Annotated in this window: 51 protein-coding genes and 3 tRNA genes; 14 read left to right on the top strand and 40 right to left on the bottom strand. The window is 64.0% G+C overall.

The annotated features are described in order from the left end of the window. Positions 1-299: 299 nt before the first annotated feature. Both EPD80_RS11400 and EPD80_RS10535 read right to left on the bottom strand, forming a co-directional pair. Positions 300-503: a hypothetical protein gene (locus tag EPD80_RS11400; RefSeq protein ID WP_221928966.1), complete on the bottom strand. Its 204-nt coding sequence runs from the start codon at positions 501-503 to the stop codon at positions 300-302. Positions 504-521: 18 nt separating this feature from the next. Continuing rightward, complete coding sequence (locus EPD80_RS10535; RefSeq protein ID WP_221928965.1) at positions 522-1,439, bottom strand: ISNCY family transposase; 918 nt, start codon at positions 1,437-1,439, stop codon at positions 522-524. Between the two features lie 171 nt (positions 1,440-1,610). Here EPD80_RS10535 and EPD80_RS10530 point away from each other — a divergent pair. After that, positions 1,611-1,687 (top strand) — tRNA-Met (locus EPD80_RS10530). Between the two features lie 88 nt (positions 1,688-1,775). Here the strand turns inward: EPD80_RS10530 and lnt are convergent. The 5 genes from lnt to miaB are packed head-to-tail and all read right to left on the bottom strand — an operon-like array spanning position 1,776 to position 6,897. Beyond that, complete coding sequence (gene lnt, locus EPD80_RS10525; RefSeq protein ID WP_185957766.1) at positions 1,776-3,296, bottom strand: apolipoprotein N-acyltransferase; 1,521 nt, start codon at positions 3,294-3,296, stop codon at positions 1,776-1,778. 2 nt (positions 3,297-3,298) lie between these two features. Further along, positions 3,299-4,153, bottom strand: coding sequence for an HlyC/CorC family transporter (locus EPD80_RS10520; RefSeq protein WP_142811637.1), 855 nt, complete (start codon positions 4,151-4,153; stop codon positions 3,299-3,301). After that, entirely contained in the window at positions 4,150-4,599 is a 450-nt protein-coding gene (gene ybeY, locus EPD80_RS10515) for an rRNA maturation RNase YbeY (RefSeq protein ID WP_142811635.1), read from the bottom strand. The genes EPD80_RS10520 and ybeY overlap by 4 nt, the downstream gene beginning before the upstream one ends. Then, the gene (locus EPD80_RS10510) at positions 4,596-5,570 is read right to left on the bottom strand and encodes a PhoH family protein (RefSeq protein ID WP_221928964.1); all 975 of its coding nucleotides are present in this window, start codon (positions 5,568-5,570) and stop codon (positions 4,596-4,598) included. The genes ybeY and EPD80_RS10510 overlap by 4 nt, the downstream gene beginning before the upstream one ends. Then, positions 5,560-6,897, bottom strand: a complete 1,338-nt coding sequence (gene miaB / locus EPD80_RS10505; protein WP_028874711.1) for a tRNA (N6-isopentenyl adenosine(37)-C2)-methylthiotransferase MiaB — start codon at positions 6,895-6,897, stop codon at positions 5,560-5,562. The genes EPD80_RS10510 and miaB overlap by 11 nt, the downstream gene beginning before the upstream one ends. A gap of 56 nt (positions 6,898-6,953) precedes the next feature. On the opposite strand from miaB, the gene EPD80_RS10500 reads away from it, so the two are divergent. Further along, a tRNA-Met gene (locus tag EPD80_RS10500) sits at positions 6,954-7,030 on the top strand. Here the strand turns inward: EPD80_RS10500 and EPD80_RS10495 are convergent. From EPD80_RS10495 to ftsY, 6 genes are all read right to left on the bottom strand, one after another. Further along, entirely contained in the window at positions 7,031-7,384 is a 354-nt protein-coding gene (locus EPD80_RS10495; protein ID WP_142811633.1) for a nucleotidyltransferase family protein, read from the bottom strand. After that, a complete protein-coding gene (locus EPD80_RS10490; RefSeq protein WP_142811631.1) occupies positions 7,381-7,791 on the bottom strand; it encodes a nucleotidyltransferase substrate binding protein in 411 nt (136 codons plus the stop codon). Before EPD80_RS10490 ends, EPD80_RS10495 begins: the two co-directional genes overlap by 4 nt. 63 nt (positions 7,792-7,854) lie before the next feature. Then, positions 7,855-8,970 carry an NADH:flavin oxidoreductase/NADH oxidase gene (locus EPD80_RS10485; protein WP_142811629.1) on the bottom strand — a complete coding sequence of 372 codons (1,116 nt, stop codon included), beginning with the start codon at positions 8,968-8,970 and terminating at the stop codon, positions 7,855-7,857. A gap of 41 nt (positions 8,971-9,011) precedes the next feature. Next, positions 9,012-9,914, bottom strand: coding sequence for a cell division protein FtsX (locus EPD80_RS10480; RefSeq protein ID WP_142811627.1), 903 nt, complete (start codon positions 9,912-9,914; stop codon positions 9,012-9,014). Next, a complete protein-coding gene (locus EPD80_RS10475) occupies positions 9,911-10,573 on the bottom strand; it encodes a cell division ATP-binding protein FtsE (RefSeq protein ID WP_142804585.1) in 663 nt (220 codons plus the stop codon). The genes EPD80_RS10480 and EPD80_RS10475 overlap by 4 nt, the downstream gene beginning before the upstream one ends. Beyond that, positions 10,570-11,736 (bottom strand): signal recognition particle-docking protein FtsY, encoded by a 1,167-nt coding sequence (gene ftsY / locus EPD80_RS10470; protein WP_142811625.1) that lies wholly within the window; start codon positions 11,734-11,736, stop codon positions 10,570-10,572. The genes EPD80_RS10475 and ftsY overlap by 4 nt, the downstream gene beginning before the upstream one ends. A 122-nt stretch (positions 11,737-11,858) precedes the next feature. Between ftsY and EPD80_RS10465 the strand changes: the two genes are divergently transcribed. From EPD80_RS10465 to EPD80_RS10420, 10 genes are all read left to right on the top strand, one after another. Continuing rightward, positions 11,859-13,262: a M16 family metallopeptidase gene (locus tag EPD80_RS10465; RefSeq protein ID WP_142804583.1), complete on the top strand. Its 1,404-nt coding sequence runs from the start codon at positions 11,859-11,861 to the stop codon at positions 13,260-13,262. A 21-nt stretch (positions 13,263-13,283) separates the two neighbouring features. Further along, on the top strand, positions 13,284-14,609 hold the full coding sequence (locus EPD80_RS10460; protein WP_142811623.1) for a M16 family metallopeptidase: 1,326 nt from the start codon (positions 13,284-13,286) through the stop codon (positions 14,607-14,609). Between the two features lie 4 nt (positions 14,610-14,613). Beyond that, positions 14,614-15,150: a 16S rRNA (guanine(966)-N(2))-methyltransferase RsmD gene (rsmD, locus tag EPD80_RS10455; RefSeq protein WP_142804581.1), complete on the top strand. Its 537-nt coding sequence runs from the start codon at positions 14,614-14,616 to the stop codon at positions 15,148-15,150. Beyond that, positions 15,147-15,644, top strand: a complete 498-nt coding sequence (gene coaD / locus EPD80_RS10450) for a pantetheine-phosphate adenylyltransferase (RefSeq protein WP_142811622.1) — start codon at positions 15,147-15,149, stop codon at positions 15,642-15,644. Before rsmD ends, coaD begins: the two co-directional genes overlap by 4 nt. A gap of 26 nt (positions 15,645-15,670) precedes the next feature. Beyond that, complete coding sequence (locus tag EPD80_RS10445; RefSeq protein ID WP_142811620.1) at positions 15,671-15,925, top strand: YfhL family 4Fe-4S dicluster ferredoxin; 255 nt, start codon at positions 15,671-15,673, stop codon at positions 15,923-15,925. A 233-nt stretch (positions 15,926-16,158) separates the two neighbouring features. Beyond that, positions 16,159-17,112, top strand: coding sequence for a magnesium/cobalt transporter CorA (gene corA / locus EPD80_RS10440; RefSeq protein WP_142811618.1), 954 nt, complete (start codon positions 16,159-16,161; stop codon positions 17,110-17,112). Then, positions 17,109-18,380 (top strand): DUF3422 family protein, encoded by a 1,272-nt coding sequence (locus tag EPD80_RS10435; RefSeq protein WP_142811616.1) that lies wholly within the window; start codon positions 17,109-17,111, stop codon positions 18,378-18,380. Before corA ends, EPD80_RS10435 begins: the two co-directional genes overlap by 4 nt. A 45-nt stretch (positions 18,381-18,425) precedes the next feature. Beyond that, a complete protein-coding gene (locus EPD80_RS10430) occupies positions 18,426-19,346 on the top strand; it encodes a phosphoribosylaminoimidazolesuccinocarboxamide synthase (RefSeq protein ID WP_142804576.1) in 921 nt (306 codons plus the stop codon). 72 nt (positions 19,347-19,418) lie between these two features. Then, on the top strand, positions 19,419-20,669 hold the full coding sequence (locus EPD80_RS10425; RefSeq protein ID WP_142811614.1) for an MFS transporter: 1,251 nt from the start codon (positions 19,419-19,421) through the stop codon (positions 20,667-20,669). Positions 20,670-20,692: 23 nt separating this feature from the next. Beyond that, positions 20,693-22,789, top strand: a complete 2,097-nt coding sequence (locus EPD80_RS10420; RefSeq protein WP_142811611.1) for a M3 family metallopeptidase — start codon at positions 20,693-20,695, stop codon at positions 22,787-22,789. A gap of 143 nt (positions 22,790-22,932) precedes the next feature. Here EPD80_RS10420 and EPD80_RS10415 read toward each other — a convergent pair whose 3' ends face one another. The 22 genes from EPD80_RS10415 to EPD80_RS10310 all read right to left on the bottom strand — a co-directional run bounded on the left by EPD80_RS10415 (position 22,933) and on the right by EPD80_RS10310 (position 43,972). After that, positions 22,933-24,477 carry a class I adenylate-forming enzyme family protein gene (locus EPD80_RS10415; RefSeq protein ID WP_142811609.1) on the bottom strand — a complete coding sequence of 515 codons (1,545 nt, stop codon included), beginning with the start codon at positions 24,475-24,477 and terminating at the stop codon, positions 22,933-22,935. 31 nt (positions 24,478-24,508) lie between these two features. Next, the gene (locus EPD80_RS10410) at positions 24,509-25,720 is read right to left on the bottom strand and encodes an ABC transporter substrate-binding protein (protein WP_260677394.1); all 1,212 of its coding nucleotides are present in this window, start codon (positions 25,718-25,720) and stop codon (positions 24,509-24,511) included. A gap of 15 nt (positions 25,721-25,735) precedes the next feature. Further along, positions 25,736-26,716, bottom strand: coding sequence for a branched-chain amino acid ABC transporter permease (locus EPD80_RS10405; RefSeq protein WP_142811607.1), 981 nt, complete (start codon positions 26,714-26,716; stop codon positions 25,736-25,738). Between the two features lie 4 nt (positions 26,717-26,720). Beyond that, positions 26,721-27,587, bottom strand: coding sequence for a branched-chain amino acid ABC transporter permease (locus EPD80_RS10400; RefSeq protein ID WP_142811650.1), 867 nt, complete (start codon positions 27,585-27,587; stop codon positions 26,721-26,723). A 92-nt stretch (positions 27,588-27,679) separates the two neighbouring features. Next, on the bottom strand, positions 27,680-28,897 hold the full coding sequence (locus tag EPD80_RS10395) for an ABC transporter substrate-binding protein (protein WP_142811606.1): 1,218 nt from the start codon (positions 28,895-28,897) through the stop codon (positions 27,680-27,682). Positions 28,898-28,934: 37 nt separating this feature from the next. Continuing rightward, complete coding sequence (locus tag EPD80_RS10390; protein ID WP_185957764.1) at positions 28,935-29,651, bottom strand: ABC transporter ATP-binding protein; 717 nt, start codon at positions 29,649-29,651, stop codon at positions 28,935-28,937. Next, on the bottom strand, positions 29,644-30,399 hold the full coding sequence (locus tag EPD80_RS10385) for an ABC transporter ATP-binding protein (protein WP_142811602.1): 756 nt from the start codon (positions 30,397-30,399) through the stop codon (positions 29,644-29,646). The genes EPD80_RS10390 and EPD80_RS10385 overlap by 8 nt, the downstream gene beginning before the upstream one ends. A gap of 87 nt (positions 30,400-30,486) precedes the next feature. After that, on the bottom strand, positions 30,487-31,464 hold the full coding sequence (locus EPD80_RS10380) for an NADPH:quinone oxidoreductase family protein (protein WP_142811600.1): 978 nt from the start codon (positions 31,462-31,464) through the stop codon (positions 30,487-30,489). 32 nt (positions 31,465-31,496) lie between these two features. Continuing rightward, positions 31,497-32,498 (bottom strand): NADP-dependent oxidoreductase, encoded by a 1,002-nt coding sequence (locus tag EPD80_RS10375; protein WP_142811598.1) that lies wholly within the window; start codon positions 32,496-32,498, stop codon positions 31,497-31,499. A gap of 24 nt (positions 32,499-32,522) precedes the next feature. After that, complete coding sequence (locus EPD80_RS10370; RefSeq protein WP_142811596.1) at positions 32,523-34,328, bottom strand: acyl-CoA dehydrogenase; 1,806 nt, start codon at positions 34,326-34,328, stop codon at positions 32,523-32,525. A gap of 112 nt (positions 34,329-34,440) precedes the next feature. Beyond that, positions 34,441-35,931 carry a 4-hydroxy-3-polyprenylbenzoate decarboxylase gene (ubiD, locus tag EPD80_RS10365; RefSeq protein ID WP_142811648.1) on the bottom strand — a complete coding sequence of 497 codons (1,491 nt, stop codon included), beginning with the start codon at positions 35,929-35,931 and terminating at the stop codon, positions 34,441-34,443. A 5-nt stretch (positions 35,932-35,936) separates the two neighbouring features. Further along, on the bottom strand, positions 35,937-36,782 hold the full coding sequence (gene pyrF, locus EPD80_RS10360) for an orotidine-5'-phosphate decarboxylase (RefSeq protein ID WP_142811594.1): 846 nt from the start codon (positions 36,780-36,782) through the stop codon (positions 35,937-35,939). Between the two features lie 13 nt (positions 36,783-36,795). Next, a complete protein-coding gene (gene ubiA / locus EPD80_RS10355) occupies positions 36,796-37,671 on the bottom strand; it encodes a 4-hydroxybenzoate octaprenyltransferase (RefSeq protein WP_142811592.1) in 876 nt (291 codons plus the stop codon). Positions 37,672-37,677: 6 nt separating this feature from the next. Further along, complete coding sequence (locus EPD80_RS10350) at positions 37,678-38,238, bottom strand: chorismate--pyruvate lyase family protein (protein WP_142811590.1); 561 nt, start codon at positions 38,236-38,238, stop codon at positions 37,678-37,680. Continuing rightward, on the bottom strand, positions 38,231-40,285 hold the full coding sequence (gene recG / locus EPD80_RS10345; protein ID WP_142811588.1) for an ATP-dependent DNA helicase RecG: 2,055 nt from the start codon (positions 40,283-40,285) through the stop codon (positions 38,231-38,233). Before recG ends, EPD80_RS10350 begins: the two co-directional genes overlap by 8 nt. 7 nt (positions 40,286-40,292) lie before the next feature. Then, positions 40,293-40,673, bottom strand: coding sequence for a RidA family protein (locus tag EPD80_RS10340; RefSeq protein ID WP_142811586.1), 381 nt, complete (start codon positions 40,671-40,673; stop codon positions 40,293-40,295). A 13-nt stretch (positions 40,674-40,686) separates the two neighbouring features. Next, positions 40,687-41,142: a flagellar assembly protein FliW gene (gene fliW, locus EPD80_RS10335; protein WP_142811583.1), complete on the bottom strand. Its 456-nt coding sequence runs from the start codon at positions 41,140-41,142 to the stop codon at positions 40,687-40,689. 35 nt (positions 41,143-41,177) lie between these two features. Then, positions 41,178-41,837, bottom strand: a complete 660-nt coding sequence (locus tag EPD80_RS10330) for an SPOR domain-containing protein (protein WP_142811581.1) — start codon at positions 41,835-41,837, stop codon at positions 41,178-41,180. Beyond that, positions 41,834-42,295: a DUF2802 domain-containing protein gene (locus EPD80_RS10325; RefSeq protein WP_142811579.1), complete on the bottom strand. Its 462-nt coding sequence runs from the start codon at positions 42,293-42,295 to the stop codon at positions 41,834-41,836. Before EPD80_RS10325 ends, EPD80_RS10330 begins: the two co-directional genes overlap by 4 nt. 158 nt (positions 42,296-42,453) lie before the next feature. Next, the gene (locus EPD80_RS10320; RefSeq protein ID WP_142811577.1) at positions 42,454-43,257 is read right to left on the bottom strand and encodes an enoyl-CoA hydratase/isomerase family protein; all 804 of its coding nucleotides are present in this window, start codon (positions 43,255-43,257) and stop codon (positions 42,454-42,456) included. A gap of 28 nt (positions 43,258-43,285) precedes the next feature. Then, positions 43,286-43,672: an acyl-CoA thioesterase gene (locus EPD80_RS10315; protein ID WP_260677392.1), complete on the bottom strand. Its 387-nt coding sequence runs from the start codon at positions 43,670-43,672 to the stop codon at positions 43,286-43,288. A gap of 216 nt (positions 43,673-43,888) precedes the next feature. Next, positions 43,889-43,972: transfer RNA gene (locus EPD80_RS10310), tRNA-Leu, on the bottom strand. Between the two features lie 14 nt (positions 43,973-43,986). On the opposite strand from EPD80_RS10310, the gene queA reads away from it, so the two are divergent. Continuing rightward, a complete protein-coding gene (gene queA / locus EPD80_RS10305) occupies positions 43,987-45,048 on the top strand; it encodes a tRNA preQ1(34) S-adenosylmethionine ribosyltransferase-isomerase QueA (protein ID WP_142811575.1) in 1,062 nt (353 codons plus the stop codon). Between the two features lie 23 nt (positions 45,049-45,071). Next, complete coding sequence (gene tgt / locus EPD80_RS10300; protein WP_142811573.1) at positions 45,072-46,193, top strand: tRNA guanosine(34) transglycosylase Tgt; 1,122 nt, start codon at positions 45,072-45,074, stop codon at positions 46,191-46,193. A 16-nt stretch (positions 46,194-46,209) separates the two neighbouring features. Here tgt and EPD80_RS10295 read toward each other — a convergent pair whose 3' ends face one another. The 5 genes from EPD80_RS10295 to ltrA all read right to left on the bottom strand — a co-directional run bounded on the left by EPD80_RS10295 (position 46,210) and on the right by ltrA (position 50,586). After that, on the bottom strand, positions 46,210-46,419 hold the full coding sequence (locus EPD80_RS10295) for a YjfB family protein (protein ID WP_142804559.1): 210 nt from the start codon (positions 46,417-46,419) through the stop codon (positions 46,210-46,212). Between the two features lie 125 nt (positions 46,420-46,544). Further along, positions 46,545-47,624: a molybdenum ABC transporter ATP-binding protein gene (gene modC, locus EPD80_RS10290; RefSeq protein ID WP_142811645.1), complete on the bottom strand. Its 1,080-nt coding sequence runs from the start codon at positions 47,622-47,624 to the stop codon at positions 46,545-46,547. Beyond that, on the bottom strand, positions 47,624-48,289 hold the full coding sequence (gene modB / locus EPD80_RS10285) for a molybdate ABC transporter permease subunit (RefSeq protein ID WP_142811571.1): 666 nt from the start codon (positions 48,287-48,289) through the stop codon (positions 47,624-47,626). Before modB ends, modC begins: the two co-directional genes overlap by 1 nt. Positions 48,290-48,298: 9 nt before the next feature. Beyond that, positions 48,299-49,087 (bottom strand): molybdate ABC transporter substrate-binding protein, encoded by a 789-nt coding sequence (gene modA / locus EPD80_RS10280; protein WP_221928960.1) that lies wholly within the window; start codon positions 49,085-49,087, stop codon positions 48,299-48,301. Between the two features lie 134 nt (positions 49,088-49,221). Then, positions 49,222-50,586: a group II intron reverse transcriptase/maturase gene (gene ltrA, locus EPD80_RS10275; protein ID WP_142811641.1), complete on the bottom strand. Its 1,365-nt coding sequence runs from the start codon at positions 50,584-50,586 to the stop codon at positions 49,222-49,224. Positions 50,587-51,092 lie beyond the last annotated feature (506 nt).

Here is a 51,092-nt window from a genome sequence, read left to right as displayed (position 1 = left end):
CGGGTCACGTTAGCGTGCGGGGTCGATCCGCCAAAAAATTGCGCGACCTCTTCCCGCTGCCTTCCACCCCGTAGTTTCTTTCATCATCGGGGGTGGCGCCAGTCGCAATGACCGTTAGCCGGAACGGACCGACCAGAATGACGGACTAGCCGTTTTGCAATGCAACGATCGCTGTTGTCAACAAATAGAACTGTCCGGTTTCGTAGCACATAAACTGTCCGCTTTTCCGAGCCGGGGTGGGAAGGCGTGAAGGGCGTAGCCCGGAACGCCTTCCCACCCCGGAAGACGCCGCGGCGGACCTACGCGACAACCTGTAGTTCGGGGGGTTGCAGCTGACCGTCCGCCGTGTAGCGCGCGAGCCTTCGCGGGCCATGGAAGATCGCCAGCCGCCCGTCCAGGTAGCGATGCACCCGCACCTTGACCTTCACGTAGTGCATGCGATAGCGATCCGGCGGGATTTGCAACTTCAGCCCCTCGAACGCGACACAATTGTCCTTGCCCACCACCCGCTCGTAGTGCTCTCACAGGAAGTCGTCGAGCTCATCGCCGACCCAGGCCACGAAGGCCGATCCTTCCTCCTGGGCCGGCTGCATGAACTCGGCGTTGAACGCGGGCATATAGACTTCCTTGAGGTAGCGATTGGCCGCCTCCATCTCGGTGATCCCGGCCGCGGCCAGCTCCTTGGGCAGCCGGTCCTGATGCGTGCGAAACATCCGCTCCGAGCGCCCTCGCGCTTCCGGAGAATAGGCCGGAATCATCTCGATACCCAGCCGCGCCATGGCCTGCCCAAACTGGGTGAGATGGACCTTGTCCACCTTGCCACCCGCCTGCGGCGTGTGCCAGTAGTGGCTGCCCCGATCGGTGTAGAGCGCAGAGAACAAGCCGCGCGCTTCGATCACTTCCTTGACGCCGCGCAATGACGAGGCCGTCCCTTCTTCCTCGACGAAGAACATCGAGTAGTGCTCGTTGGTAGCATCATCCATGGTGACGATCAAATCCCAATACTGCCCGGGCATCCATTCGTGCCGCGAGCCGTCCTGATGCAACAGCATCCCCGGCCAGGCGGCGCGTTCCCGCCGCTTGCGGTGCTTGCCCCGGCCCGGGGCCTTCTCGACCACCCCGGCCTCCTGCAACCGGTTCTTCACCCAGGTGTAGCTGCGCTTGCCGCCCTCGCGCTGGTACCAGGCGTGAAAGTGCTTGACGTTCCAGCCCATATGCCGACTACGGTAGCGATCCACCAGCGCCATCACTTCATCGACCGGCGCCTTGCGGTGCGAGACCTGCGTCAGACGCCGATCAACCAAGCCCTCCAACCCCTCCTCTTCATAGCGGGCAATGTAGCGCCGAAATGTCCGATCACACACCCCCAGGAGCCTTGCCGCCTCTTCCTGCGTCAGCCGACCCGACTGCCAGCCCTCGTACGCTTCCTCAAACCGCATCTTCCGTATCTCCTGTAGCAACTGCGTCCGTCTCATTAGGCACCTCCTTCCATACCTAATGAAAACCGGACAAACCTCGTGCTACAAGTCCGGACAGTTTATTTGTTCGCTACAGCAATGCAACGATCGCTTGACTTCCATCATGGACCGGGTATAATTCGCTTTATCGATCGCGGGGTAGAGCAGTCCGGTAGCTCGTCGGGCTCATAACCCGGAGGTCGCAGGTTCAAATCCTGCCCCCGCAACCATCGCCAAAAACCGGCTCTCGCAGCCGGTTTTTTCATGTCTGCAGAACACCGAGCCATGTATCGAGCTGCTGCGCGATACCTGCCTCGGTTACCTCCTCGAGCCGAGGAGGTTCTTCCCGCGAAGTGCAACGGTGAGAAGCACCAGCAGCGCCATCGTCCCCATCTCACCGTAGAAACGCACGAAGGGCGTCTCGCCGTGCCTTCCTTGCACCGTCAATTCCAGGATCGACTCACGCCATTCGGGCAAAACCGCCAGCACTCGCCCGTCGGCGTCGAACCCCCCGCTCACGCCGGTGTTGGTCGCTTGTACCCACGGGCGAGCGGTTTCCAGCGCGCGCACCCTGCCGATCTGCGCATGTTGAGCCTGTGCCGCGCTGCGGTCGTACCACGCGAGGTTGGAGAGATTGAGGAGCCACGTGGCACCGGCGCGCACGTCGCCGGCGATGAGGTCGGCAAACGCGCTCTCGTAGCAGATGTCGACGGCGGCAGCCGTCTCGCCCACGTGCAAGAAAGGCTGAAGAGGAGCCCCCGGTCCTTGGTTCGACATCGGAATCGACAAGGCGCGGAAAAACCAGCCGAAGAGCGGCGGTGAATACTCACCGAATGGAACGAGGTGACGCTTGTGATAGGAAAAAGGCGCAGCCTTGCCCTGTGCCACCGCCGAATTGCGAATGACTCCTGCCTCGTCGCGCGTGAAGGTGCCATAGAGCACGGTGCGATCCTCGCCCAAGGCCTGCGCCACGAGGCCGTGCCACTCGTTGGGGATCTGCACGTCGAGCAGCGGCAAGGAAGTCTCCGGTAATACCACCAGTGTGCCGCGCGTCTGCGCGATCAGCTCGGCCTGGCGCCAGAGGTGACGTCCCAGCAGCGCCCCGTCCCATTTCTGATCCTGGGGAATCGCGGGTTGGATCAGGCTCACCGCGAGTGGGGCACCTACCGGTCGGGTCCATTCCACGCTGCGCAATACCCCGCCGAGCGCGGCCACGAGCAGCACGACTGGCAACCAGCGTCGCCAAGGCATGCCAAACGCGATCATCCCGGCAAGCGCGAAGAGAAGAAACCCCACCCCCAGCGATCCGACGAGCGGATAGAATCCCGCCAGAGGGCTGGGCGGCGTCTGACTCAGACCGGGGCTGAGCCAGGGAAAGCCCGTGAAGGCCCAGCCGCGAACCCATTCGGCTGCCGTGAAAACCGCCGCCGTGAAGACCGCCCGGCGAAAAGCGCTTCCTGCCGGAGACCAGCGCACGGCAAGCCCCGCAGCCAGCGCCCACCAGGCGGCAAGATAGACGGCGAAGAGCGCCACCGCCGCCCAGGCCGCCGGCCAAGGAAGGCCGCCGTAGCGCGCGAGCGCCACCGACAACCACCCCACCCCCACGAGGAAATAGGGCCAGGCCCAGAGAAAGGCCGCGACCAAGGCTTGCCGTGGATTCGCTTGTTTCAACGCGAACAAGAGGGGAAGGAGCGCAAGGGGTAGCCACCAGTACGCCCCGGTTGGGGCAAAAGCCCACGGGGCGCTCGCGCCAGCAGCAGCGATCAGACACGCCACCGCCCAAGACGGCAATGCGCGGCCACGCAGGATGAGGCGCGGCAACCAGGCGGTCACGCTCACCCTCACTCCGATTCCGTCGCTCCGCCTGCCCTGGTCGGTGGCCGCACCCGCAGCCAGTGCAACCGGCGGCTGTCGGCGCGCAGCACCTCGAAGGTCCAACCGTCGATGTCGACGCATTCACCGCGCTGCGGCAGGCGCCCGAGCCGATGGATCACGAGTCCACCGATGGTGTCGCCCTCTTCGTCGGAGAACTCTGTCCCGAACGCCTCGTTGAAGTCGATGAGTTCCATCGTCGCCTTGACGCGATAGCTGCCGTCCGCTTCCAGCCGGATGGCGTCTTCCGGCTCGTCGAAGTCGTATTCGTCCTCGATGTCGCCGACGATCTGCTCGAGCACGTCCTCGATCGTCACCAGGCCGCTCACTCCGCCGTATTCGTCGGCGACGATGGCCATGTGGTTGCGGCGGCGGCGAAACTCGCGCAGCAAGAGATCCAGCCGTTTGGATTCGGGCACGAACACGGCCGGACGCAGGCTGTCGCGCAGATCGAAGGGAAAACCGGCGAAATGGCGGATCAGATCCTTGGCGAGAAAAATGCCAACGACGTCGTCCTTGCTCTCGCCGATCGCCGGGAAACGCGAATGATTGGTCTCGGCCACGAAACGGGCGATCTCTTCGATCGGATCGTCGATGCGAATCACGTCCATTTGGCTGCGCGGCACCATCACGTCGCGCACACGCAGCTCCGAGATGGCCAAGGCGCCTTCGATGATGGAGAGGGCCTCGGCATCGAAAAGGTTGCGCTCGCAGGCCGAGTGCAGCACTTCCAGCAATTCCTCGCGCGTTTCGGGTTCGCGCGACCAGAACGCCGTCAGTCGATCCCACCAACTACGATGGGAAGGTTCGTCGTCGTCTTTCATCGCTCCTCGTCGACATAGGGGTCGGGGAAACCGAGCCGCCCGAGCACGTCGCGCTCAAGCGCCTCCATCTCGGCCGCCTGCGCCTCGTCCTCGTGATCATATCCTTGCAGGTGCAGCATACCATGCACGATGAGGTGCGCGTAGTGCGCCGCCAGCGGCTTGCCCTGCTCCGCGGCCTCACGCTCTACCACGGGCGCGCACAGCACCAGATCTCCCATCAATCCGGCTTCTTCCGGCACATCATAGACGAAAGAAAGCACGTTGGTGGCGTAATCCTTGCCGCGGAAACGCTGGTTCAACTCGCGCCCTTCCTCGGCATCGACGAAACGCACCGCCACCTGCGCCTCGCCCTTCTGCAGGGCGGCACGCGCCCAGCGCAGCACTGCGGCGCGCGGCGGGACTTCGGCGGAGCAGACCCGCTGATAGCTCAGGCGCAGACGCTTCACCGCTCCCCTCCTTCGCTGCCGTGACGGTCATAGGCCTCGACGATGCGCGCCACCAAGGGGTGACGCACCACGTCTTCCTTGAGAAACTGGGTAAACGCGATGCCGCGTACCTCGGCGAGTACCTCACGCGCCTGCGCAAGACCGCTCTTCGTGCCACGAGGCAGGTCGATCTGGGTGAGATCGCCCGTGATGACCGCCTTGGAGCCGATGCCGATGCGCGTCAGGAACATCTTCATCTGCTCGGGCGTGGTGTTCTGCGCCTCGTCCAGAATGATGAAGGCGTGATTGAGCGTACGCCCGCGCATGAAGGCGAGCGGTGCGATCTCGATCGCGCCGCGTTCGAAGAGCTTGCCTACGCGCTCGAAACCGAAGAGGTCGTAGAGCGCGTCGTAGAGCGGGCGAAGGTACGGATCTACCTTCTGGGCCAGATCGCCGGGCAGGAAACCGAGCCGCTCGCCGGCCTCCACCGCCGGGCGCGTGAGCACGATGCGCTCGATCTGTTCGCGCTCGAAGGCATCGACGGCCGCCGCCACCGCGAGATAGGTCTTGCCGGTGCCGGCCGGGCCGATGCCGAAGGTGATGTCGTGCGACTGGATCGCGCGCAGATAGGCCACCTGACGCGGCGTGCGCCCGCCGATCGCCCCCTTGCGCGTGCGCAGCCGCGGCACCGCGCCTTCCTCGGCCGATGCCTCGTTGGCGTCGCTCAGGCGCTCGATCACGCCGAGCTGGACGTCGTCGAGCGAGAGTTCCTGTCCGGCGCGAGCCCACAAGCGCTGCAGGACGTCGAGCGCGAGCCTCGTCTGCGCCGGCGCCCCCGCGAGGGTGAAATGGCCGCTACGCCGCGCGATCGTCACGTCGAATGCCGATTCGATCTGGCGCAGGTTCTCGTCGAGCACTCCGCACAGATTCGCGAGCCGCGCGTTGTCGAGCGGCTCGATGTCCCACTCCAGGTACTGCCTCTCAGGACGCACGGACGAGCACCTCCCCCCGCAGGCTGTGCGGCAGCGCCTCGGTGATCTTCACGTCGACGAAGTGCCCCACCAGGCGGGATTCGCCGCGAAAATTGACCACGCGGTTGTTCTCGGTACGGCCGGCGAGCCAGGCCGGGTCTTTCTTCGAAGGCCCCGTGACCAGCACCCGTTCGATGCGCCCCACCATGGCCTCGCTGAAGGCGCGCTCCTGTGCCTCGAGTTGCGCCTGCAGCCGGGCGAGCCAGGCGAGCTTGGTCTCCTGCGGCACCGGGTCGGGAAGTTCGGCCGCCGGCGTACCGGGGCGGGCGCTATAGACGAAACTGAAGGAATGGTCGAACTGCAGCTCCTCGACGAGACGCAGCGTCTTTTCGAAGTCGGCTTCGGTCTCGCCGGGAAAACCGACGATGAAATCGGACGACAGCGACAGGTCGGGGCGCACCGCCCGCAGCCGCCGCACGATGGACTTGTATTCGAGCACGGTATAGCCGCGTTTCATCGCTGCGAGCACCCGGTCGGAACCGGACTGCACCGGCAGGTGCAGGTGGCTGACGAGCTTGGGAATTTTCTCGTAGGCGGCGATCAGGCGCGACGTCATCTCACGCGGGTGCGAGGTCGTGTAGCGGATGCGCTCGATGCCGGGGATCTCGGCCACGCACTCCAGCAGAAAGGCGAAGTCGCCTACTTCCTCCCCGTCGCGCGACAGCCGCCCGCGCCAAGCGTTGACGTTCTGCCCCAGCAGCGTCACTTCTTTGACTCCCTGTTCGGCGAGCTGGGCCACCTCGACGAGCACGTCTTCGAGCGGACGGGAAATCTCTTCGCCCCGCGTATAGGGAACGATGCAGAAAGAGCAGTACTTGGAGCAGCCTTCCATGATGGAAACGAAGGCGCTCGCCCCTTCGACGCGCGGCTCGGGCAGCGCATCGAACTTCTCGATCTCGGGAAAGGAGATATCGACTTGCGGCCGATCCTGCCGCCGCCGCGCTTCGATCAGCTCCGGCAGCCGGTGCAAGGTCTGCGGCCCGAAGACGACATCGACGTAAGGGGCGCGGCGCACGATGGCCTCACCTTCCTGGCTCGCCACACAGCCCCCCACGCCGATCACGAGATCGGGGTTGCGTCGCTTGAGCTCCTTGACCCGCCCCAGGTCGTGGAAGACCTTCTCCTGCGCTTTCTCGCGCACGGAGCAGGTGTTGAAGAGGATGACGTCGGCTTCGAGCGGATCGTCGGTGGGTTCGGCGCCGTAGCGCGCCGCGAGCACGTCGAACATCTTGGTCGTGTCGTACTCGTTCATCTGGCATCCGAACGTGCGGATGTAGACTTTCTTCATTTGCCTATGGACCCTTGACACCCGAAAGGGAAAACCGGTATATTACCAGACTCGATGGTGAAGTAGCTCAGATGGTTAGAGCGACGGATTCATAACCCGTAGGTCGGCGGTTCGACTCCGCCCTTCACCACCATCACCCCAAAGCCGTTTTCGGCTCGAAACGCCTCCCGCCCCCCTCTTGCACCACCACCCGTTCTCGCTCGATGATGCGGCGAAACGCCTCGTCGATGCTCGCCCAGTCGATCACGTCCACGCGATAGGGCAAATCGGACTCGGAAAAGGCTTCACGCAACCGGGCCTCGAGATCGAGCGGCAAGGGTCGGTCGGTGATCACGGCGAGATCCAGGTCGGAATACTTCCTCGCCGTTCCCTTGGCGCGTGAGCCGAACGCCCAGACTTCGACGCCCGGAAGGTGGCGCTGCAGGATGTCCCGCACGATCCGCCAATGCTCCGGGCGGATGTCGAGCGGCGGGACGCTCCCGCTCATGACAGACGCTCCCGCAGCCGGTCGCGCAGATGGCGTACTTCCTCGAGAAATTCGGGGATGCCACGAACCATTTCGAGGGCGACGTTCTCGTCGTACGCATGACTGGTCTTGGCGCGCATCTCGCGGTAACGCCGCCAGTCGGGCCATTCTCCCCGCAGGAGTCCACGCTCGTTGCCGGCGCGGATCAAGTCCTGAAAGGGCATCTCGTCGTATTGCTGAGGCGTAGGAGACGTGAGCCGAAGAAAGCGCTTGAGCATCTTGTGCGCGAGTTCGTAGGTGAACTCGAATCGCTGGATCAGCCCGTCGCGAATCTGCAAGTCCTCAGGGTCTTGCAGATATCGCCTCCAACCCTCTTCCAGCCGGGCCACGGCGCGCTCCAGCGGGGTGATGTCGAGCGACTCATCCACCACTTTTCCTCCTTGATTCCTCTGCCGGGCTGGCGCTTCTGCAGCCCGGCGGTACCGACGCCCTCAGCGCTGGCCGATCTTCACGTCGCCGAACACGCCGCGATGCTGCTGCGGCTGGCAACGCCAGTATTGCGGCGGGGCTTTGACGGTGGCACCGAGCGCGGCGGCGGCGTGCCACGGCCAGCGCGGATCCCACACCATCATGCGGGCGAGCGCCACCAAATCGGCTTTTTCTTCGGCAAGAATGACCTCGGCTTGCTGGGGCTCGGTGATGAGCCCCACGGCGATCACGGGCATGTGCTTCACGGCGCGCCGCACCGCTTCGGCGAATGGCACCTGATAGCCCGGAGCCACCGGAATTTTCTGCAGGGGCGAGAGACCGCCGCTCGAGACGTGGATATAAGCGCAGCCCGAGGGTTCGAGCGCCTGTGCGAGCGCGATACTCTGCTCGAGATCCCAACCGCCTTCGACCCAGTCGGTGGCAGAGATGCGCACGCCCACCGGGATGCGTTCCGGCAGCGCTTCACGCACGGCGCGGAACACCTCCAGCGGGAAACGCATGCGGTTCTCCAGCGAGCCGCCATACGCGTCGGTACGCTGGTTCGATAACGGCGAGAGAAACTCGTGCAGCAGATAGCCGTGCGCCATGTGCAGCTCGATCGCCTGCAGGCCGCAGTCGACGGCACGGCGGGCGGCGGCCACGAAGGCTTCACGGATACGGGCAAGACCGGCTGCATCGAGTTCCTGCGGCGGCAGCTCGCCCGGAGCGTGCGGCAAGGGCGAAGGGGCGAGCGCGAGCCAACCGCCCTCCTCCACCGGAATCTGGGCGCCTCCCTCCCACGGCACCCGGCTCGATGCCTTGCGCCCCGCATGGGATAGCTGGATGGCAAGCGGTATCACCCCTTGACGACGCACGGGTGCCAACGCACGGGCGAGCGACTCGGCGTGCGCATCCGACCACAGTCCCAGACAACCCGGCGTGATGCGCCCTTCGGGCGTGACGGCGGTCGCCTCGACGATGAACATGCCCGCACCCGAGAGCGCCATTGATCCCCAATGCAGACAGTGCCAATCACCGGGATGCCCCTCCTGCGCCGAATACTGGCACATGGGCGCGATCACGATGCGGTTGGGCAACTCCAGCGCGCCCAAACGGAACGAGGAAAACAGACGGCTCATGTCATGCTCCTTGTTACATGGATGCGGGCGCCAGCGACCTCCTAGGTCGACGCCCGGAAGAACTGCCGTAACGAGATCTCGGCGCCGAGCACCCCCAGTACTGCGCCGGCAGTGACGAGCACCAACACAGCCATCCATGCTGGAAACGGCAAGAATCCTCCCAAGCCGTAGAGCCGGGCGAGTTCGTCGAACGGCGGTGTGAGCCAGGCGACGAGCCCGCCCCAGAGCGCGGCACCGACACAGCCGGCGAGTAAGCCCTGCAACCAGCCAAACCAGCGAAACGGCCGACCGATGTAGCCGTCGGTGGCGCCCAGGGCACGCAGCACGGAGATCTCCTGCGCCGCAGCGACGAGCTGCAGCCGGATCGCCAGATAGGTCTGCGCCAGCATTCCCAGGGCGAACCAGGCCGCGAGCGCTGCCGCCACCATCGTGCCGGCGCGCGCCAGTCCATGCACCCGCTCCACCCAGGCCGTGTCCACCTGGACCGTCTCGATGCCCGCCTCGGCGGCGAGCCGCTGCTGAAGCTGGGCCACGTCCTGCGGAGCAAAGCGTCGAGGCACCACCGTCATGGCGTCGGGCAAGGGATTGTCGGGCAGGGTCTCGATCGCTTCGCCCAGATCGGTCTGCAGCAGCCGCGCGAGTGCCGCCTCGCGCGGCACGAAAACGACGCGCGCCACCACCTCGTCCTCGCGCCAGCGCTGCACTATCGCGAGCGCTTCCTCCCGATCGATCGTCTGTTGGAAAAAAACCGTGATCTGCGGCTCCGTTCCCTGCCCCCCGAACCACTGGGTCACGCCAGCCCCGATCCAGGCCATCGTCGCCGGCAACGCGAGCGCCGTGGCGAGCACCAGCGTGACGACCGCCGTCACCAGGGGCGCTCTGCCCAAGAGGGTGAGGGCGCGTCCCAGCGCTTCTGTTTGTCCTTCCCACCAACCCCGTTTCACCACGTATCCTCCACCAGGCGGCCGTTCGCGAGCACGATGCGCCGTTGCGCCACGCTGGCAAAGAGCGCTTCGTCGTGCGTGGCGATGATCATCGTCACCCCCGCCGCGTGGAAGGCACGCAACAACCGCACCACTTCCTCGGCGTTGTCGCGGTCGAGCTGGGCGGTGGGTTCGTCGGCGATGACCACCGAAGGCCGATGCACCACGGCGCGGGCGATCGCCGCCCGCTGCTGCTCCCCGCCCGAGAGCGTGGGCGGCAGCTCGTGCGCCCGGCCGGCGAGCCCGACGCGCTCCAGCGCCAGCGCCACGCGTTCGAACGCCTGTCGGCGCGGCACCCCGGCGATCAAAAGCGGCAGCGCCACGTTCTCGGCCACCGTGCGCTGCGGCAAGAGCGGCGCATCGGAGAGCACCAGGCCGAAGCGGCGCCGGTAATAGGGCAAACCGCCTCGCCCCAGGCGCGCCACGTCGTGCTCATTGACCGAGACGCTACCGTGGGTCGGCGTCTCCAGCCCGGCGATGAGGCGAAAGAGTGTGGTCTTGCCCGCCCCCGAATGGCCGCAGACGAGCAGGAACTGCCCCGCCGGAATGGTGAGGTCGAGATCGACGAGCGCCGCCACCGGACCGGGATAGATCTTGGCGAGTTTCTCGCAACGGATCATCGCTCGATCCCGAGCAGTGCCTCCACGAATTCACGGGCCGAGAAGGGACGAAGATCGTCGATGCCTTCGCCCACGCCGATGAAACGCACCGGCTTGGGGCAACGCCGAGCGATCGCCGCGATCACGCCCCCCTTGGCCGTGCCGTCGAGCTTGGTGAGCACGAGGCCGGTGAGCCCGACGGCCTTGTCGAAGGCTTCGACCTGGGTGATGGCGTTCTGGCCGATGTTGGCATCGAGCACGAGCAGCACTTCGTGCGGCGCGCCCGGCTCGGCCTTGGCGATGACACGGCGCACCTTGGCGATCTCCTCCATCAGATGCAGCTGGGTGGGAAGCCGCCCGGCCGTGTCGATGATGGCCACGTCTACACCCCGTGCCTTGGCCGCCTGTACCGCGTCGAAGGCCACCGCCGCCGGGTCGCCGTGTTCCTGCGCGATCACCGGTACGCCGTTGCGCTCACCCCATACTACCAGCTGCTCGCGCGCGGCGGCACGGAACGTGTCCCCCGCCCCCAGCAGCACGGTTTTCCCTTGCGACTGGAAATACTTGGCGAGTTTGCCGATGGACGTGGTCTTGCCTGCACCATTGACCCCCGTCACCATGATGATGAAGGGCTGGTGCGCCTCGACCTGCAGCGGCTGCTGCAAAGGGAGCAGCAATTCGGTAAGCAGCTCGGCCATCACGTCGCGCAGCTGTTCGGCGTCGGTCAGGCCATCTTTCTTGATGCGCCGACGAAGGGCATCCATCAGCCATTGCGTGGCCTCCACCCCGCAGTCGGCGAGGAGCAAAGTGGTCTCGATCTCTTCGAGGAGCTCTTCGTCGATGCGCCGCCGCCCGAAAAGCCCCGAGAGATTCTGCCGCGTGCGCGCGAGCCCCGCCTTGAGGCGTTCGGACCAGGAACGCTTGCGCGGAGCGGATTCGGTCGGTGCTTCATCGGGCAAAGCCGCCGTTTCGGCCTCGGTACGCGAAGGCTCTGATTGCGGTAGCGCACGATTCGCCCCGCCCTCGACCTGCCCGGGCGTCGGCATGGCCGCCGTTTCGTGCCCGAGCCCGTCCGCCGGGACGTCGAGGGTTGCCTCGGCCGAGGTGCCGTCTTCGGCCGTCTCCTGCGGCGACGTCACTGCAGGTGCCGGCTCCGTTTTCTTGCGTTTGAACAAACCGAACATAGAAGTTGTCTGCCACCTTGGCGCGACCCTCCGGGAATTCATCCCGGACATCGCCAAAAAATTATGGGTACAATGGTTTCTTCAGCGTTTGCTCACCCAATGGGTGAAAAGGATTCTAGCAGATGCGATTCGATCCCTCCGCCCGCCGGACGTTCCCCTGGTCGTGGTCGTTCTTCTCCGTGCTGTTCGTTTGCATTGCCGTGCTCGTCGCCACGACAGCGAACGCCGAGACCAAAATCTTTCGCCTAGACAACGGGATGGAACTCATCGTCGTCGAAGACCACCGGGCTCCCTCCGTGGTGCACATGGTGTGGTACGACGTGGGTGCCATCGATGAGCCGGCGGGCAAGACGGGCGTAGCCCACGTATTCGAACACATGATGTTCAAAGGCACCCCCTCGGTGGGACCGGGAGAATTCAGCCGGCGTGTAGCCGAGCTCGGTGGGCGAGACAACGCATTCACCAGCCGCGACTACACCGCTTATTTCCAGCAGATTCCACCCGAAGCGCTGGGCGAAGTGATGGCGCTCGAGGCGGACCGGATGGAGCATCTCGTCTTCGACCCCGATGAATTCGTCAAGGAGCGCGAGGTCGTGCGTGAAGAGCGTCGCTTGCGTACCGACGACGTACCCGAAGCGCTCGGCCATGAAGCCCTAATGGCTACCGTTTTTTGGTCACATCCCTATCGCAACCCCATCATCGGCTGGCCCACCGACCTCGAACGGCTCAGACTCGAAGACGTGCAACAGTGGTACCGTAGCTGGTACGCACCCAACAATGCCCGGCTGGTGGTGGTGGGCGACGTCAACGCGGGCGAAGTCTACGCTTTGGCACAACGGCACTATGGCGCGATCGGCGCCCGTCCCGTGCCCGAGCGACCGTTCCTCGACGAGACCCCGCAGCATGGGCGCCGCCATGCGGTCGTGCAAGGGCCGACGGAACTCTCCAGCATGAGACTCGCCTGGAAAGTCCCGCCGCTGCGCGATCTGGAGGCCGACCGGGATCCTTACGCCCTCATGGTGCTCGCCGCCGTGCTCGACGGCTACGACGGTGCACGTCTGACGAAAGCCTTGGTGCGGGAGCAACCGCGGGCCATCGCGGTTTCGGCCGATTACGACGGAATTGCCCGCGGCCCCGGCCTCTTTACGCTGTCGGCCAGTGCCCGACCGGGTATCGCGCTCGATCAGTTGGAAAAGGCACTGCGCGAGGAAGTGGAACGCATCGCCAAAGAAGGCGTTTCCGAGCAGGAACTCCAGCGCGTCATCCGTCAAGCGGTGGCGCAGCAGGTCTATAAGCGGGATTCCCTCATGGGACAAGCCATGGAGATCGGGTTCGCGCGCGCCGTGGGGCTCCCTTGGGATGCGAGCGCGCGCATCACCGAAGCGCTTCAGCGCGTCACCGCCGAGGACGTGCAGCGCGTGGCCCAAACCTGGTTCACCGAAGAAGGGCTCACCCGGGTCGACGTGCTGCCCGATGGCCGCGCCCCCCGCCCCGTTGCCACCGATCCCCATGCGCCCCTGCACTGACCCTGCTCCGAGGAGGTCCCGATGATCCAGCGCACCCTCCGCACCCGCGCTTTTGCCGTGTTGCTCTTTTTCGTCGCCACCGCGTTCTCGCCGCTCGCCCTGGCGCTACCGACGATCGAGCGCTTCACCACCGCAAGCGGAGTGCGCGTCGATTTCGTCGCCAACCGCGACTTGCCGCTCATCGACGTCGTCATCTCGTTCGACGCCGGTTCCGCCCGCGACCCTGCGGGGAAGGAGGGGCTCGCTGCCCTCACACGGCGTCTGCTCGATACCAGTACCAGAGTGCACGATGAACAAGGCTTGAGCGAAGCCTTCGCGGATCTGGCGGTCAGCCTCTCCGGCTCGGTCGACGAAGACCGCGCCACCGTCGCCTGGCGTAGCCTCTCGGAGCCCTCAGTGCGCGACGCGGCCGCCGATCTGGTAGCCGAAGTGCTCACCCAGGCGATTTTCTCCCCTGCCGTCTTCGTTCGCGAACGGGCGAACGCCAAAGCGGCCCTCAAAGACGCGCTCACCCGGCCCAATGTCCTCGCCGAGCGTGCTTTCACCACCGCCATCTACCGCGACCACCCATACGGCAGGCTCACCACGCCCGAGTCCCTCGACCGACTCGGCCGCAACGACCTCGTCGCCTTCCATCGCACCCACTACACGCGTGCGCGGGCACACGTGGCCATCGTCGGTGACCTCGACCGCGCCCAGGCCGAGCAGCTCGCCGAGCGCATCATGGCCAAACTGCCCGCTGGCGAGACACCCGAGCCCCTGGTGCCAGTCGCGCCGACGCAAGCGAACGACGTGCGCATCGCTCATCCGGCGCAGCAGGCTCATCTGCGTCTGGGCTTGGCCGTGATGACCCGCGACGACCCCGATTATTTTCCCTTGCTCGTAGGCAACCACGTACTGGGCGGCGGCGGTTTCAGCTCGCGCCTGGTCGATGAGATCCGTGAGAAACGCGGTTATGCTTACAGCGTAGGCAGTTATCTCGAGCCGCGACGCCAGGCCGGCCCTTTCGTCATCGCGTTGCAGACCCGGGGCCAGCAGGCCGAGGAAGCCCTGGCGCTCGCGCGCGAAACGCTCGCGCGTTTCCGCGAACAAGGCCCCACGGACGAAGAACTACGCCGCGCCCAGGACAACATCGCGCGCGGTTTTGGCCTGAGACTCGATTCCAACCGCAAGCTCATCGGCTACGTCTCGATGATGGGCTACTACAACCTCCCCACCGACTGGCTCGAACGCTATCCGCAGGCGGTGCGCGCCGTGACGGGGCAGCAGGTGCAAGACGCTTTCAGTCGCCGCATCGACCCGGCCCGCCTCGTGACGGTGCGCGTCGGCGGCGACGGAGATCGTTGAGGCGATGGCGCGGCTGCGCCTCATCGGCGGCGCCTGGCGCTCGCGCGTGCTCATCGTGCCCGATCGCCCCGGCCTGCGCCCGACACCGGATCGGGTCCGCGAGACGCTGTTCAACTGGCTGGGACAGGATCTCACGGGGCTGACCTGCCTCGATCTCTTTGCAGGCACCGGCGCGCTCGGATTCGAAGCCGCCTCGCGCGGTGCAGCGCGCGTCATCCTGGTCGAGCGCGACCGACACCTCGCCCGGCAGCTCGAAGAAAACCGCAAGGCGTTGCGTGCCGACGAGGTGGAAGTCATCACGGCGAATGCGTTAGAATGCGCGCGCACCTGGTCGGAGCCCGTCGACGTCCTCTTTCTCGACCCGCCCTACCACGCGCATTGGCCCGAACGGCTCGAACCCTGGCTCGACCGGCTCGTGCGCCCCGACGGTTCCCTCTATCTCGAATCCGAGCGAGAGATCGAAACCCTCGGGGCCTGGCACACCGTGAAACGCGGCCGCGCGGGCCAAGTACATTACCACCTGCTGGAGCGCAACGCATGAGCGAACGATCGGTCGTCGTCTATCCCGGCACCTTCGACCCTTTCACTCGGGGTCACGAAGATCTCGTGCGCCGGGCGTGTCGCATTTTCGATCACATCGTCATCGCCGTGGCGCGCAGCCGCAATAAAAATCCCCTCTTCGGGCTCGAAGAGCGGGTAGAGATCGCCCGGGAGGTGCTGCAGCGTTTTCCCAACGTCGAGGTGGTCGGTTTCGACGGCCTGCTGATCGATTTCATGCACCAACGCGGGGCACGCATCCTCTTGCGGGGTTTGCGCGCCGTCTCCGACTTCGAATACGAATTCCAGATGGCCGGAATGAACCGCAAGCTCTTCCCCGACATCGAAACGGTGTTCCTCACGCCGGCGGACGAGTACATGTTCATCTCGGCGACCATGGTGCGCGAGATCGCCCGGCTGGGGGGCGACGTGCGCGGGTTCGTGCATCCCGTGGTTGCCGACCGGCTCTCCCGCCGCAATACCACACCAACCGATTGACTTTTTCTTCCTATGGAGGCTTTTCCATGGCTCTGACCATCACCGAAGAGTGCATCAACTGCGACGTGTGCGAACCGGAGTGCCCCAACGATGCGATCTCGCAGGGCGACGAGATCTACGTCATCGACCCGAACAAATGCACCGAATGTGTCGGCCACTATGACGAACCCCAATGCCAGCAAGTCTGCCCGGTCGATTGCATCATCCCCGACCCCGCCCACCGCGAGACCAAGGAGCAACTGCTGGAAAAATACAAGCGCCTGATGGCTGCCAAGGCGTAAGCCCGAGCGCACGACGCGGCACCGATCCTTCCACGCGGTCATCGGTGCCCCGTGTTTGTTGCGCCGCAAAAAGCGTATAATTTCGCCGTCGCGCTCGTTCCGATCTTTTCCGTGAACTCCAAAACCCGCTGTCGACCTCGTCGCTCGTTCCTCTACTGCTGCGTTCGCGGCTGACGCCTTCGTCGTTTCGCCGCGATCCCCGACCCCGCTGGCGAAACGTGTAAAGGTGCTCCATGCTGCGACTGTTCCAGGCCGAAAAAGACACCATCCGTGAACTGCCCAAGGCGCTCGCGCTCGACGATCAGGCCGTGGCCAGGGCCCTGTGGATCGATGCCCAAGACCCCGACGAGCACGAACGCGAGCTGCTGCAGCGGTTGCTGAACGCCGAACTGCCCGAATCCGAAGACGTGGAGGAAATCGAATCCTCCGCCCGTTTCTTCATCGACAACCAGGGGTTGCACGTCCACTCCCTCTTCCTCGCCCAGGAAGAAGGGCGCCACGTCACCGTCACCGTCGCCTTCATCCTGCAGCGCGAACGGCTCATCTCGGTGCGGGAAGAAGATCTCGCGGACTTTCGGCTGCTGCGCATGCGCGCCCGCCACGGTCAGGTCCATGCCGGAACCCCCCAGGAACTGCTGGTCACCATCTTCGAGCAAAAAGTGGAAAACCTCGCCGACACCATCGAAGACCTGCACCGGCGGCTCGAAGAGGTCAGCTTCATGGTGCTGGAGGACGAAAACGCCGAGCTCGAGGACGCCATCGACAAGCTGGCCAAGATCGAGAACAGCAACGGGCGCATTCGCCTGTGTCTGATGGACACGCAGCGTGCCGTCTCTTTCCTGCTGCGCCACCTGCGCGACCAAAACGGCTTGCAAGAGACCTGCCGCGAGATGATCCGCGACCTCGAAACCCTCATGGCTCACACCAACTTCGTCTTCGAGAAGATCAACTTCCTCATGGACTCGGCTCAAGGGTTCATCAACATCGAGCAGAACCAGATCATCAAGATCTTCTCGATCGCCGCCGTCGTCTTCCTGCCGCCGACCCTGGTCGCCAGCATCTATGGGATGAACTTCGAACACATGCCGGAACTGCACTTGGAATACGGCTATCCCCTCGCGCTGATCCTGATGGTGATCAGCGGCTTCGCCCCCTACTTCTACTTCAAGCGCAAGGGCTGGCTGTGAAACTCACCCAGCATCCCATCCGGCAAACACTGCACGAGGAGATCCACGCCCGGCCGTCCGTGCCGCTGCTTGCCCCGGCCACGGCGGTGCAACTGTCGTGGCTATTGCCGCGTGAGACCCCTTCCGACCGTCTCCTCGAGCATTGGGCGCGGCTGCGCAATCTTCCCGGCGCCGTGCTCGAGCTCGATGCCGCGGCGCAGTCCCTCCTACGGTGGGGCGGGTTGCGCATCAAGCGCGAACGCCACGCCGAATTCCATTCCTACACTTTCTATCTCGACGGCGATCACGACACCCCCGAGGCGATCCTCTCACGCCTGCCCGAAGGCTGGCTCGAGGCCAGCCCCGGCGAAGTGATCGCCGCCACGCACGTTCGCCTGAGGCCGGTATCCGACACGCCGCCCACCGAGTTCCTCGACGCGGCCGATCCGTTCGGTCCGGCACTCGTCGCCTCGAAGATCTCCGATGGCAACGCCTGGGTGCTCAGCGACTTCCAACTGCACGAGGGGTTCATCCAGTTCATCGTGCTCGACGCGGCCATGACTCCGAAACAGGCCGGACGCGCTGTGCAGCGGCTGCTCGAGATCGACACCTACCGCATGCTGGCGCTGCTCGCCTTTCCCATGGCCAAGGAAGTCGGAGCCTTTCTCGGCCGCGCCGAGGCGGAACTGGCCGAACTGGTGGCGGCCATGAGCCGCGCCGCTTCGTTCACCGACGAGCGCGAGATCCTGGCACGACTCACCCACCTGGCCGCCGAAATCGAAAATTCGATCGCCGCCAGCGCCTACCGCTTCGGCGCCGCCTCGGCCTACAGCGCCCTGGTGCGTCAGCGCATCGCCGAGCTGCGCGAGATCCGACTCCCCGGCTACTCCACCTTGCAAGGATTCATGGAGCGTCGCTTCGCTCCGGCCATGAACACCTGCGCCGCCGTCGCCCGGCGTCAGGAAGAACTCTCGCAGCGCTCGGTGCGCGATTCCCAGCTGCTGCGCACGCGCGTCGATCTCGAAATCGAACGCCAGAACCAGCAGTTGCTCGCACAGATGAACCGCCGCGCCAAGGTGCAACTACGGTTGCAGGCGGCCGTCGAGAGCCTGTCGGTGATGGCCATCACCTACTACGGCTCGCAGCTCGTCAATTACCTCACCAAGGGATTCAAGCCCTGGCTGCACCTCGAACCGGAACTGGTCACGGCCCTTTCCATCCCCGTGCTCGCCGGCCTGATCGCCCTGGGCGTGCGCCGCGTCCACCGGGCGGTGGAGCATGAAAGCTAGCGCCCGTGCGATAATTCTCGTTTTCAGAATGCCGGGGAAGGATCCATGGCCGAGGCGATCTTCGAGACGCACATCACCAGTCTGCCGCTCATCGGACGCGGCAAGGTACGCGACCTCTACGCGGTTGGCGAGGACAAACTCCTCGTCGTCGCCACCGACCGGCTCTCCGCTTTCGACGTCGTACTGCCCGATCCCATTCCGGGCAAGGGCAAGGTGCTCACGGCAATCACCGAATTCTGGCTCGATCTGCTCGCCGGCATCGTTCCGGATCATCGCACCGGCATCGATCCAACCTCCGTCGTCGCGCCCGAAGAGTGCGACCAGGTCCTCGGGCGGGCGATGGTGGTCAAACGCTTGCAGCCCTTGCCCATCGAAGCGGTGGTACGCGGTTACCTCATCGGTTCGGGCTGGAAAGAATATCAGCACAAAGGCAGCGTGTGCGGTATCCCGCTCCCGCCGGGGCTGAGGCTCGCCGAGCGCTTGCCCGAGCCGATCTTCACTCCGGCCACCAAGGCCGAGGCAGGCGAGCACGACGAAAACATTTCCTTCGAACAGGCCGAGGCCCTGTGCGCCGCACGGCTCGCACCGCACGATGGCGCGAGCCTCGCGCGGCAAGCCAAGACCGCGGCGCTCGCGCTCTACATCCGGGCGCGCGACTACGCCGCCGAGCGCGGCATCCTCATCGCCGACACCAAGTTCGAGTTCGGCATCGACGCTGCCGGCGTGCTGCACCTCATCGACGAAGTACTCACACCCGATTCGTCCCGGTTTTGGCCGGCCGACGCCTGGCAGCCCGGCACCAACCCGCCGTCCTTCGACAAGCAATACGTGCGCGACTACCTCGAGACGCTCGACTGGGACAAAACCGCGCCCGGGCCGCGTCTGCCGGAAGACGTCATCCGGAAGACGGCTGAGAAGTATCGTGAGGCGTATCGACGCCTGGTTGGGCAAGCGCTGCCGGAATAACACTTCCTGAAGTGAGTATTCCGGTGACCCCCCCGTCGCCGCAATTCCGAAAACAAAAAGAGGAGACACTCCATGGCCTGCAGCCGCCGCACGACGGCGCTCGTCGTCGTCATCGCCGCCTACGTTTTGTCCTTTTTCCACCGCTTCGCGCCCGCCGGTATCGCCACCGAACTCGCCGCGGCCTTCCACACCAGCGCCGCCTCGCTCGGCACGCTCGCTGCCACCTATTTTTACGTCTACACCCTGATGCAGCTGCCCACCGGCATCCTTGCCGACACCGTGGGACCGCGACGCATCATCGTGGCGGGCGGCTTCGTCGCCGCCGCGGGTAGCCTCCTCTTCGCGCTCGCCCCTTCGCTCGAAGTGGCACTCGCCGGACGTACCCTCACCGGCCTGGGCGTGTCGGTCACCTTCATCGCCATGCTCAAACTCTTCGCCCTGTGGTACGACGAGCGCCGTTTCGCCTCCCTGGTGGGTCTGGGCATGTTCGTCGGCAACCTCGGCTCGGTACTCGCCGGCACGCCGCTCACGGCGCTGGCGCAGCTCACGGGCTGGCGCGGCGTGTTCGTGGCCACGGCCTTGGCGTCGCTGGCCGTCGCCGTGCTGTGCTGGCGGCTGATTGAGCCGGAAGAGCCGGGTACGCTCAAGCGTTTCGACCGTACCGTGATCTTCGGCGGACTCGCGACCATCCTGCGCAACCGCGCCTCCTGGCCCGCCGTGCTCGCCAACTTCGGCATCGCCGGCAGCTTCTTCGCCTTCGCCGGCCTGTGGGCCACGCCTTACCTCATGAGCGTGCACGGCCTGACGAAACTGCAAGCCTCGCACCACCTCTCACTCTACTTCCTCGCCTTCGCCCTCGGGTGCCTCGCCATTGGCGCCCTGTCCGATCGGCTCGCGCGGCGCAAAGCCGTGCTGGTGCCCATGGCCGCACTCTACCTCGCCTGCTGGGTCGTGTGCCTGACGGCGGGGCCGCTGCCCCAGACGCTCACCTTTCCCCTCTTCGCCCTCATGGGGCTCGCCTCCTCTTCCTTCTCGCTCACCTGGGCCTGCGCCAAGGAAGTCAATCCGCCGGCGCTCTCGGGCATGAGCACGGCCCTCACCAACATGGGCGGGTTCCTCGGCGGCGCCCTCCTGCAGCCGCTCGCCGGCGCGCTCATCGACCGCGCCTGGAACGGAACCATGCTCGACGGAGTCCGTATCTATGCGCCGGAACATTTCACCGCGGCGATCGCCTGCCTTGCCGGCGCCGCCGCGCTCGGTTTTCTCGGCGCCTGCCTCGTCCACGAGACACGCGCCCGCAACCGGTGGCAAAATCCCGCCTGAAGAGAATCCACCTCGAGGACACGATGAACGCACCAGAACATCCGCTGCTGCATCCCTTTCAACTCCCTCCCTTCGATCGCCTCCGGCCGGAGGACGTCGAGCCGGTCATCACCGAACTCATCGCACGGGCCCGCGCCGCGATCGAGCGCGCGGTCGATGAACGCACCCCGCCCACCTGGGAAGACTTCGTCGCCCCGCTCGAACGCGCGCTCGAACAGCTCTCGGACGCCTGGGGCGTGATCGGGCACCTGCATAGCGTGATGGACACCCCCGCCTGGCGCGAGGCCTACAACCAGATGCTCCCCGAAGTCACGCGTTTCTGGACGGAGCTGGGACAGAACGAGGCGCTCTACCGCAAAACGCAGGCGCTCGCGCAAAGCCCCGAGTTCGCTCGCCTCTCGCCCGAACGCCGCCGCGTGATCGAACTCGACTTGCGCGACCATCGGCTCGCCGGCGCGGAACTGCCGCCCGAGAAGAAACCCCGCCACCGCGACATCCAACAGGAACTGTCGGCGCTCTCGGCCAAGTTCTCGGAAAACCTGCTCGATGCGACCAATGCCTACCAGGAATGGATCGAGGACGAGGCGCAACTCTCCGGCATTCCGGAGGAAGTGCGGGCCATGGCGCGTGCGGCGGCGCAGGCGCAAGACCGTCCGGGCTGGTGCTTCACCCTGCAGATGCCCTTCTACTTGCCGGTGATGCAGTACGCCGACGATCGGGCGCTGCGCGAGCGCATGTACCGGGCCCATGCCACCCGCGCCTCCGAGTTCGGCCCGCCCGAGCGCGACAACGGCCCGCTCATCGAGCGCATCATGGCGCTGCGCGGCGAAGAAGCGCTACTGCTGGGCTATCCCGACTACGCCAGCTACTCGCTCGTGCCCAAGATGGCCAACGAGCCGGAAGAGGTCGCCTCATTCCTGCGGGAACTCGCCGCCCGCGCCAAGCCCTTCGCCCTGCGCGATCTGGAAGAACTGCGCGCTTTCGCCCGCGACCGCCTCGGCCTCGATCCGCTCGAGCCCTGGGACATCGCCTATGCCTCGGAAAAATTACGCCAGGAGCGCTACGACTATTCCGAACAGGAAGTGCGGCGCTACCTGCCGCTTCCGCGCGTCCTGGAGGGGCTCTTCGCCCTCTTGGAACGGCTCTTCGGCGTGCGCCTCGTGCCCGACACCGCCCCCGTGTGGCATCCGGACGTGCGTTTCTACCGCGTCGAGCGCGACGGCGCGCCGATCGCCTACTTCTACGTCGACCTCTATGCCCGCGACACCAAGCGCGGCGGCGCCTGGATGGACAGCGCCAAGTCGCGCCGGCGCGAGGGCGAATTTCTCATGCTGCCGGTGGCCTACCTCGTGTGCAACTTCGCCCCGCCGGTGGGTGGCAATCCCCCCACGCTCACCCACGACGACGTGCTCACGCTCTTCCACGAGATGGGCCACGGGCTGCATCACATGCTCACCCAGGTCGACGAGGCGCCCATCTCGGGTATCCACCACGTCGAATGGGACGCCGTCGAGCTGCCCAGCCAGTTCATGGAAAACTTCGCCTGGGAATGGGAAGTGCTGGAGAAAATCACCGCCCACGTCGACACGGGCGAGCCGCTACCGCGTACGCTCTACGAGAAAATGCGTGCAGCCAAGAACTTCCAGGCCGGCATGCAGATGGTGCGCCAGATCGAATTTTCGCTCTTCGACCTGCGCATTCACCGCGAACTCGCCCGCGCCCAGGAACCGGCCCCCGAACGAGTGCCGCTCGCCGACGTGCTGCGCATCCTGGAAGAAGTGCGCGACGAGGTGGCCGTGATCCGGCCGCCGTCTTGGCATCGCTTCCCGCAGAGCTTCTCGCACATCTTCGCCGGAGGGTACGCGGCCGGCTACTATAGCTACAAGTGGGCCGAAGTGCTCTCGGCCGATGCCTACGAGGCCTTCGAAGAGGCGAGCGCGCGCACCGGCACCGTGCTCGATCCCGACACGGGGCGTCGCTTCTGGCGCGAGATCCTCGCCGTGGGCGCGAGCCGCCCCGCAGCCGAATCCTTCCGCGCCTTCCGCGGCCGCGAGCCGCGCATCGACGCCCTGCTGCGGCACAATGGCCTCATCGAGGAAGCCAGCGAGGCGCATGGCTAGGGAAACGCTGAATAATTGGCTGCGCGGGCGAATCGCTGCGTTGCGCAGTGCTCGCTCCCTCGCCTATCTACTCGATATGTCTCGGTCGCTGCGCACCAAACGCCTTGCGCTTCATCCCGCTCGCTCATTTCTTCAGCGTCTCCCTAGATGCTGCGCTTTTCCTCCTTGAGCCTCACCTCGAGGTGGTGCCGCTGTACCTTGCCGGTGGTACTGCGCGGCACCTCCTCATGGGTGATGAAACGGATCTCTTTGGGAAACTTGTAGCGCGCGAGTTTCCCTTCGCACAGCGCGAGCACGTCTTCCACGCTGAGGGTCGGATCGCGCGGCACGACGAAAGCCACCGGCACTTCGCCCCACTGCGGATCCCTACGGCGCACGACCACGGCCTCGTCGATGCGGGGATCGGCCAGCAACACCCGCTCGATCTCGGCCGGATAGATGTTCTCTCCGCCCGACTTGATGAGGTATTTGCGCCGGTCGACGAATTCCAGGGTTCCATCGGGATGGCGCACGAACACGTCGCCCATGTGAAACCAGCCATGGCGAAAATCTTTCGCATTCGTTTCGGGGTTCTGCCAATAACCGCTGAAAAGACTAGGACCGCGGATGGCGAGCTCGCCGGGTTCCCCATCGGGCACTTCCACGTCGTCCTCATCGACGAGCCGGATCTCACAGTAGGAACTCTGCTCCTTGGGCAGACGTTCCGGCATCGTCCCGATCGCAACGAAATTTTTGCTCGCAGGCGCCAGTCCGGTCTCGGTCGCTCCGAAGCTGTTGACGTAAGGGGCGCGCAGCAGGGTGGTGATCTCGGCGAGCTGATGCCGCGGCACCAAGTCGGCCATGGCGCCGATCGCCTTGATGCCGGCAGGAACGGTTTGGCGCTTTTTCAGCTCCTCGGCCAGGCGTTCGATCATCCCTGGCATCACGACGAACCAACCGATACGATGCCGGGAAACGGTCTCGACGAGTTTGTCGGGTTGAAAACCGTCGATGACGATCACCCTACCGCCATGGATCAAAGTTGCCATGGCGTGATCGTTCGAGACCATGTGAAAGAACGGTGCCCACGCCACGAAGGCATCCGCTTCGTCCAAGCGCAAATCGTGATAAAAAATCTGACTGCGCGCGATCACCGCCCTCTGGCTGATCAGGGCCCCTTTGGGCATGCCGGTGGTGCCGCTGGTATACAAGATGATGAGACCATCTTCTGGCTGAGCGAGGTTCGGCGCTTCCTTGGCAGGGGCAGCACGCAACATCGCCTCGAAGTCGCGATCGAGATCGATCAGACGATCGCCCCCGTAGCCGAGGCGAACCAGGGTCTCAATATAGCGGCCAGAGACGAAGAACAAGGAAGGGGTGACGAGTTCGATGCAATGGCGCAACTCTTCGTCGGTCAGACGCCAATTGAGCGCGGCGACGATGAGCCCCAGCTTGGCCGCTGCCACCTCGATTTCGACGAATTCACAGCGATTCTCCATGAGCGCGGCGATCCGATCCCCGCGTTTCAATCCTGCAGCCAGCAGGGCGTTGGCGATTCGATTGGCCCGCTCCTCGAGCTCACCATAAGTGAGCGAGCGTCGTTCGTCTTCGACGGCGATGCGCTCGGCCTGGTAGCGCGCATGGTGACGGATCAAACCGGAAAGCGAGAGCTTTCCGCTCTCGTGGATCAAGTGAGCGACATCCGTCATCGGTTCATCCTCGTAGGTTTTCCCGGTCGGCTTACTGCTTCACCAGGGGACACTGGCTCTCACTCAAGGGGATGAAGGCTTTGTCAGCGGGAATCGTCTCGATCACTTTCACCAGGTCCCATTCTCCCTTCGACTCCTTGGGCGATTTCACCTGCATGAGGTACATGTCGTGCATCACGCGCCCATCCTCACGCAGCCAGGCGTTCTTGTGATACATGTCATTGAACTTCATCTTGCCCAGTTGCGCCCGCACCGCCTTGCCTTCGTCGGTTCCCGCCGCTTCCACCGCTTTCAAATATTGCAATACGGCCGAATAGACGGCTGCATGGTTGCTCGTAGGCGCTGCATTATGGCGCTGCTGGAAGCGCTTGGCAAAGGCTCTCGTCTCCTCGTTCATGTCCCAATACCAGCTATCGACGAATTTCAAACCTTGAGCTACTGCCAAACCGAGCGCCTTCACATCCGAACTAAAGACGAGCAGACCGACGATCTGCTGCTTACCATCTCGCCCGATTCCGAACTCTGCTGCCTGTTTGATCGAATTGATCGTATCCTGAGCGGCATTGGCCAGCGCGATCACGTCGGCACCGGAATTCTGTGCCTGCAGTAAAAAGGAGGAAAAGTCCGTCGTTTGCATGGGATGGCGCAGGGAACCGACCACGTCACCGCCCCGCTCCTTGACGATCTTGCTTGCATCTTGCTCCAAGGAATGGCCAAAGGCATAATCGGCGGTCAGGAAGAACCATCGCTTCCCGCCTGCGTTGATGATGGGGTCGGCCACCCCGACGGCGAGCGCATGAGTATCATAGGCGTAATGAATCCCGAAGGGAGTACACTCCTTGTTCGTCAACGCCGTTGAACCTGAAGCGGTATTCATCGTGATCACGCCCAGCTGTGAGGCAAGGCGCTGCACGGCGATCCCTACGCTCGAAGTATCCATATCGGCGATCATGTCGACTCCATCGCGCTCGATCCAGCCCCTGGCGATGGTGGCTCCGACGTCGGGCTTGTTCTGATGATCCCCCGAAACGATTTGGATCGGCTTGCCGAGCACTTTTCCGCCGAAATCCTCCACCGCCATCTGCGCCGCCACCACCGACCCCTTGCCGCTGATATCTGCGGCGTAACCCGTCATCCCGTTGAGAATGCCGATTTTCACCACATCGCCGGAAATCTGTGCTTGAGCCCCCTGGGCCATCGCCCAGCATGCCGCTGCAGCCAGCCATACGACTTTTTTGATCACGTCTCGCCCTCCCAATCATGGTTTCGACTTCGAACCCTGCTCGATCTGCGCCAGCTCTGCTTCGTTTGCTTCCCTCCGGCCCCAAAAATGCCGTTGTGCCAAAGCCTGAAGCTCGCCGACGATGCCTCGGCGGAACACCAGTACGCACACGATGAACGTGGCTCCGATAATCACCGTGACCCAAGAGCCGAGGGCGCTCAACTCCGAATGCAGAGCAACGACCGTGAAGGCGCCTACCATCGGCCCGAACAAAGTGCCGACGCCGCCGAGCAAGGTCATCAGGACCACTTCGCCCGAAGTCGTCCAGTGCACGTCGGTGAGCGAGGCGAATTGGAAGACCAAGGCTTTGGTCGCCCCCGCCAGGCCAGCCAGTGCGGCCGACAAGACGAAGGCAAGCAGTTTGAAGCGGTCGACGTCGTAGCCAAGGGATAGGGCACGCGCCTCGTTTTCCCGGATCGCCTTGAGCACTTGACCGAACGGGGAATCGATGATGCGCGCGATCGACCAGAACGCGAGAAGAAAGATCGCCAGGACGAAGTAATACATGTTCATCGTATCGTTCAAATCCACGATCCCAAAAAGACGTCCGCGAGGAATCCCCTGCAATCCATCCTCACCGCCGGTAAAAGGGGCTTTCACGGCAACGAAGTAGACGATCTGCGCCAGCGCCAGGGTGACCATGGCGAAATAAATCCCTTGGCGCCGGATGGCCAACGCCCCCACCGCAGCGCCCAGGATCGCTCCGACCCCCAAACCGATCAAGATGCCGATCTCTGGCGGGACGCCCCAGCTTTTGACCGCATAACCAGCCACATACGCCGCCCCGCCAAAGAAAGCCGCGTGACCGAAGGAGAGCAAACCGGTATACCCCAGTAGGAGATTGAAGGCGCAGGCAAAAAGGGCAAAACACAGCATCTTCATCACGAAGACCGGGTAGAGCACGAAGGGGGCGACCACCCCCAGGCCGAGCAATAGAAACCATTGTTTGCGCGTCATGCCCTCACTCCCTGCCAAAAAGCCCACTGGGGCGTACCATCAGGACGATCGCCATGATCACGAATACGACGAGGCTCGCTGCCGGCGGATAGAGCACTTTGACGACGCCTTCGATCAACCCCAGCCCCAAACCCGTGACGATCGCTCCCAGGATGGAACCCATCCCACCGATGACGACCACGGCGAACACGACGATGATGATCTCAGAGCCCATCAAGGGGCTCACCGAATAGATGGGGGCAGCCATGACTCCAGCCAAACCGGCCAAGGCGCAGCCGAAGCCATAAGTCAGGGTGACGAGCAGTGGAACATTGACCCCGAATGCCTCGACGAGCTTGGGATTCTCCGTACTGGCACGAAGCAGCGCACCGAGTTTGGTGCGCTCGATCGCGTACCAGGTCACGAAACACACCGCCAGAGAAAAAAGCAAGGCGAACAACCGATACTTCGGAAAGTACATGAACCCTAGATCGACCACACCGCGCAGGCTCGGCGGAATCCCGGGATAGGGCGTGCCCGCCATGTTGTAGAAATTCCCGAAGAACCCCTGCAGCACGAGGGCAACGCCAAAGGTCAGCAACAAGCCATAGAGGTGATCGAGACCGGCGAGGCGCTTGAGCATGGTGCGCTCGATCACGATGCCGAACAAGCCGACGAGCAAAGGAGAGAGCAACAAAGCCCACCAGAAACCGATGCTCAGCTCCGGCATGCCGATCCAGCCACCGAACTGCGTCAGCCCAATCAGAGCCAAGAAAGCACCGAGCATGTAAAAAGCGCCGTGCGCAAAATTCACGATGTTGAGCAAGCCGAAAATGACGGCCAAGCCCAAACTCAACAAAGCGTAGAAGGCCCCGTTGTTCAGACCGAGCATGGCCTGACTGAGGACCGATTTGATGAAAGGATCCACTCCGCTCTCCTGATGAGGATGCCGGAGGTGCTGCCTCACCCCCGGCGACGATCACGTCACTTCTTCACCAGCGGACACTCGCTCTCGCTCAGGGGGATGAAGGCCTTCTCGGCGGGAATCACCTCCAGGATCTTCACCAGATCCCATTCGCCCGTCGATTCCTTGGGCGATTTGGCCTGCATGAGGTACATGTCGTGCATCACGCGCCCGTCTTCGCGCACCCAGGCGTTCTTGTGATACATGTCATTGAACTTCATCTTGCCCAGTTGCGCCCGCACCGCCTTGCCTTCGTCGGTTCCCGCCGCTTCCACCGCTTTCAGGTATTGCAAGACGACCGAATAGACCGCAGCCTGGTCACTCGTGGGTGCCGCGCCATGACGCTGCATGAAGCGCTTGGCAAACGCCCGCGTCTCATCGTTCATGTCCCAATACCAACTATCGACGAACTTCAAGCCTTGGGCTACTGCCAAACCGAGGGCTTTCACGTCGGCGCTGAAGACGAGCAACCCGACGATCTGCTGCTTGCCATCGCGCCCGATGCCGAATTCCGCCGCTTGGCGAATGGCGTTGGTCGTATCCTGACCGGCGTTGGCCAGGGCGATCACGTCGGCACCGGAATTCTGCGCTTGGAGGAGATAGGAAGAGAAATCCGTGCTCGGGAAGGGGTGGCGCACCGAACCGAGCACTTCACCGCCGCGGGCCTTGACGACCTTGGTGGCGTCCTGCTCCAAGGAATGCCCGAAGACGTAATCGGCAGTGATGAAGAACCATTTCTTCCCTCCCTCGCGAATGATCGGTTCGGCCAAACCCGCAGCGAGGGCATACGTATCGTACGCATAGTGAATGCCAAGAGGAGTGCATTCCTTGTTCGTCAGCGCCGTCGTGCCCGAACCGGTGTTCATCGTGATCACCCCTTTCTCCGCGGCGAGCTTCTGCACGGCGATGCCCACACTGGAGGTATCCATGTCGGCGATCATATCCACGCCATCGCGCTCGATCCACTGGCGGGCGATGGTGGCGCCGACGTCGGGTTTATTCTGATGATCCGCCGAGACGATCTGAATCGGTTTGTCCAATACCTTTCCGCCGAAATCCTCCACGGCCATCTGTGCAGCCACCACGGAACCCTTGCCGCTGATCGAGGCATAGGGACCCGTCATACCATTGAGTATCCCGATCTTGACGACGTCCCCGGAAATTTGTGCCTGTGCCGCCGAGCTGAGCAAGACTCCTGCGACGATGGCATAGAGTTGCTTTGTGAGATGCTTTTTCATGAAGGTCTCCTCCTGGTAAAAAAGTTGGATGAGCGGCTCACACGCTGAGCAACGCATTGAGCCGTTCTCGGTTCTTCTCTAATTCATGATGTGGGATCATGTCGAGCACCCGGCCGCGTTCGATCACGTAGTGCCGATCGGCCAACGGGGCCGCGAAGTGGAAATTCTGCTCGACCAATACGATGGTATAACCTCTATCCTTCAGCTTACGGATCACCTCCCCCAGCGCCTGCACGATCACGGGGGCAAGCCCCTCGGTGATCTCATCGAGCAGAAGCAGATAGGCGCCAGTGCGCAGAATGCGCGCGATCGCCAGCATCTGCTGCTCGCCTCCCGAAAGTTTCGATCCCTGGCTCTTGCGCCGTTCCCATAGGTTGGGGAACATCTCGTAGATCTCCGCCAGACTCATGCCATCGGAGCGCAAGGTCGGCGGTAGCAGAAGGTTTTCTTCGACAGTGAGCGAGGCGAAAATGCCGCGCTCTTCGGGGCAGTAACCGACGCCGATACGGGCAATCTGATAAGTTGGCAACGAGATCACCGGCCGACCGTTGATGCTCACGTACCCCGTACGCCGATCGACCAGACCGAGGATCGCTTTGAGCGTGGTGGTGCGGCCGGAGCCGTTGCGGCCGAGCAAGGTGACCACCTCGCCGCGATAGACGGTAAGGTCGATCCCATGCAGGATGTGCGATTCGCCATAGAACGCGTGAAGATCGGAGACCCGCAGGATCTCATCGGCACGGGGTTCAAGCATGAGCGACTCCGAGATAAGCAGCGATCACTTCAGGGTTTGAAGAGACCTCGGCATAAGTGCCTTCGGCAAGCACCGTTCCGCGCTGCAAGACCGTGATGCGATCGGCCAAGTGCGCCACCACCCCCAGGTTGTGCTCCACCATCAGCACGGTCCGTCCCTGGGCCATGCGCTTGAGCAAAGCGGTAATCGCTTCGACATCCTCCGTTCCCATCCCCTGGGTCGGCTCGTCGAGCAGCATCAACTCGGGATCGGCGGCGAGCGTGGTGGCGATCTCCAAGGCCCGTTTGCGTCCATAGGGTAATTCCACTGCCATCACCTTGGCGTACTCGCGCAAACCGACCTGCTCGAGCAGGGCCAGGGCCGCTTCATCGAAGCGATGCAAGAGCGCCCCGGAGCGCCAGAAAGCGAACGACCCCCCTGCTTTGGCCTGAAGCCCCAAACGAACGTTCTCTAGCGCCGTCAAATGAGGAAAAACCGAGGAAATCTGAAACGAGCGGACGATGCCGATCTGTGCGACCCGCGCCGGGCTGTAATGGGTGATGTCCCGCCCTTGGTAGAGGATCTGCCCTCGCGTTACCGGCAGAAATTTCGTCAACAGGTTGAAGACCGTCGTCTTGCCCGCGCCATTGGGGCCGATCAGGGCGTGGATCGATCCCCGACGTACTTTGAGATCCACCCCATTGACGGCGACGAAGCCGCGAAACTCCTTGACGAGGCCTTTCGCCTCGAGAATGTAGTCTTCCTCCATGTCCTCCCTCGATTTTTATATATGTAATCGATCGGTCTTAGAAAATATTTTATAACGAAACGCTCGTTTTTGCACCACGACGACCATTCACTCGATCGTCACGACGATTTTGCCGATGGCTCGGCGTGCAGAGAGGTCATCCAAGGCTCGCGCCGCCTGCTCCAGTGGGTAGGTATGCGAGACGTGCGGACGAATCCGCCCCGCCGCATAGAGTTCGAAGAGGTGCGCGAAATTGCGCCGGTTCGTTTCGGGTTCGCGCGCAACGAAGGCGCCCCAGAAAACGCCGACTACCTGGTACCCTTTGAGGAGCGGCAAATTGACCGGCAACTGCGGGATGCGCCCGCTGGCAAAGCCAATTACCAAGAGGCGACCGTTCCAGTTCATAGAACGCGCCATCGCATCAAACGCATCTCCCCCCACGGGGTCGAAACAAACGTCGGCCCCCTTGCCGTCGGTGAGCGCTTTGATGCGCTCCTTGAGATCCTCACGCCGATAATCGACGAGCTCATCGGCGCCATGTTCGCGGGCAGTCCGCAGCTTCTCTTCCGAACCGGCACAGGCGATCACCCGGGCTCCGAACACCTTGCCGAGCTCGACCGCGGCTAGTCCTACCCCGCCAGCCGCGCCGAGCACCACCAAAGTCTCGGCAGCTTGAATGGACGCACGCTGTACCAGAGCGTGGTAGGTCGTTCCATAGACCATGGTGAAACCGGCGGCGGTAACGAAATCCATCCCAGCGGGCATGGGTAACACGCGGTGTTCATCCACGACCACTTCTTCGGCGAACCCGCCGTAGCCGGTGAGCGCCATCACCTTGTCGCCAGGACGTATCCGACGCACTTCTGAGCCGACTTCCAGTACCTCACCGGCAACCTCACCGCCCGGAGCGAAAGGCAACTGCGGCTTGACCTGATACTTGTTTTGAATGATGAGGAGATCGGGGAAATTGACGCCACAAGCACGCACGCGAATCCTGACGTCCTTCGCTCCGAGCGGTGGCGAAGGGAGCTCGCCGAGCACCAAAGTTTCGGGGGGACCATATTCTTTGCAGATCAAAGCACGCATTTTTTATTCATCTCCACTGAAGATTTTTCTACTCACTCGATCACTTGAAGCACGAGTTTGCCGAGATTCTCGCCACGGAACAGCATCAAGAGCCGTTCGGGGAAAGTTTCGATGCCACTGACGATGTGTTCCCGGTGCTTGAGCTTGCCCTGACGAAGCCAAGTAGCGAGCTCGGCGATCGCTTCGGGATAGCGCTCGCGGTAGTCGAACACGATGAAACCTTCCATTCGCCCGCGGTTGATCAGCAAGGAGAGGTAATTGCTCGGACCTGCTGGTTTTTCGGTGGCGTTGTAGACCGCGATCGCGCCACAAAGGACGACGCGGCCGCGCAGGGCCAGAGCGGCGAGTGCCGCATCCAAGATTTCGCCGCCGACGTTGTCGAAATAAATATCGACTCCCTTGGGGCAATGCGTCTTGATCGCCCGCGCCACGTCCTCGTGCCTGTAGTCGATCACCGCGTCGAACCCCAGCTCGTCGCGCACGTAAGCGCATTTCTGTGCCCCACCAGCGATGCCGACGACGCGGCATCCTTTGAGCTTGGCGATCTGCCCCACGAGCGAACCGACGGCCCCCGCCGCGGCCGACACGAGGACGGTCTCGCCCGGTTGGGGCCGACCAACGTCCAGCAAACCGAAGTAGGCGGTAAGCCCCGTCATGCCGAGTACGTGCAGGTGGGCGGGAAGGGGTGCCAGATTCGGATCGACCTTGGTGAGGTCCGAGGCGTCGCATACGGCGTATTTCTGCACACCGAGGGTGCCCGAGACGTAATCGCCCACCGTGAAACGGGGATCGGCGGAAGCGATCACGCGCCCCACGCCCAGGGCGCGCATCACCTCACCCAGGCCGACGGGTTTCACATAGGATTTACCCTCGTTCATCCAACCGCGCATCGCTGGGTCGAGCGAAAGATAATGAACCTCGACGAGCACTTGTCCCGCTTGCGGCTCGGGCACTGGCCCGCGGACGATGGCGAAGTCGTCCGCCTTGGGCTCGCCGATCGGACGCTTGACCAGTTTCACTTGTACGTTTTCCATGACATCCCTCTGTTTTCCGTGAACTCAGAACCATTCGTCTTTCATTGAAAGGAAAGTCGGATCGCATCGCTCCAAAAGGCGACACAGCGGCTCGATCTGCGGCAGCTCCCAACGCAGGAAGTAGCGCGCGGCGTGCAATTTCCCGCGATAGAAATTCGCTTCGTCTTCGCTGAGATCGGCTCGCCGCAGACCACTGACGGCGACGAGCGCCTGACGCAGCCACTGCCAAGCGAGTACGAAGCGAGAGAACACTTCCAAGAAAGGAAAGGAATTGGCCAGTACCTGCTCGGCCTGGGCGCCGGACATGAGCGAACCCAAACGCATGATCAAGGCAGCGAGCGTATCGCGCGCCCCGCGCAGGGCTTCGACCAGCTCGGCAAGCTCGTTTTCCCCCGCTGCCTCCTGGAGTGTCGTCTCGACTTCCCTCAAGAGCGCTTTCAGCCCCGCGCTGCCGTTTTGCCACAGCTTTCGCCCCAGAAGATCCAGAGATTGAATGCCATCGGTCCCTTCATGGATGGGGTTGAGGCGGTTGTCGCGATAGAATTGCTCGACAGGATAGTCGCGCGTATAGCCCGCTCCGCCGAATACCTGAATCGCCAATTCGTTGGCTTTCAAGCAAAACTGCGAGCTACCCGCTTTGACGACTGGGGTGAGGAGATCGAGGAGCTCCTGAGCCCGTGCCCGTTCGGCCTCGTTCCCCGTGCGAATGTCGTCGACGAGCCGCGCGGCGTACAGACCGAGCGCGAGGCAACCTTCGACGTAGGATTTTTGCGCGAGTAGCATGCGGCGCACGTCGGGGTGCTCGATGATGGGAACCTGAGGGCTTGCCGGATCCTTGTTGGCGAGGGGTCGCCCTTGCGGACGGTTGCGCGCATAGTCGAGCGCGTGCAGATAGCCGGTGTAGCCAAGCGCGATTGCCCCCATGCCGACCCCGATGCGCGCCTCGTTCATCATGTGGAACATGTATTTGAGCCCTTGATGGGGCTCACCGACGAGGTAACCCACCGCTCCGTCCCGGTCGCCGAAAGTGAGCACCGTGGAGGTCGTACCGCGATAGCCCATCTTGTGCAAGAGGCCAGCAAGTACGACGTCGTTGCGCGCTCCCATCCGCCCGGCTTCATCGACCAAAAACTTCGGGACGATGAAGAGCGAGATCCCCTTCACTCCTGGTGGCGCACCGCTGATGCGCGCGAGAACCAGGTGGATGATGTTGCCGCCGAAGTCGTGGTCGCCGCCGGAGATGAAAATCTTGTTGCCGAACAGGCGATAGGTGCCATCCGGTTGCGGTTCGGCGCGGGTGCGCAAGTCTCCCAGGGAAGAACCAGCGTGCGGTTCGGTCAGACACATCGTGCCAGTCGCGCGACCGTCGAGCAGCAACGGCAAGAAACGTTTCTTTTGCTCCTCGCTGCCGTAGCGGTGAATCAGGTTGCCGGCCGCGAGCGTCAAGAGCGGATAGGCGGCAAAAGAGACGTTCGCCGCCTTGAAGAGCGCCATCGCCGCATTGACCACCACCGCCGGCAGTTGCATCCCCCCGAGCGCCGCGTCGTGGTGCGCGACCAAGAATCCCGCCGCGGCATGCGCTTGGACCGCCGCTTTGGTCTCGGGGATGGTGCGCGCTTGCCCGTCTTCAAACACGGGCTCGTTCTCATCAGCCTTGCGATTGAACGGTGCGAAATGCGTCTCGGCGATCTGCTGCGCCGTATCGAGAATCGCCTCGAAAGTACCCCGATCGTGTTCTTGGTAACGGGGGCGCTGTGTGAGCGATTCCACCTTCAGTACTTCGTAGAGCTGAAACGCGAGATCGCGGCGGCTGATCAATTTTTCGTCCATCGTTTCTCCCCAAACAATCTGGGCGACACGGCCCCTTGATCGCCCTGCAACAAAAACTGTTGGCAGTATAAATCATATGTTTGATTGAGGAGGAACCGAAAAAGCGACCCGCTCAGCCGAGCAACCGCTCGACGAGCGCCGCCGCGCGCGCTTCCACTTCCGGATCTTGGACGATGGCCCGGCCCCACTCGCGGTGGGTCTCGCCGGGCCACTTGTTCGTGGCATCGATCCCCATCTTGCTGCCCAGCCCGCCTTCGGGCGAGGCGAAGTCGAGATAGTCGATGGGCGTGTGCTCGGCGATGAGCGTGTCGCGCGCCGCATCCACGCGCGTGGTGAGCGCCCAGATCACCTCCTGCCAGTTACGGATGTCGACGTCCTCATCCACCACCACGATGAACTTGGTGTACATGAACTGGCGCAGGAACCCCCAGATGCCGAACATCACGCGCTTGGCGTGCCCCGGATAGGCCTTTTTGATCGACACCAGCGCCATGCGGTAGGAGCAACCCTCCGGCGGCAGGTAGAAATCGACGATTTCCGGATACTGGCGCTGCAGCAGCGGGACGAAGACTTCGTTCAGGGCCACGCCCAGCACCGCCGGCTCGTCGGGCGGCTTGCCGGTGTATGTGGTGTGGTAGATCGCCTCGCGCCGCAGCGTGATGCGATCGAGCGTGAGCACGGGGAAGACCGCCTGCTCGTTGTAGTACCCCGTGTGATCGCCGAATGGGCCTTCGAGGGCCGTGTCGCCGGGATGGATGTGCCCTTCGAGCACGATCTCGGCGCGCGCCGGCACCTGCAAGCCCCCCACGGCCTCGGTGAGCTCGGTTTTCGCCCCGCGCAGCAAGCCGGCGAACTGGTATTCGGAAAGGGTGTCGGGCACCGGCGTGACCGCGGCAAGGATAGTGGCCGGGTCGCAGCCGATCACCACCGCCACGGGAAAGGGCTCGTCGGGATGCAGCCGGGCGTGTTCGGCGTAATCGATCGCCCCGCCGCGATGCGCGAGCCAGCGCATGATCACCCGGTTTCGCCCGATCACCTGCTGGCGGTAGATTCCCAGATTCTGGCGTTTCTTGTGCGGCCCGCGGGTGACCACCAGCCCCCAGGTGATGAGCGGACCCGCATCCTGCGGCCAGCAGTGCTGGATGGGCAGCCGAGCGAGATCGAGCTCCGCCCCTTCCCACACCACTTCGCGGCACGGCGCGCGCGAAACGACCTTGGGCGCCATGTCGAGCACCCGGCGCAGCACCGGCATCTTCTCCCAGGCATCGCGCCAGCCGCGCGGCGGCTCAGGTTCTTTCAGATAGGCGAGCAGGCGCCCCACGTCACGCAGCGGCTCGCGCCAGTCACCGTCCTCGCCCACGTCCTGCCCCATGCCCAGCAAGACGCGGCGCGGCGTACCGAAGAGATTGGCCAGCGCCGGCAACGAATGCGCCCGGCCCTGGGTGTGCGGCCGCTCGACGAGCAGCGCCGGGCCTCGACGCCGCAGGACGCGATCGGCGAGCGCCGTGAGCTCCAGGTGCGTATCCACCGGCTCGGTCACCCGCTTTAGTTCGCCCAGCGCCTCGAGCTGAGCGCAGAATTCGCGCAGATCGGCAAACGTCATGTCGCTCATGCCCGATCGGCGAGCACTGCGCGCACGGCAGCGTGCACCGACTGCGCCGCGGCGGCGGCGGCATCCTGCCAATCCTCGCCCTCGCTTGCGTAGAGGATGGCGCGCGAGGAATTGAGGATCAGACCGGGAAACTCCGGGCGGCACCAGCCGGCGCGCACCGTGGCCGCCAAGTCTCCGCCCTGCGCACCGATACCTGGCACGAGCAGCGGCACGCCCGGCGCGAGCCGGCGCACCTGCGCCACTTCCTGCGGCCAGGTCGCACCCACCACCAGCCCTGCCTGCCCGTTCGTATTCCACGGGCCGGCGGCCAGGCGCGCCACGCGCTCGAAGAGCCGCTCGCCGCCGGCGAGCTCCAGGGCCTGCAGCTCGGCGCTGCCCGGATTCGAAGTCCGGCAGAGCACGAACACCCCCTTGCCCGGCCAGGCGAAGAAAGGCTCGAGCGAATCTCCGCCCAAGTAGGGATTCACCGTGACCGCGTCGGCCCCATAGCGCTCGAACGCCTCGCGTGCATAGTGGCGGGCGGTGGAGCCGATGTCGCCGCGTTTGGCATCCAGGATGACCGGAACGTCGGGATGGTTCAGTTTCACGTGGGTGATCAGCCGCTCGAGCACGCCCTCCAACCCCAGAGCGGCGAAATGCGCGATCTGCGGTTTGAAGGCGCACACGCAAGGCGCGCACGCCTCGATCACCTCGCGGCAGAACACCCAAACCCCCTCAGCGAGCGGCAGACGGCGCACGCTGCGCGGCAAGCGTTCCGGCTCCGGATCCAGCCCCACGCACAGCAGGCGCGCCGGATCGCGCCAGCGCTCGCGTAACGATTCGAGGAAAGTCGTTTGCGCCATTTCGTTCTCTCTTTCAGCCGTGCCACAGGTCGAGCACGACGCCGGCAAAGAGCACGAGCCCGAGGTAGTTGTTGTGCAAGAACGCCTTCAAGCAACGTGCGGGTTCGCGCGTGCCGATGAGCTCCAGATGGTAGGCGACGATGCCCGCGGCGACCACCAGCGAGACGAGGAAAGGCGCGCCGGCCCCAGCGAGGATGCCGGCGCGCGCCCACAGCGCAAACGCCGCGAGGTAACACAGGAACACCGCCAACACGTCCCAGCGCCCGAAGGTGATGGCCGACGAATGGACCGGCAGTTTCAGGTCGTCGGGCCGGTCGGCCATGGCGTATTCGGTGTCGTAGGCGATCGTCCAGAAGAAGTTGGCGGCAAAGAGCGTCCAGCACACCGCGTCGGTCTGGCCGCGAATCGCCACCCAGGCCATGGGAATGCCGAAGGAAAACGCCACCCCTAGATAAGCCTGAGGTAGCGGCAGAAAGCGTTTGGTGAAGGGATAGGTGGCGGCGATGGCGAGCGCCGGCACCGACCAGGCCACCACCTTCCAGCCCAGAGGCAGCACCAGGAGAAAGGCGATCCCCGCGAGCGCGGCGGCGACCTTGAGCGCCTCATCGGGTGAAATCAACCCCGCGGCGAGGGGTCGGTCGCGCGTACGGGCCACGTGCGGATCGATGTCGCGGTCGGCCCAGTCGTTGATGGCGCAACCGGCCGAACGCATGAGGAAAGTACCCACCACGAAGACGAAGAAGACCCCCGGCGGCGGAAATCCACCCGCGGCCCACCACAGGGCGATCAGGGTCGGCCACAGCAGCAGCAGCGTGCCGATGGGTCGATGCCCCCGGATCAGCCGCCAATACAGCGGCAGGCGCGCTCTCCAGTCGAAATTCGGCTCCATCGCTCGTCACGTCGGTGTAATGAGAAGGTCGATCGGCGGTAGAAAAACCTCGCTCACCAGCAGCGGCACGCCCTCCCGCCAAAAGAGCGAGCGTCGCGCCCACAAACCCGGCGGTACTTCCCGCCACAGCGCCGATGCGCGATGATACCGCGGATCGCGCGCATCGAGCCGCACCGCCTGCACAGTGCCGCGGCGTACCGTGGGATCGGCGAAGAGCACCGCGCCCAGAGGACGGTTGCCGATGCGCTGCAACAGACGCCACGGGTATCGCACTCCCTGCCACGCCGTCAGCGAGCGTGCGAACACCACCGGCACGCCGTCGGCAAGAAGCGCCACTTCGCGCACGCGCACCCTCTCCCATCTCGGTACCTTCAGGGCGATCGCCTCGTCCGGATAAGGTCTTCCCCACCCCTCGTAGATGCGGCGCACGGCGAACTCCCGGCAGTGCGCCCGGATGCGGGCGGTGAGCGACCCCCGCTCGGCAAGCCAAGGCTGCAGACGGCGCGGCACCCCGACAGGCAAACCGGATCGCCAGCGCGGCACGAAGAAGAGCGCCCCCTCAGGCATGGAGCCAAGCCCCGCCACCCGGCACCCAGCGCCGGATGAGCGTCTCGGCAAGCGCCGGATCGCGTTCCAGCACTTCGTCGGCGAGCCGCTGCGCCAGGGGCACGAGATCCTCGTCAGCCACCAGATCGGCCACACGCAGGCTGGGCACGCCACTCTGGCGCAGCCCGACGAACTCGCCGGGGCCGCGCAACCGCAGGTCCTCGCGCGCGAGCGCAAAACCGTCGTCGTTGGCACGGATCGCGGCGAGCCGCTGGCGCGCCGTGGTCGAGAGCGGCTCGCCGTAGCACAACACGCAAAAAGACGCCTCGCTGCCGCGCCCAACCCGGCCGCGCAATTGATGCAGCTGCGCCAGGCCGAAACGCTCGGCATGATCGATCACCATGAGGCTCGCGTTGGCCACGTCCACGCCCACCTCGATCACGGTGGTCGCCACCAGCACGTCGAGCGCACCGGCCATGAACCGCTCCATGACCTGCTGTTTCTCTTCGTTCTTGAGTCGACCGTGCAACAGGCCGACCCGCAGCTCAGGCATCGCCGCGACGAGCTCCCGCCAGGTCTCGGTGGCCGCCTGCAGATCCAGCACTTCCGATTCTTCGATCAAGGGGCAGACCCAGTAGGCCTGTCGCCCCTGGGCGCACCAGCGGCGCACCCGCTCGATGAGCTCCTCCCGGCGGCGCTGCGACAGCAGCAAAGTCCGTACCGGCTGGCGCCCCGGCGGGCGCTCGTCGAGCAGCGACAATTCCAGGTCGGCGTAGATCGCCAGCGCGAGCGTGCGCGGAATGGGCGTGGCGGACATCATCAGCAGATGCGGGGAAAATCCCTCGCCTGCCTTCGCACGCAAGGCAAAACGCTGACGCACGCCAAAACGGTGCTGCTCGTCGACCACCGCGAGCGCTAGACGCGGCAGCGCCACCGTCTCTTCGATGAGCGCGTGCGTGCCGACCACGAGGAGCGGTTCCCCTTCGGCGAGCCGAGCGCGCAGCGCCTGCGCCGCCTTGGCCGGGGTGGCGGCGGTGAGCAGCGCCACCTCGATCCCGGCCGGAGCGAGCCACTCACCGAGCTTGCGCGCGTGCTGGACGGCGAGGATCTCGGTGGGCACCATCAACGCCCCCTGATGCCCCCCATCCAGCGCCCGCGCCAGCGCCAAAGCGGCCACCACCGTCTTGCCGCTGCCCACGTCGCCCAGGAGCAGACGGTGCATCGGATGAGGTTTTCCCAGATCGGCGTCGATTTCGGCGAGCACCCGCCGCTGTGCCGCGGTGAGGGTGAAAGGCAGCGCCTCGCGCAGCGCCCGCCGCACCGGCCCTTCCGCTTCGGGCAAAGCGGGCGCCGTGGCCGATCGTCGCACCGTGCGCGCCCGACGCATCGATGCCTGCTGCGCCACCAATTCCTCCAGTTTCAGGCGGCGACGCGCTGCGTCCAGCCGACGTTCATCGGCACCGGCGGGCGGTGCATGCAAGCATTCCAGCGCCTCGCGCAGCGGCGGCAGCTGCTCGCGCGCGCGCAGCGCCTCGTCGAGCCACTCGGCGGGTGCGACCACCTCCAGCGCCCGGCGCACCAGACGGCGCAACAGCCCCTGCGACAAGCCCTCCACACTCGGATAGACGGGCGTGAGGCGATCGGGCAGCGGTGCCTCGAGCGGCACCAGCCGCGGGTGGAACATCTCGCGCTCGCCGAAGAAACCGACCCGCACCTCGCCGAACCAGCGCATGCGCTTGCCCACTTCGAGCCGCTTGGCGGTACCGGGATAAACGTGCAACCAGCGTCCGGTGAGCAAGCCCGTGCCATCGTCCAGATGCGCGACGAGCTGCGGCCGTGGCCCCTCCTTGCGCTCCACGCGCACGATGCGGCCTTCCACGAGTACGGACGAACCGGTTGGCGCCTGCGCCACAGGCGTGACGCGTGTCTCGTCCTCGTAGCGCAGCGGCAGAAGGAAAAGGAGATCCTCGGGGCGCATCACCCCGAGTTTCACCAGGCGCGCGGCCACCGCCGGGCCGACGCCCGGCCAGGATTCCAACGGATGACGAAAAGGCGCTTGCGCGGGCAAGGCCGGATCACGCCCCCAGCCAGACGACGGCCTCGGCCTCCACCATCGCCCCGCGCGGCAGGCCTTTCACCTCCACCGCCGAGCGCGCCGGATAGGGTGCGGTGAAATGGCGGGCCATCACCTCGTTGACGGTGGCAAAGTAGGACAGATCGGTGAGAAAGACCGTGAGTTTCACCACCTGATCGAGGCTCGCCCCGGCCGCCTCCACCACCGCCGCGAGATTGGAAAACATCCGTTCGCATTGGGCGGCGAATTCCGGCGGCAGCGTCATCGTGGCCGGGTCGAGCCCCAGCTGGCCGGAGAGATAGAGCGTATCGCCGGCGAAGACTGCCTGGGAATAAGTACCGATCGCTGCCGGGGCCTTGTCGGTATTGACGTGACGTCGCATGGCCTCGACCTCCTTATGCCCGCACGACCATTTCACAGGTAAACCGCTCGAGCACCTTTTGCAATCCGCGACGCGCGGCGGTGTTGATCAGCAGCGGCCCCATGAAGTTCGCCCGCAAGCCCGTATCCTGCGGCGTTTTCGCCTCCGTTCCATCGGCGCGACGCACGATCACGGCCAAGGCCACGTCCTCGGGTTTCCCGATTTGCAGTTGCGCCACTTCTCCATCGGAGAGCGTGATCTCGTAGCGCACCCCCAAGGCCTCGGGGCTCACCACGGAAAAAGCCACGTTCGGATCGTCCAGACTCTGCAGGATGAAGACCTTGGGACGATCCTCGCCTGCGCCCCCTTCTTCATCGTGTGCCAGCATGAAACGCTGGCACGACTCGAACCCGGGCAGGCCATTGGGGAACTCGATCACCTTGTCCTCGGCCACATTCACTTCGCCCAACACCGGACTTTGCACTTTCATCACCCATCTCCTCGTCTCAAAACCTACGAAACCGCTCATTTCACCTGGGTCACCGCGCCAACCTCGATCTCATGGCGCTTGAGTTGCTTGGCCGCCTCCAGCGCTTCCTGGCGCGAAGCATACGGCCCCACCAACACCCGCGCTTGTAGATGAGAGGGAAAGCCTTGTTCTTGCACCCGCCCTGCGAGTGCCATGGCATTATCCATCCGTCCGAACACACCGATGGGGACATAGTAGCCTTTGTCGAGCGGTTTCGAACGGTCGATAAAGGGAGGTTCTTCCGTCTTTTCCCCGGCCGGGTGCGTTGTCATCGCTTTGGCGGGAGCATTCTGGCCGCTCGTATCAGCCTTCGAGGTCGGCGCAACCGGTTCGGGCGGCGGAGCATCTTGGGCGACGATCGGATCTTCCGATGCAACCGTCGGCGGATGATTCTCGAGCGGGGAGCGATGCGTTGTAGCATCCTCCCGCGACGCAGCCCCTTGCCATCGGTCGTTTGGTGCGGGGTCGTTATCTTCTTGCCCGACCGGTTGGCTCTGAGCCTGCATCTGGGCAGGGGCTTCCTGGGTGCCGGCCGCCGGTCTCGGGGGATCCCTCATCTTATACCATAGACCGTACGCAGCAGCAGTTGCGATCAGCAAGGCCAGCAGCACCCGCTTCCAGGGAAAGACTCGAGAATCTTCCTCGGCTTTACTCATGGCTCACTTCTCCCTTCGCCGCGCGCCATCGCCACGAGCAGCTCCGCCTCGCCGAGCGTGATGCCGCAGCGCGCGGCAATCGCCGGCGCATCCAACCCCCGGCGGGCGAGTACCATCGGTTCGACGTATTCTGGAGAAGCGGCAAGCGGTTCGACCGGGCCGGTAGCGGAGGTGGAGGCCGCAGCAGATGCCTCCAGGCGATTCAGCCGTTCGAGAATTTCCTGCTCACGGCGGGCATGCTCTTCGAGATCGCGCTGCAACGCCTCGCAGCGCCGCTCGATCGTTTTCACCGCCAGATCGAGTGCAAAGAGGGCCGGAGTTGCACCCGGCACATCGGAGGCGGTAGCGTTGATCGTGCCCTTGGTCTGATTTCGCCGACGAGCACGCCACCAGCGCACGACCTCGAACATCACCCAAGCGATGCTCGCCACCAGGATCCCGCCGATCACCCACTGCACGCTCAGCGCTCCGTCGTTCTTCTAGTGACAATGATAAAGCCGGACGGAATTCTCACCAAGACATTGGGCACTTCGGGGTGCGGTACCTATGAGCGGAAGCCCTTCGAGACTTCGCAGGAAGTCGCCCTCCCCGCACGTCGGGTCGTGCGAACGCGCCCTCAGCAACCGCGAAAACGTGGTTTACGTTTGGCCAGGAACGCCTCGACGCCTTCGGCGAAATCCTCCGTGGCGCTGCAATCGCCGAATGCCTCGGCTTCGGCAAGGAGCTGCGCCTCCAGGCTCTGTTCGAGCGAATCGGCGAGCAGCGAGCGGATGCGCCCATAGGCGTAGCCCGGTCCGGCAACCAGGCGCGCGACCAGCGCATCGACTTCGGCGTCGAGCGCTTCGGGTGCCACCACGCGATTGACGATTCCCAACTCCAGGGCTCGCTGCGCATCGAAACGTTCCGACAAAAGAAAAAGCTCCGCTGCGCGGCGGCTGCCCACCACGCGAGGAAGAAAATAAGTGAGCCCGCCATCGGCCGGAAGCCCCAGCATGGCATAGGCGGTGGTAAACACCGCGTCGCTCGCAGCGATCGCCAAATCGCAAGCGAGCATCAAGGACATGCCGAACCCGGCACAGGCGCCGCGTACTTTGGCCACCACCGGGCAAGGGACACGGCTCAAACGCTCCACCACCGGATTTACCCGTTTCTCGATCGCAGTGCGAAACATCTCTCGCCGCTCGTCAGCAGGCCGATCGAGCAGACGGGAAAAATCGCGGATATCCCCTCCGGCCATGAAGTGGTCACCCCGACCGCTTACCACCAAAACCCGCAAATTGGGATGCTGTACCAGCGCTGCGCTCGCTTCCTCGAGCGCGGCCATCATCTCGAACGAAAGCGCATTGAGCGATTCCGGTCGATTGAGCTCCAGGCGGCCGATGCCGTCGACCACTTCCCAATGTACCTGTTTCTCGCTCATCGAATCCTCCTCCAGGTTCTAGGTTTTTTCATTCCGGGGGAATCGGGCGCTTCTGCCCGTTCGCATCCAAGGCCACGTATGTGAGCCTTGCCTCCGTTACTTTGACGACCACGGGATTTTCAGGATGACGTTCGGCATAGACTTCGACATCGACGGTCACGGAGGTATTCCCCACTTTGACGAGCCTGGCATAGAAGCTCACGACGTCACCCACCGCGATCGGCTGCTTGAACACGAAACTGTTGACCGCCACCGTTGCTACTCGCCCCCGGCTGCGCCGGACCGCTGGCATGGCTCCGGCGATATCGACCATCGCCATTACCCAGCCGCCAAACACATCCCCATTCGAATTCACATCGGCCGGCATGGGCATTACACGCAGCTCGGGCTGAAGATCAGGTAAACGTAAGGACATGGCTGCCAACTTCCTTTTGCGATCGGAAAAATGATGATAATGCATTCCTACCGAAGTCGCAAAAAAAGCGCCCGACGAGCGGGCGCAACCACCGAGGGAGGGATCGAAACATTTGCTTCTGACAAACGTTCGTTTGATTATACCATAAAAAAATCGGCAGGATCAACCTGCCGGGCTATCGATGAGTCCGTTGAGATACGTTTTAGGCTAAGATAATGCCGAGAGAGGGAGTCGAACCCTCACGGTGTCACCACCGGCGGATTTTGAGTCCGCTGCGTCTACCTGTTCCGCCATCTCGGCGCACGAAAGATTATATGCAAGAATCTAGCCTACGCAAAGCCCCGTCGCTGACGGTGCACGACTTCGATTTTTCCCTGCCGCCCGAACTGATCGCCCAGGTGCCGCTGCCCGAGCGCAGCGCCAGCCGCCTGCTCGTGCTCGACGACGAAGCGCTGCACGACCGGCTCTTTCGCGATCTGCCCGAATTTCTCGAAAAAGGTGACCTCCTCGTTTTCAACGACAGCCGCGTGATCCATGCGCGCCTCTTCGGACGCAAGGAAAGCGGCGGTGCGGTGGAGGTGCTCGTCGAGCGGCTCGTCGGCACACAGGAGGCACTCGCCCAGGTGCGCGCGAGCAAACCACCGCGCCCGGGCATGCGTCTGCGGCTGGAAGAGGCCTTCGAAGTCGAAGTCGTGGGCCGCGACGGCGAGTTCTATCACCTGAGGCTCGTCGGCGAAGGCGATCTTCCCCAGCTCGTCGAGCGCCATGGCCGGCTGCCGCTACCCCCCTACATCGCCCGCCCGGCCGAACCGGAGGACGAAGCGCGCTACCAGACGGTCTATGCGCGTACGCCCGGCTCGGTGGCTGCGCCCACCGCCGGACTGCACTTCGACGAGATGCTACTGCACCGGCTCGCCGAGCACGGCGTGGACACGGCCTGGGTGACTCTGCACGTCGGCGCGGGCACGTTTCAGCCGGTGCGCGTCGAACGGCTCGACGAACATCGCATGCACCGCGAGCGCTACTGGATCCCGGAAGAGACGGTGGCGCGCATCGCCCGGGCGCGGGCACTCGGGCGGCGTGTGATCGCCGTGGGAACCACCAGTCTGCGCGCCCTCGAAGGCGCCGCCCAAGACGGAGAACTTCGCCCCGGCAGCGGCGAGACCGAGCTCTTCATCACGCCCGGTTACGAGTTTCGCGTGGTCGATGCGCTGGTGACCAACTTCCACCTTCCCCGCTCGACGCTGCTCATGCTGGTATCGGCGCTCGCCGGGCTCGAGCGTGTCCGCCGCACCTATGCCCATGCGATCGCAAAACGCTACCGCTTCTTCAGCTATGGCGACGCGATGTTCATCCCGCGCCGCTTCGCGCGTTGAATTCCTGTCATCGAGGAATCCCCATGAGCGACACTCCCGCCTTTACCCTGCTCGCCACCGACGGAGCCTCCCGGCGCGGACGGCTCCAGCTGGCACACGGCACGGTGGAGACCCCCATCTTCATGCCGGTGGGAACCTACGGCACCGTCAAGGCGATGACCCCGGCGGCGCTCGAAGACGTCGGCGCGCAGATCGTGCTTGGCAACACCTTCCACCTATGGCTGCGCCCGGGGCTCGAGGTGATCCGCCGCCACGGCGGTCTGCACCGATTCATGGGCTGGAATCGGCCGATCCTCACCGATTCGGGCGGTTTCCAGGTTTTTTCGCTCGGAGCGCTGCGCAAGATCAGCGAAGAAGGCGTGCGCTTCGCCTCACCCATCGACGGGGCCCGCTGTTTCCTCACCCCCGAAGTCTCGATGCAGATCCAGACCGTGCTCGATTCGGACGTGGTGATGATCTTCGACGAATGCACGCCCTACCCTGCCAGCGAAGCGCAGGCGGCCGAATCGATGCGCCTGTCGCTGCGATGGGCCAAACGCTCGCGGGACGAATTCGACCGGCTAGGGAATCGCAACGCGCTCTTCGGCATCGTGCAGGGGGGCATGTACGAGGCGCTACGCGACGAGTCGCTCGCCGGGCTCATGGAGATCGGCTTCGACGGCTACGCCATCGGCGGGCTATCGGTGGGCGAACCCAAAGACGAAATGCGGCGCGTGCTCGAATACGTCGCGCCCAAGCTGCCGCAGACGCGTCCGCGCTATTTGATGGGCGTGGGTACACCGGAAGACCTCATCCACGGCGTCGGAGTAGGTGTAGATATGTTCGACTGCGTCATGCCCACGAGGAACGCGCGTAACGGACTTCTCTTCACCCGCCATGGCGACGTCAAGATCCGCAACGCGCGCTATCGCGAGGACACCGCCCCACTCGACGAGACCTGCAGCTGCTATACCTGCCGCCATTTCAGCCGGGCCTACCTGCATCACCTCTACCGCACCGGCGAAATCCTCGCGAGCATCCTCAACACCACGCACAACCTGCACTTCTACCTGACGCTCATGGCAGAGCTGCGCACGGCGATCGAACGAGGAACCTTCGCCGAAACGGCGGCGCGGATCCTTGCCGAACGTCAGCGCGGCGTATAGGGAGGGGAGGCGCGATTCAGGCGAAAATATTGACCGAATTGCCCAAGTGCGGCGGATTCGAAGCCGATATCGGCGCTTGTTGAATTTGCGGCAGCGCCGAGAGCAGCGCCTGCGCCGTGCTCTCCTGCACGTCGAGTGCTTTTCTCAGCACGGCGGTGCCGACCTGATCCTGCAGCTGCGCTTGCTGCATGGCGGTCATCATGCTGGCGACACTGACGGCATCCATGACGCACCCCCTTCTTTCATCTGGCTCATAGAAGCATTGTAGATCATCGAAGGATTGCCGTGTTCCCCTGCCGGAACGACCAGCCCGCAGAGGTCGTATCATCTCCCTCGTCTCCCCCCGATGTTTCAGCGCAGCACCGCCACCGCCTTGATCTGCGCCCACACGGTTTGCCCGGGATGCAGATCGAGCCGGGCCAAGGAACGACGCGTGATGCGCGCGAGCAGAGCGGATTCTCCCACCGTGAGCCGCACCAAGGCGTCGGCCGGGTGTTCATCCTCGCCGATTGCCTCCACTCTGGCCGGCAACACGTTGAGTACGCTGGCATCCTGATGCGGCGAGCGCGCAAGGCTCACGTCGCGCGCGAGCACCCGCAAGCGCAAAGGGGCACCCAGGGGTAGATTTTCACGGCGTACCCACAGCCTTCCCCCGGGAAAGGAAACGCACATCAAGACCCACGTCTCGTCGTGCTCGGCAACCTCCCCCTGTAAGACCACACCGGCCTCCTCGCCCAAGCGAATCGGCGTATCCAGGCGCACGAGCACCTCGGACAAGGGGCCGCTGGCCAGTACCTTGCCTGCGCGCAAAACCACTAAGTGATCGGCCAGGCGCGCGACCTCGTCGGGCGCGTGGCTGACGTAGACGATGGGAAGGTCGAGCTCGTGCGGCAGACGTTCCAGGTAGGGGATGATCTCCTCCTTGCGCCCGATGTCCAGGGCCGAGAGCGGCTCGTCCATCAGCAAGAGGCGCGGCGAAACGGCCAAGGCTCGGGCGATGGCCACCCGTTGGCGCTCACCGCCGGACAAAGTCTGGGGACGGCGATCGAGCAGCGGGGCGATCCCCAGCAGCTCGATCGCCTGCTCCAAGGCGATGCGCCGCTGCGCCGGCGGGACACGCCGCAGACCATATTCGACATTGCCGCGCACCGACAGATGGGCGAAAAGGCTCGCCTCTTGGAAGACCACGCCGATCGCCCGCCGATGCGTCGGCACGAAAACTTTCTTGGCATCGTCTTGCCAGATTTCGTCGGCAAAGCGCACGAACCCTCGCGGCCGCATCAAACCAGCCAAGGCCCGCAGGCAGCTCGTCTTGCCCGAACCCGAAGGGCCAAAGAGGGCGCTCACACCCCGTCCGGGCAAGGACAAAGACACCCTGAGCGAAAAATCGGCGAAGTCGGCATGCAACTCGGCCTCGATACCGGCGTGCATCATCGCTTTCTCTTCCCGAAGAAGTTGAGCAGCAGCAAGACGGCAAAAGAGAAGAGGACGAGGACGAGAGCGAGCCGATGCGCCTCGCCATATTCCATCGCTTCGACGAACTCATAGAGCTGAACCGAAGCGACGGTCGTTCTGCCCGGGATATTGCCCCCGATCATCAGGACGACGCCGAATTCCCCCATCGTATGGGCGAAACTGAGCACGCCGGCAGTGAGAAAACCCGGACGGGCGAGCGGCACGGCCACGGTGAAAAAGCGATCCCACGGCCCGGCGCGCAAGGTGGCGGCTACCTCCAAGGGGCGATCGCCCAACGCTTCGAAGGCATTCTGCAGAGGTTGAACGAGAAAGGGCAAGGAAAAGATCACCGAACCCACCACGAGGCCGGAAAAGGAAAACGGCAGCAGCCCCCAACCGAGTTGCTGGGTGAGCCAACCCACCGGTCCATGGGGTCCCATGAGGAGCAGGAGATAGAAACCGATCACGGTGGGTGGCAGGACGAGCGGCAAGGCCACGACCGCGGCAATGACCTCCTTGAAGCGGGAGCGCGTGCGTGCGAGCCACCACGCGAGCGGCGTTCCTATCAAGAACAACACCAACGTCGTCACCGCGGCCAGACGCAGCGACAGGGCCAAGGCCGCCCAAGCGCCTGCGCTCATCGCGCGAGCTCACTCGAAGGAATAGCCATAGCGCCGGATGATCGCCCGCGCCGGTTCGCGCTGCAGATAGGCAAGCAGTTCAAGCGCTGCCGGTTGGTCCTTGCCTGGGACGAGCAAGACGGCATCTTGTCGGATCGGATCATAATCTTCCTGCGGCACCAACCACGCCGATCCCTTCACTTTTCCGTCTTCATGGACTTGCGACAACGCGACGAACCCGAGCTCGGCCGCCCCGCTCACGACGAGTTGGTACGTCTGGGTGATCGATTGGCCCCTTACGATCTTTGGTTCGAGGCGCGCGACAAGTCCCCGTTTCTGCAGGACTTGCATCGCCGCTTTGCCATAAGGAGCGAGCTTGGGATTGGCCACGGCCAAATGCGCGAATTCGCCCGTCTCCAGGATCTTGCCTTGGGCATCCACCAGAGGGCCGGGGCTCCACAGCACCAGTTTCCCCACCGCATAGGTGAAACGCGTACCCGGCACGGCATGGCCGTCGCGTTCGAGCGCGGCCGGTGTTTCGTCGTCCGCGGCCAGAAAGACCTGGAATGGAGCACCATGGACGATCTGGGTGTAGAAACCGCCGGTCGAACCGAAACTCAGGCTCACCTTATGCCCCGTCTCGCGCTCGAAAGAGGCGGCGATCTCTTTCATCGGGGCGCTGAAGTTGGCCGCCACGGCCACGATCACTTCGGCGGCCCAAGTCGGCGAGGCCATAGCCCACAGGCCGAGGAGCAGGCAGACCGCCTGCAGACGGGATCGACCCCGAGACGAAACCCGTTGCTCAGAACTTGGCTCCATTCCCTCGCTCCTCCTTGATAAGGCTTCAAGTGTAGCGCGAAGGGATCGGGATAGGGGCAGTCAGGATACCTGACTGAGCCCCTCCCACACCACCCGGCATGCGGGTCCGCACCGGGCGGTTCGAGAAGTTGAGGTCATGAGAGTCGGGGTAGGTCGAGTTTGTCGAAGTAGGCAATGGTCAGCACCCGTTGGATGTCGCCCATGCTGTTTCGCCACCAGCAGCGCGCGTTCTGCGCCACGCGCTTTGCCACCTGCTCAGCCGCACCCAGCTTGGTCAGTTCCCGGAAGATGGTGCTACCTCGTCGCCATTGCCTGAGTTGAATCGCCCGCAATCGGTGGCGTAGCCATTCGTCCAGCCTGCGCCAGACTTTTGGCGTCTGCGCCAGCCCGAAATAGGCTTTCCAGCCCAGCAGGTAGGGTTTGAGCTTGTCGATGACCTCTGCCATGCTGCGACCACCAGAGCGCCGGGTCAGTTGCCTCACCCGTTGCTTGAATGTCGCCATCGGCTTGTCGGCCACCCTGCGCTTGACCCCATCCTTGGCAAACCAGAAGCTGCATCCCAGAAACTTCCTGCCCTTGGCACTGGCGACCGCGCTCTTGGTCTCGTTGACCTTGAGCCGTAGCTTGGCGTAGCACTTGCGCAGCAGCGCCATCACCCGCTCGCCTGCCTTGCGGCTGCGTACATAAACATTGCAGTCGTCGGCGTAGCGTGCGAAGCAATGGCCGTGCTTCTCCAACACCTTATCCACTTCATCGAGCATCACGTTCGCCAGTAACGGACTCAGCGGCCCGCCTTGCGGTGTGCCCTGGTACCGTTCCAACACGACGCCGTCGCTCATGATGCCGCTGTTCAGATACGCTCGAATCAGCCGGATGATCCCGGCCTCGTCGATGCGCTTCTTCAGGCGGTCAATGAGGATGTCGTGATTGACGCGATCGAAGAATTTCTCCAGATCGACATCGACCACGATCCGCCGTCCGGATTGAATGTAGCCCTGCGCCGCAAGGATCGCGTCGTGGGCTCGCCTTCCCGGTCGGAAGCCGTAGCTGTGTTCGCTGAAGGTCGGGTCCAGTATCGGTTGCAGCACTTGCAGCAGTGCTTGCTGGATCAGCCGATCCGTCACCGTCGGGATACCAAGCTCGCGCTCGCCGCCGTCAGGTTTCGGGATCGTCACCCTGCGTAGCGGACTGGGCCGGTACGTCCCCTGCCGCAGCTGGTCGCGTATCGTCGGCCACGCCGTGACCAGATGACGGGCCGTCTGTTCAATATCCAGACCATCCACGCCAGCTGCCCCTTTGTTGGCTTTGACCCGCTTCCAGGCCCGCTGCAGGTTCTCTCTCGTCAGCACTGCCTCAAGCAGCGCCGACCCTGTGCTCTCGTTGTCTCGTCGCGGGCTGCCCGCTTCGTCGCTGACAGGATCACGCCCGGCTTCACCGTGCGCTACGCCCGCCCGCTCTGCTCGCGCAGACTTCTGACGCATTGCGTTCAACATCGACATGACCTCGAACATTCCTCCTCGTTCGGCCCTTCGTTCCTTGTTGGCAACTACTACGGCCTCTGCTGACTTCTCGCTCCGTGTCTCCACGTCGGCCTTTCAGCCACAAGGCGAGATCTCCCCGGGTAAGAACGCACTCCTTCACTGCACAACCGCCGAATTTACGCCACCTCGCCTTGATCACGAGAGCTTCGCGGAATTGCGCCCGCTCGCCCTGCTCGGCAGCGCCTTCTATCCGGTTCTTGTCCATCGGCTCGCAGTTTCGCTCCACGCTTCCTCCCCACAATCGGTCACCCTCATGCAGTTGCGCTTCGCTTCGTTCGCTGTGATCAACTCACGGGAGGACTCTCACCTCCAAGAGTGCGCCCGTGCCGGGCGCACACAAAAAAAAGGTTGTGTACCATCCTTTCTGTAAATTCCGTTTAGCGCCTCTGGCAGGAAGCGCGCGGCGCTCGGTCTGACGCCATGACTTCGAGAAAGGAGTATGCCCATCATGGCGATGCGTGTCG

The organism is Tepidiphilus olei (genome assembly GCF_006980705.1).
GTDB classification, from domain to species: domain Bacteria; phylum Pseudomonadota; class Gammaproteobacteria; order Burkholderiales; family Rhodocyclaceae; genus Tepidiphilus; species Tepidiphilus olei.
The sequence above is the reverse complement of the archived record's forward strand: the minus strand, read 5'-3'. Positions and strand labels throughout refer to the sequence as shown.

Bases quoted from the DNA above. Each gene is read 5' to 3' on its own strand.
- EPD80_RS10535 (WP_221928965.1), bottom strand. From the start codon at position 1,439: ATGCGGTTTGAGGAAGCGTACGAGGGCTGGCAGTCGGGTCGGCTGACG.
- EPD80_RS10520 (WP_142811637.1), bottom strand. From the start codon at position 4,153: ATGAAAGACGACGACGAACCTTCCCATCGTAGTTGGTGGGATCGACTG.
- miaB (WP_028874711.1), bottom strand. From the start codon at position 6,897: ATGAAGAAAGTCTACATCCGCACGTTCGGATGCCAGATGAACGAGTAC.
- EPD80_RS10495 (WP_142811633.1), bottom strand. From the start codon at position 7,384: ATGAGCGGGAGCGTCCCGCCGCTCGACATCCGCCCGGAGCATTGGCGG.
- EPD80_RS10485 (WP_142811629.1), bottom strand. From the start codon at position 8,970: ATGAGCCGTCTGTTTTCCTCGTTCCGTTTGGGCGCGCTGGAGTTGCCC.
- EPD80_RS10475 (WP_142804585.1), bottom strand. From the start codon at position 10,573: ATGATCCGTTGCGAGAAACTCGCCAAGATCTATCCCGGTCCGGTGGCG.
- ftsY (WP_142811625.1), bottom strand. From the start codon at position 11,736: ATGTTCGGTTTGTTCAAACGCAAGAAAACGGAGCCGGCACCTGCAGTG.
- EPD80_RS10465 (WP_142804583.1), top strand. From the start codon at position 11,859: ATGCGATTCGATCCCTCCGCCCGCCGGACGTTCCCCTGGTCGTGGTCG.
- EPD80_RS10460 (WP_142811623.1), top strand. From the start codon at position 13,284: ATGATCCAGCGCACCCTCCGCACCCGCGCTTTTGCCGTGTTGCTCTTT.
- rsmD (WP_142804581.1), top strand. From the start codon at position 14,614: ATGGCGCGGCTGCGCCTCATCGGCGGCGCCTGGCGCTCGCGCGTGCTC.
- coaD (WP_142811622.1), top strand. From the start codon at position 15,147: ATGAGCGAACGATCGGTCGTCGTCTATCCCGGCACCTTCGACCCTTTC.
- EPD80_RS10445 (WP_142811620.1), top strand. From the start codon at position 15,671: ATGGCTCTGACCATCACCGAAGAGTGCATCAACTGCGACGTGTGCGAA.
- corA (WP_142811618.1), top strand. From the start codon at position 16,159: ATGCTGCGACTGTTCCAGGCCGAAAAAGACACCATCCGTGAACTGCCC.
- EPD80_RS10430 (WP_142804576.1), top strand. From the start codon at position 18,426: ATGGCCGAGGCGATCTTCGAGACGCACATCACCAGTCTGCCGCTCATC.
- EPD80_RS10425 (WP_142811614.1), top strand. From the start codon at position 19,419: ATGGCCTGCAGCCGCCGCACGACGGCGCTCGTCGTCGTCATCGCCGCC.
- EPD80_RS10420 (WP_142811611.1), top strand. From the start codon at position 20,693: ATGAACGCACCAGAACATCCGCTGCTGCATCCCTTTCAACTCCCTCCC.
- EPD80_RS10415 (WP_142811609.1), bottom strand. From the start codon at position 24,477: ATGACGGATGTCGCTCACTTGATCCACGAGAGCGGAAAGCTCTCGCTT.
- EPD80_RS10405 (WP_142811607.1), bottom strand. From the start codon at position 26,716: ATGACGCGCAAACAATGGTTTCTATTGCTCGGCCTGGGGGTGGTCGCC.
- EPD80_RS10400 (WP_142811650.1), bottom strand. From the start codon at position 27,587: ATGCTCGGTCTGAACAACGGGGCCTTCTACGCTTTGTTGAGTTTGGGC.
- EPD80_RS10395 (WP_142811606.1), bottom strand. From the start codon at position 28,897: ATGAAAAAGCATCTCACAAAGCAACTCTATGCCATCGTCGCAGGAGTC.
- EPD80_RS10390 (WP_185957764.1), bottom strand. From the start codon at position 29,651: ATGCTTGAACCCCGTGCCGATGAGATCCTGCGGGTCTCCGATCTTCAC.
- EPD80_RS10385 (WP_142811602.1), bottom strand. From the start codon at position 30,399: ATGGAGGAAGACTACATTCTCGAGGCGAAAGGCCTCGTCAAGGAGTTT.
- EPD80_RS10380 (WP_142811600.1), bottom strand. From the start codon at position 31,464: ATGCGTGCTTTGATCTGCAAAGAATATGGTCCCCCCGAAACTTTGGTG.
- EPD80_RS10375 (WP_142811598.1), bottom strand. From the start codon at position 32,498: ATGGAAAACGTACAAGTGAAACTGGTCAAGCGTCCGATCGGCGAGCCC.
- EPD80_RS10370 (WP_142811596.1), bottom strand. From the start codon at position 34,328: ATGGACGAAAAATTGATCAGCCGCCGCGATCTCGCGTTTCAGCTCTAC.
- ubiD (WP_142811648.1), bottom strand. From the start codon at position 35,931: ATGACGTTTGCCGATCTGCGCGAATTCTGCGCTCAGCTCGAGGCGCTG.
- pyrF (WP_142811594.1), bottom strand. From the start codon at position 36,782: ATGGCGCAAACGACTTTCCTCGAATCGTTACGCGAGCGCTGGCGCGAT.
- ubiA (WP_142811592.1), bottom strand. From the start codon at position 37,671: ATGGAGCCGAATTTCGACTGGAGAGCGCGCCTGCCGCTGTATTGGCGG.
- EPD80_RS10350 (WP_142811590.1), bottom strand. From the start codon at position 38,238: ATGCCTGAGGGGGCGCTCTTCTTCGTGCCGCGCTGGCGATCCGGTTTG.
- EPD80_RS10340 (WP_142811586.1), bottom strand. From the start codon at position 40,673: ATGCGACGTCACGTCAATACCGACAAGGCCCCGGCAGCGATCGGTACT.
- fliW (WP_142811583.1), bottom strand. From the start codon at position 41,142: ATGAAAGTGCAAAGTCCGGTGTTGGGCGAAGTGAATGTGGCCGAGGAC.
- EPD80_RS10330 (WP_142811581.1), bottom strand. From the start codon at position 41,837: ATGAGTAAAGCCGAGGAAGATTCTCGAGTCTTTCCCTGGAAGCGGGTG.
- EPD80_RS10320 (WP_142811577.1), bottom strand. From the start codon at position 43,257: ATGAGCGAGAAACAGGTACATTGGGAAGTGGTCGACGGCATCGGCCGC.
- EPD80_RS10315 (WP_260677392.1), bottom strand. From the start codon at position 43,672: ATGTCCTTACGTTTACCTGATCTTCAGCCCGAGCTGCGTGTAATGCCC.
- queA (WP_142811575.1), top strand. From the start codon at position 43,987: ATGCAAGAATCTAGCCTACGCAAAGCCCCGTCGCTGACGGTGCACGAC.
- tgt (WP_142811573.1), top strand. From the start codon at position 45,072: ATGAGCGACACTCCCGCCTTTACCCTGCTCGCCACCGACGGAGCCTCC.
- EPD80_RS10295 (WP_142804559.1), bottom strand. From the start codon at position 46,419: ATGGATGCCGTCAGTGTCGCCAGCATGATGACCGCCATGCAGCAAGCG.
- modC (WP_142811645.1), bottom strand. From the start codon at position 47,624: ATGCACGCCGGTATCGAGGCCGAGTTGCATGCCGACTTCGCCGATTTT.
- modB (WP_142811571.1), bottom strand. From the start codon at position 48,289: ATGAGCGCAGGCGCTTGGGCGGCCTTGGCCCTGTCGCTGCGTCTGGCC.
- modA (WP_221928960.1), bottom strand. From the start codon at position 49,087: ATGGAGCCAAGTTCTGAGCAACGGGTTTCGTCTCGGGGTCGATCCCGT.
- ltrA (WP_142811641.1), bottom strand. From the start codon at position 50,586: ATGTCGATGTTGAACGCAATGCGTCAGAAGTCTGCGCGAGCAGAGCGG.